Here is a 57,671-nt window from a genome sequence, read left to right on the forward strand (position 1 = left end):
GTGGAATCTTTGACTTTATTGAATGAACAAACTGCTCAATTAATGTCATTAAGTCCACATAAACGACCTTATTATCAGCGAGGTCGAAGAGCCGAGATGCTTATCCGGTCTACCTTTTAGCCATAGTTGTCACCCCGTCAGCAAATTTAATCTAACAATCTCAACAATTGATAGGCAATCGGGTTTTTGCTACCTTAGAGTAGGGATGACCGAACTATTCAAATACTGTATTACTTCTGGGTTTGGTCAATTAGAGCTATAAGACTGAATTGCTGATGCAGCATGGCTTCTGAAAAAATTTTCGGTCTACTGAAGTAAAGTACCAAAGGCGAGCAAAATACCGAGATTGGCGAGGGCGGTGTATAAGCCACCACCGAGTACGTCATCCCAAAGTCGATCGAGCGATTCGCTGATAAATTGAGAACCTTGTGCAGACTGATTGATAATTTGAGAAGCTTGATCTTGCACAGCCCCAAATAATAGCGACTTTTTCCATAAAAAACTTTGGGATAACATTTCCATCTTGAGTCCACCTAAAACAAGTTAGAACAATCTGGCTCGTGAAAAAATACGTAAGTTGCCAAAACCTGTGCTAACGCGATCGCTATCTGCGGCTTGATTTTGACCGTCGATAGCACGAGAAATATTTGTTAAGTTGACATTAGCTAGTTCTTGACGTTGGGCATCTTGTGCCATATCCTGCCGCATAGAACCAAGAACACCGCTGATTTCTGCATTTTGGGCAGCTATCCGTTTCATTACATTTTGGGTAACAACATCTGATTGAGCGATTTGTGCTTGCTGCTGCACCGTTTCTACTGCTTGTTTGGTAATTTGCAGTTGTTCTTGAGTTCGCTGCTGTCCTTCTTGGCTGAGTGTTGCAGATGCAGTTGCTCTGGTAATTTGGCGATCGATCTCGTTGGTTGCTCTTTCTTGAGAATTAATCGGTTCAGCAGAATTTGATAAAGTTTCTTCCACAGTTTTTCGAGTTGCTATAGGATCGGGTATTCCTAAAACGCCTTTAGCTTGCCCAAGTGCATTTTGCAAATCGGCATTAATAGAGTCTTCTAAGGGTTGAATTTTGTCATTTATGACTTGGCTAATATACCGTTGAGCTTCTTCAAAATACTGAAGAAACTGGTTTAACAAACCATTAAAAAAGTCTCCCCCACCCATCGGTGTAGTAACAGCACGACTAGGAGCAGCAGAAGTAATCAAAAGCATCACAGCTAAACCTGAAATGATAGCGGATTTTTTGGAGTGTTTGTTGAGTTTCATATTGACTCCTTCTTGATTTTCAATTTCAAGCACTCTTACTTAAAGTGATAAGTTGTTTGCTAAACTCTTTGATGGCGATAAATTTATCGCTATGTTTTTGGAAAGCGATCGCACGCGCCGCCTGTTCTTCAGGATTGTTAGCAACTGCTGCTAATAACTCAGCAGATGGATAATAGCGGCAGTATGTGTAAATGCCGTTATCATCTAACAACCATTGTGAATACATTCCGCTTCGGCGCGGGAAAAAGCTTTCAGTAGAATTTTTGTAAATAATTTCAGGTGGATATTTGAGAATATTTACAAAGCTATCTGCTGCTGTTGGTTGAATTCTTCCAATTAGTCGAGTGGACAAGTTTTGAAATATTTTTGCACCACTGGGAGAAGTAGCGATCGTATCAGGATCTTGTGCAGATAAAATAACACGAATACCCGATTTAGCTCCGTTGGCGCACAGCCTTCCAACTAAAGCGGCGATGCTATCATATTCAAACAAAATTGGCGATTCATCAATGAAGAAAATACTCGCTGTTGATGCTAAAGCACGTCGTAAAGCTGCCGAGTAAGCACTTAAAGAAAGGATGGCAGCATCTTCATCGTTGGAAAGGTTTCTCAGGGCGAAAACAAGCAACCTTGCATTACTTCTAAAAGTCGAAGGAAGCGCGATCGCTTTACCAACCCGCGAAGTCAGCCAAAACCGCAAGCGCAGTTTGATTAATTGCAGCGCCGCTGGAATATCGCCAGCCAGTGAATCCAAGCGCAGCCGTTCGGTAGAACAGTAGCTCAGAAAATCGTTTAAAGTCGGCATCTGTTGCCATTCTTCCGAGCCAAAACCGTGAGTGAATGCGGTGGCGTAGCGATCGCGAATTTGCCAGTCGCTAAAGAAAGCATCCAAAGCTAAAGTCAAAATCGATCGCACAGTGTCCAGAATGGCAGTATCTCTCATGCCACTAGTGCGTTTTCCACCTATTACCATTGCCATCAATGCGGAAGTTAAAAAGTCCTTATAATCTTCAAATCGCTCTTTCTGAAGTTGTGGCGATAGAGTGCTTAAATCCGGTAATTCAAATAAATTTGAAGACTCTTTTCCAATATCGAAATAAGATTCATACTTTGGGAGGTGTATAACCGCCCTTTTTTCTAAATTACAATAAATAAAAATATTCCTAATAAACGAATTATATGTTCAATTTTATTTCTGATTTCTTTGTCTAAATAAATTATTTTTAATTGAGGTAAATGAGGTTAAAACCCAGTTGCAGTCAGAATCAAAAATGAATAAATCTGAGATTCATTATGCAACTGAGTTTTAGCCTCTTTGAAAACTAAGAAAAACGCTGTAAGTTAACTCCAATCAAAACACAGGCGAGGAGGAATTCCATTAGGATCGGGTTGAATGATGGTTGCTGTAACAGTGCCATCACTGGCTTGTTCCTCAAGAAGTTTAGCAATCGCCCGATTAAACGGTTGATATTTCATTTTCAATGTCTTCCCAGATAAGCTAATGGTTTGTTTTTTATTAGAAGAAAGCCCTTTTATCTCTATCTCTTTTTGGGATTTGACATTTAAATTCCCACTCAGAAATATCGCTGAATTAGGAAATTGTGATGGCAAATCTGAGAGAGAGCCCTGTGCCTTTTGATTTGGAAACTCGATTTTTTTTTCAAAAGTTGTGTACGCAACCACATTACCACTATTTACTTTTGGATTTAGTCCAGAAGAGATTACATTGCCGCTATTAAATGTTGAAAGCAAGAACCAAAGAAGAATTAAGGCTACAGTTGTAAAAACTAGAATTTTTACTAAACTAATTCTCGGGGAATAACGAGGTCGTCCTATAATTTTAGAATTGACGTGAAATGGCGACAAGTCTTCGATTTTTAGAGAACGACTGGATGTATTTAATTCCAAAGAGAAAGCCTCAGAGGGAATGGCTGAATGAGGCTCTTTCCAACCCCAAAAATCTTTGAAAGATTTTGTTAGTAGCTTATGAGCTTTGTCAAGATCCACCTCTTTTACATCAATTTCGCCTACTTCTTTGAAAACTACACCTTCCAGTAGATCTATCTCTCTACCAAATGAGTCTTTAAGCACTTCATTTCCGCCATTTGGGTTAATGTCCTTTTCTCTGGCATAAATTACTCGAAACACAATAGTGAAATCTCCAGCATCAGACCCTTCAATTCTCCGGCGAATTGCATATCCTCGCTCAGTTAAATTGTCCTCTGCCACTCTAGCAAGTAACTTGGCAATACCAGCATTACAAATGAAATCAGGGGCTACCACAGTCCTGTAGTCAAGCATTCGGTTGCGGCTTACTAGAAAAGGCCAAACTTTAATACTCATACTCCTGCTCCTCTTAAATCAGATGCGGGAAAATCTTTAACCAGCTTTTGGTGAATATTTAGAAAACTATTAACTGCATGATTGAGCGCAGTTTCCTCATCATTCACTTTTTTCAAAGACTCAGCCTGTAAACGCCGTAATCTTTCAGTTTCTTGTGCTGCTAGTGCTTCTTTTCTAGCTATTTCATCTTGCGTCATCTGGGCTTTTTTCTCTATAACTCGCACACTTTGTTCTGCCAAATCAAGTAGTTTTTGTAAGGTTTCGTTGTTGATTTTGTACTTATCCGGCAGAAATGGGCGAATTCCTAGTTTAGAGAGGGCAATAACATTAACGATTTTTAACCATCCCCGATTTACTTGGTCTAAAAGGTCAAAATTAGCTTTAACATTGGTGGGTTGTTCAAGAATTACTTTTTGTTCTAATTTTAACTTCTCAATCTGCTTACTAATCTCCTTTTGTAACCCATCTATAAAAACACAGGCTAGAGGGACTTCCACCTGGAAAGGACGCGGAATTGCGCCCGGTTTCTTTTTCATTTGCCCGTCAGGTTGGAGGGTTGCAAAACCCATTCCTACAGAACTTACGGGAATCAGACGTATTGGACAACCTGCTTTATTTCTACTGTGAACTACATTCTTAAATTCCGGGACTTTTTCTAGCAGCCGATTCCGCACTTGTAAAAGCGAGTAACTACTTTCAAGCAAATCCCACTTACTAATAATGAAGTGAACTGGAGTATGCCTTTCACATTTATCTACCAGTTGCATTAGGTTGGTTAAATCTCTTTGTAACCAAACTAAGACATCAGAGTTTGCAAGAGCGCTATCCTGCATAAATGAAAAAGCTTTTAGACCGTCTATAATTGCCAAAACTGCATCAGCCTTTTTGATCTCTTGTCGAAAATCAAAACAGTTGTCATCCTCTTCTTCAGCTTCTGTATCTGTGAGTAGACCACCTGCATAATCAAAATAAGTAAACTGACAAGCTGGATGCTTAGAGAGGTCTGGAGTTTTTACACAGCAAGTGAAAGTCCACTTAGTTATTTCACCTCTTGTCCCTCTAGGCCATGTCTCCTTACTGATAACCTCCGAATATATCTTATTAAGAAGTTTCTGTTTTCTAGCATCTTCGACTTCTAAGAAAAATCCATGTTCTCCTTGGATTGAAAGCAGCTTGAATAAGCTTGCTAGAAATACAGTTTTACCTGCTCCTGATGGACCGAGAGTAATTATGGTGTAGTTGTTCATAATGAAGCTCTTGAAAAAGTGAATGCAGATGAAGCAACGAACGTAAAACAGCCACTAATCAATTCTTAAACTATTTACCTTTGTGGCTCACAAAATTATTTCTGATTGAGGATATGTTTGAGAAAGTGTATGTTGAATGTACAGGAAGTTTTCGATTGCATGAGTCAAAGCGGTCTCTTCATCTTTAACATTTTTAAGAGATTCGTTGATTTGTTCCCGAGTGAGCTTTGCCCTTTCGTCGGCTGCTTTTTTGATGTTTTGGAATGCAAATTTAATCAAATTACTGACTAATTTTTTAGCAATGGTTTCGTTAAGAGTGTCTGGATCTGATGACTCGCCTTCTAGGTTTAAATTTTTTGTGCCTATTTCGGTAGCAGTATTAATCACAGGTTCGGCCCAGTTCAACAACATGGTAATGATATTCGGTTGCTTTGGATCTTTATCTTTTGTTTCAAGTTGTTCTCGTTTCTGGGAAACTTGATTAAGCCAAGCTGTTAAGTGATCTGGCAAAACGCAGGCGAGGGGTACTTCGACTTGAAAAGGACGTGGGATTGCACCAGAGATTTTTTTCATACTTCCATCAGGTGCAGGAGTTACAAAACTCAATCCAACCGAACTAACTGGGATGAGTCGAACTGGAGAGCCAGCCTTATTTCGGTCTCTAACTAGCTGTTCAAATTTAGGAATTTCGCAAAGGCGATCGAGCACTTGGTTGAGTGAAAATTCATTTTCAAGTAAATCCCATTTGCTGAGGGCAAAATGAATTGGCACTTTACAACTAAGCATCAATTTAAGAATGCTTGGTAAATCCTTATTTAAAAAAGAATCTGCTGCTAATTCGTTGCTACCAGTCATCCAAGCATGAATCTTTTGACCGTCAAGAAGACCTAAAATTGCATCAGCCTGCTTAACTAAACCTTCAAACTCTTCATCTTCATCCACATCGGTAAGACGGCCTCCGGCATAGTCAAAGTAGGTAAACTGGCAAGCAGGGTAGTCATCAAGAGAAGGCGTTTTAACACGGCAGGTAAAAGTCCACTCAGAGACTTCACTGTATTTTGTTCCTTGAGGCCAGCTATCACCTTTGATGACCTGCGTGTATATGGAGTTCAATAGCTTTCGCTTATTGTGATCCTCAACTTCAAGGTAAAAACCATGAGTTCCTTGAATTGATAGAGCCTTAAACATACTTGCCATAAATACAGTTTTGCCTGCTCCCGATGCTCCCAATGTGATAATTTTGTAAGTCTTCATTTCTATCTCCAAAGTTGAAGTTAACGTTCATTAACTGGCTAATTTTTTTAAGGTGTATAGCGTTTCTCTTCCTAGTTAATTCCAAAGCAAACGCGGCTTTTCCGGAATTTATGGTGATAAGATAATTTTATTTAACTGGGCTCTTCCGTACTTGTGGTGATAACTTAAGCTTATTATCTAGCTGCATCAAGGTTTTCAGCCTTCATTGTCCAGCAAAAATGTATCAGGCTCTACTTTTCACAACTTTCTTTAAATCCATTTGTGACAAACCAATAGTTGATTTGAATTTCCACATCCTTTTCTTCTTCAGGTAGTTGTATGAGCGGTAAAACAGTACGATCGAGCCAAGCACGGATATTTGTATCTGCTTGAGCAGGCAGATTAACTAAAACTGGTAATTGTTTAGCAGCTGCCCAGTTCAAAATTTCATCTGCTGCATCTTCGCGATCGGTATTATCGCTTAATTCTAAGCGGTGCGCTGCTTCTACTTCATTTTTTTGGTACATATTCCATACATCGGGATTGGTGCGATCGCAATCCACCACAATCACTTGTTGTTCTTTCTTTTGATAGTAATAAACGATGGTTTTTCCTACCGTTGATTTTCCGATTCCACCAATCTCACCACCGCTGATATGTACGACAATTTTTTCTTTTCCTACTGCGGGTGCGACAACTTCCGGCTGATTAGTATGAGCTTCTAAACTTGCTTGGTTATTGATGCGATCGCCAAGTTGAATTTCCGACATTGTTTTGCTCTCCGCCTTATTTTTTGAGCTTGACCTGCGAGGCATAGTGTTTGTAACAGCATTGAATACAATTTCACTCTTTTATTTATGCCATGTTCACCAAAAAAAACCTTGTTCCTTTGGTAAGTAACTTAATTAAAGTATAAGTGTTAGCGTTTCTAACAAAAGATAGAGATGAACTCTACCTTGACTATTAAATCGGCACTTTTCCTACTAGCTAAAGTTACTTTCTTCAGTTAGATGCTCACCTGTAGGTATGGCGCGAATATTGGGATAAAGAAAGCAGTTTTTCCAGTAACTCGAATGCACTATTAGCTGATTAGGTAAAAACCTAACTGCTCGCATCTAAAGGAGTCACAATGATTAGTTCGTCCAAAAAGTCAATTAATTTGCAGCAAATTGCCGAACAATTTAAGCGAAATCAGCATGTAACAAGTAAGATAGATTTAACTGGTGAAGCGGTATATATTACCGTTGCTCAGTTGAAGGCGATCGAAACAAGCTTGTCAATTTTACCGGATGAATGTGCCTTAATTCGCATTAATGGAGCGACTACTGAAGAAGGGGAACAGAGATATTACAGCAATACTTTAACTGTCTACCTCGATGATGACAGTAAGGCTGGGATTTTTGATACTCAATTTCAAGCAATCGAAGGTTTTAAATTCATCAAATACGAAACTGGCTATGAAGGGTATCAGGATATTCTCATCGGAGATATTGAGTTGCGGATTGATTTATCTCGTTCATCTGCTTATAACGAAGATTTGCGTTTACCGGAAAAAGAACGGAAAATAGGGATTAAAAAAGGGGTAGGTGCGCCTATTCCTAAATTGTTAGCATCGGTGCCACATCCTACTGTTCCTTTGCGCGATTTAGAGGATAGTTTGATTTACAAAGTATTGAAGAAAACAGGGAAAAGTACTACTTTTGAGCGACTGCGGTGGCGTTACTTAATTCAAGATCCAAATGGAGAGGAATTTGAGGTTTATGGTAACAGCGATTTAGATACTTTAGTAGAACAAAGAGGTTGCCCTTGCGAGTTTCAAATAATTGATAGAGTTCCTTATAAAGAAGGACAGATCATCAAACTTGCTGCACCCGAGGTAGCTTCGTTTGCCGATCTCATTATTTGATGCTATTTTCCCATACAGATATGGCTTTGGTATTGATTCTGCAATGAGCGCATAGCGTTGTTGCTGATACTAATGATTTGCCAGAGCCATTTCTGTAGTAAAAGATTAAAAATAAAGCGACCTTTACAGGCCGCTTTCAAACTTAAAAATCATCTGGAGCATTGGGGTCGAGATAGACATATTCAACTAATTCTGGTTCCATTTCCTCATCATTTTCCAAGGAATCATAACCACCAGTGAGATAGTCGTAATAATCTTCAGCATCCATATCTAAAGGCAACTCATCCAAGGGAGTGCGATTACGGAGAGCTTCGGCTTGTCTAAGGATTTGGTCATAAGAATAACCCTGAATAACCAAACCCTCAACATAATCCTCATCGAGATTTGCATCCAAAGCAAACTCCCGCTCAAACGGGGACAAAAAATCAGAATTCATCATAATATTTACCGCCGTGACACTAGTATTTAAACACTTCGATACCAGATTAAACCAATGGATAGAAAATCCATCAGACCCCAGTGGGATTTTAACAGAAGAACTGGAAAATACCCTACTAGAAGCATTTTTTCCAGAAGCAACAAACGACTTCTCCTTCGGTCATATAGATGAAAACAGTGCGCCCGAAGACTTATATAATCATCCAGAAAACCACATTTTGCTACTATCTAGCGGTGGTCGATTAGTTTATGGACCTGCAAAATATTTAGAAAAAATAGAAGCCATTTGTCCAGACAGAAAAGACCGGGGTGCTTATGGTAGCATCTTTATCGGCGCTTGCCAAAATGCTGTAAACCAGCGGGTGAATATATTAATTGTAGACGATATAACAGGGGAAAACGGAGAGATACTTCCTAACGACTACGCATGGCGATTAGTAGGAGACTGTCATGGGAAAATCTCACCAGAACTAGCAACAGAACTGAGTGAAACAGTATCGAATGTAATTCAACATCGACTAGGATGTTTAGAAGGAGAATTATCTGGTCGGTTTGGCAAAGGAACAGTAGCACCATTAAACCTGAACTCATTACCAATTAAACCAGAAATCAACAGCAAAATAGATCTAATTATACCCACATCATCATTCAAAGGAGGAGACAAAAAAAATCACCCAATTAGACCTGGACTATACAGCAACCAAATGATATTCATAGGTGAAAAAGACCGTTCCCAGTCTTCCTTAGTAGCAATTTCCCAAACACTGGATTGTGCGCCATTTGGTATAAAAGACTTTCTGCGTCAAATCGAAACAGAAGCACTATTACTAGCGAACATACAAAAAGATCCCAGAAAAGTAGCACAACGCTACTGCGAAGCCTACGAAAAATTCCAAAAAACCAGACAACTGAAAATTGAAGAAAACGGAGAAGAAAACGACACTTCAGAATCAGAAACAGCCGAACAACAAGACCCAATGATGTATCGTCTAATTAAAGCCGACCTAGAAGGTCACTGTCAATTACTATCATCCCAAAAAGTAGTAGACGAACTAGAACGATTCATGCAAAATCAATGGCGAGATTTAGCTTTAGGAAAAAGCCTAAAATTCAATCGCGCCATGCTCATACCGAGTAAAGAATTAATCAGTGGCGAAATCTGCGATATGAGATTTCCCGAAGGTGAAGAAATCTTAAACTTTCGCTCACCCTATCTCAATTCCAACGGGATGTGCATTAACAAAAATAAATACGTCGCCGACGCACTAGACCCGAATGGAAAACCTCTTATAGGAGTGGTAGTAGTCAATGACGAAACCAGAGAACGGATTGCCCAAAGAATAGAAGCCTTACGTTCGCAAGGTATTGAAACTGATGAAATTTTGCCAGCAGAAACCGAATCAGAACGTCAAGGAAGAGACTTTGATGGTGACACAATTGGTACAGAAATAGCCAGTAAATATCCAAACTTCACACAAGAAGTGAGAAAACGAAATCTGCCAGAAAATGCCTACTCACCCATCAAAAAAGAAGAAAAAGCATCATTTCCTCCAGATAAACCATTTGAAGAAATAGCTATCTTCATGTCAGATGGAATATCCGTAGGCGTAATTAACAACCATGCCACAGCCATAGAAGCTTTAGAATCAGAAATAGACTTACTACAACAATACGGAAATATCTCCCAAAAAATAGATTATGTGAAAACAGTTGGTAGCCACTACAACCAACTGATTGCCCAAGAAAATAATCGGCGTAATTCTCTGCCAATAAAACCTCAATATCGAGACTATATTATTCAGTTTGCTCAGATAGCTAATCAAACAGAATTAACTCCCGAACTTCTTGAAAGAGCGCTGCTACTGAATCGACAAATGTATCACGAAATGGTAAGTGAAGCGGGATATCAAAACCAGATAGCAGTGGATATTTTCAAAAGTAACCGCGCTCCCGACTTGGATGTAGTTAAAGAAAATTCTCGATTGCTGCATCGAAATGTTGAATACATTAAAGACAAAAAACAACATGACGTTTTTTTAGAATCGGGAATCTCTACTAATGGTTTAAGTCCAAGAGAACTAATAATTCAACAAGTTAATGAAATCTATGAAGCCAATCCGTTAGAATCACGTCCGACAGTGCAGTTTCGCGACCTATTTCCCCCCAGTTATACAGAAGAACAACTCAAACAAGCTGAGGCTACTAAAGTCAAGTTCGATGAACTATTTAACGCTGCTTCAATTCAAAACCAACGTTTAAAAACTGAAAAAGGGCCAGTTTTAAAAGTACTTACTCAAAAAGGTATGGCAATAGAAGTTAGCAACTTAACTCAGTACAAGCACCCAGCCTTATTTGGAGAAAATGGAGATTTGAAAAAAATAGGAGAACGACGGGAGCATTTAAATATTAAGTTAGTTGAAAATCAAGCTAGAAATCGTCATAAACATCATCTTTGGAATGTTGTAGCAGAAGTAGTTGGTGAAAAAAATAAAGACGGCAGTCCAAAATTTGTATTATTAGGAAACTTATGCGAACATTCACGGCAAATGCTCAAAGAAACTTTGAACGAAGCGGCTCTTAAAAAAATTCAGTCAGGTGAAGGGTTACTGAGTCCCAATGTAAAAGTTGAAGTAGCATCACCTTTATCACAAAGACAGGTAAAGTTGATGTTTAAATTCGCTTATGATTTCCTGAGCGAATTTAACAGTAGTATTCCTGAAGAGCAAAAACTGGCAATGGCATCTGCCTGTTGGCATTTAGGGACAAGCAGAGGTTTTGAAGAAAAGTCAAAAGAGCAATCAGAAACCAACTCTAGTCAAGAATATAAAATATCCAACTTCTCCTTTGCTGCTTTTCCCGAACAAGTAATTGAACAATTAGAACAACTTCAATTTACAAAACTCACCGTCACTGGAATTAATGCTGCCGAGTCTAATCAACATTTTGGTAGAGAATGGAACCAGGATGATTCGTTACCAGTACAAATCCAAGTACGTCAGGATTTACCAGCAGAACATCCCCGTTACAATCGTCCCTTAGTGTTTATTGAAGAAAAAGAATTTGCTCCCATAGAGTCGAGAAGTGCCCATTTACCCATAGGAACAAAAGCACTAGCCACTGTTAATCCTGACCCAGGTCACACGATTCAAGTTCAATTAAATCATCCGAGAATTAACACAGCAATTCAAATTGGTAAAGTTCAACAGCATAGCTTTGCCCAAAGAGCTTTTCGGGGTGAACAAGCATCAGTGACAATTAGTTTTGTTAAACCCGAACCAATCCCAGTAATTAAAGTGGGTAATCAAGTGTTGGGTGAATTGGATAAAGCCAGCATCAATATCCTAGAAAAAGCGGGTCGTTTGGTAGATGGAAAAACTATTGATGTCACACTGAATAGTCGAGGAAAAGGCTTTGGTTCGCACGTTATTGCTACTACTGCTCTCGGTAATTCTTTTCGCATTAATAAACTAGGAAAGTCTTTCTGGTCAAATTCATTCCATAATCAAACAGCTACGGTGACTGTGGGGTTTAAAGAACGATCGCCTGAACCTGCTATTCTAATAGATGGGAAAGTTGTGGGCATACTGACCCAAAAGGAAAGCAAAGAAGCTCTCTCAAAAGCTGGTTTGTTAGTTGAGGGACAGACGTTTCAAGATGCTTTCTTAACAAGTAATTCCACCACTGCAACTATTACTGTTGCTCCAGAGAGTGTGGAATACCCAGAGACTTGGACAAAGCTAATTCAAACCGAACAGAAATCACAAATCTCTTCCGAACTTCTCGAAAATTCTCGTGGATTTCGCACAAAATTAACTCAATTACCAACGTTGTTGTTTACTAAAGAAGACCATGAGTGGTTTTCCACCAATGGAAGTTTGTTAGAACAACCTGTTTTAGGATTGTCAGTAGATAAACGATTGAGTGATAACACTTCAAATTGGCTTTCTGCACAGGGGGTAGAATGGCTTCATGCGCCTGACGAAGCTTTAGTTTGGTCAGAAACTCAACGGGGTTATGAAGTCTTTTTTATTAAACCCGAAACCGTGAAACCAGAAGTTTACCAACAGTTAATTGAACGGTGCGGTGAACTACTTCAAGCTTCAGGAAAACCGAATACTTATTTGGAACGCTTGGAATCAATGCCTAAGCTACACGAAACATTGTGGTCTATTCCTGCTACTAGTTCAACAGTAGAGTTGGAAGTACAAGATACACAAACAAACCAAGAGCAGTTAATGAAGTCTGCGCTTGCACAACAAGAAGAACAATACCCAGGAGCACAGAATAACCAGCAAGTAATAAAAGAAGCTCTGCAAAGCAATGTAGTTCCTGTACCGCCAACGGTAGCTCTACAACAGGAGTATAATCAAGCTCAGTTGTTACAAGCACAGCGTACAGAAGCGATCGCTCCTATTGTCCACAGTTTCCTTTATTTGGAAGGTAAACCCACTGCTACGGGGGCGATCGCTGTGGGTAAATCTAACACAGCTGTTTGGGATCGAGGCAAATCCGAACTGACACTGTATGACAATGGTTCCACTGAAGCAAAGATTCCCAAAATGAGGGTGAGATATGAGGGAGGTAGCTATACACCATTGCCTATAGCGTCGAGTCTGGAGGAGATACAGACTCATGGAATTAAATCAGTTGAAGTGGAACACTTTGTTTCTAAAGTTAAGCCAATGGTTGATGCCAGAATTAATCAATTGAACTTGGCTAAAATCTCTGCTAAAAATCAAGAAATTGACAGATAAAATCAAAAAAATAACCGTAAGCTTGTTGCTTAGGCTAATATTGTTTGGTGATGTTTTAAAGTTGAATCACTCTAACTTTTCCAGGCATTCTTTGGATATTTTTGAGAGTTCCAGGAGAGTTATCCTTGAGAATAGCCAAACCATAATCTGCAATAGAACACATCATCCGATCGCGCTCAGTATAAGAACCATTAACCCTCACATTAGCAAATCCAAAGTTGTTTCTAGGTGAAGTGCCTGTGTGGTAAACAGTAACTCGGCTATACCCAGATTGTTTGAGAAAACTTTGCACCAGATAATCTGCCCCAAAGCAATCGCCAATCAAAATTTTAGCGCCGAGTTCCATAATTTTTTCAATCCGGTTAATCGCTTCTGTGGGTAGTTGTGCCACAGTACGAGAACCACTAATAACTACTTTCAATCGTTGACTAGGTAGAGTAGCATTATCGATGACTTTTCCCTTCAAGTTAGACATATTAGGTACTGGAGGGAAATTAGGATGACTCAATAACCATTCTTGAGTTTCTCTCAAGTATTTTTGGTGATCTAATTGGGTTAAATTATGAGTGATAGTTTGCTAGAGTAATGATTCATCACGGATAAACATTAGTAATCTTCCTAACCAGTTTTTTCCATGTTCACCTGTGGGAATAGCCCTTCCTTGATTATCAGGAACAATGTTAGCAGGTACGCCCCAAACAGTATCGTGCCAGTTATTTAATTCGAGTAACTCTTCGCCTGTTGTCTCCATCAATTCTTTGTGCCAATTAGAGCCAGGGGAAAACTTTTGCATTAACCCAATAAGCATGATGGCAAACTTAACTTCTTCCCAATCAGAAGGTAATCCCAAAGTCCGAGCATATTTTTTAGCGACTGATGGTGTAAGTGTGGCAATTTTACGCTGTTGCTGAACGGACAAAGTTTTGTCAGCGGCATAGAAGTTTTCCACTGTTGGGTATTTAATACCATCAACAATGAGAGGATTTTCTAACCTTTCCATATTGCTAAACCAGTTTTTTATCCAGGCAGTCATAGCCATAGTTTTACTTAACCGAACTATTCTTCTTGAAGGGGCGACAGCCCAATAAAAAAATAATCCCGGCAGGCTCTTACGCCATGCCAGGATAGACTTGTGAAAACTAACAAACAATTAACACTTGATATCCACAATTTTCTAAACAGCTTTTCACACCTTGCCAAGTCAAGCCTTCTTCAGGTAACAATGGAATCGTTAAACTGCCCGTAAATCCATAATCGCCTTCTTGCTTGACTATACAAAATTCAGCTTGTCTGAGAGTTTTAATAGCACGTTGCGAAAGCATTCCAACAACGTTAGCAGCATGGTGAGAAACCGTGATAGTAAGCATGGGATTTTCCCCAATTCATCACGGTTAAAAGCTCGTCAGAGCCAAATGTGCGGATTCTACTCAGGAGTCGGTTACTTGATTAAAACTTGTTCTTAGATATTAAATGTAATAATTTTTTCCAACTAACAATTATTCTGTAAAAAAGTCGTGCATCATTAGCAAACAAGGACTTGTAGCGAGCATTGTCATACGCCCCACAAATCCTTGCTTGATGAGGAACAATCTTAACCTTTCATCAACCAGGTATTCAATTCATCTGGTGCTTTCACTCTTTCTAAAATCCCTTGCAATTCTTCACCCTCTAATACTTCTTTTTCTAACAAAAGTTGAGTAGTATACTCTAACAAAGCACGATTAAGTTGCAGAATTTCTAGCGCTAGATCGTGAGCTTTATCAATGCTTTGTTTCACCTGACGATCAATCTCCGTAGCCACTTCTACACTAATCGCCCGTCGAGAACTACCACCTTCCAAAAACTGCGCGGCATTCTTTTCAAAAGCAATCGGCCCTAGAACACTACTCATACCATACTGCGTCACCGCACGTTCGGCTAGATCCGTTGCCTTTTGGATATCATCACTAGCACCTGTAGAAACCTTACCAAAAATAATCTCCTCAGCCGATCGCCCACCCAACAAAGTCGCCAGTTTCCCACGCAACTCATCTTCGAGCATCAAAAAGCGATCGTCAGAGGGCATCTGCAAAGTATAGCCCAAAGCCCCCAAACCACGAGGCACGATCGAGATTTTCGTCACCTGATCACCACTAGGCATCAGTGCGCCCACCAAAGCATGACCGACTTCGTGATAAGCTACAGTTTGTCGCTCAGTTGGGGTAAGAATTCGAGAGCGTTTTTCCAATCCAGCAATCACTCGTTCGATCGCTTCAAAGAAATCTGCCATCAAAACCGCTTGGCGATTATTGCGTGCAGCCATCAAAGCCGCTTCATTAACCAAGTTAGCTAAATCTGCACCAACAAAACCAGCCGTTTGAGCAGCGATCGTCTCCAGATTAACATCTTCACCAAGAGCGATCGCACGAGCATGAACCTTTAAGATCTCCAATCTACCGCTTTTATCAGGGCGATCGACTAACACTTGACGATCGAAACGACCGGGACGACGTAAAGCTGGGTCAAGGATTTCGGGACGATTAGTGGCTGCAATCACGATAACGCCATCATTTCCGTTAAAACCGTCCATTTCCGTCAGTAATTGGTTCAAAGTCTGTTCTCGTTCATCATTACCACCATTGGGCATTCCGGCGCTGCGAGTTTTGCCGATCGCATCCAATTCATCAATAAAGATAATACAAGGAGCCTGTCTTTTAGCTTTATTGAACAAATCGCGCACCCGTGAAGCACCCACGCCGACGAAGACTTCCACAAACTCAGAACCGGACATATTTAAGAAAGGAACACCAGCTTCACCTGCAACAGCTTTCGCCAACAAAGTCTTCCCAGTTCCCGGAGGGCCAACTAAAAGGACTCCTTTAGGAATTTTAGCGCCAATTTTGCGGTATTTCTCCCCATTAGCCAGGAAATCAACTACTTCTTGCAGTTCTTGTTTCGCCTCATCTACGCCTGCAACATCAGCGAAAGTGGTTCCAGTTTTGCCCCGATTGTAGACTCGTGCGTTACTTTTACCCACACCCATACCCACACCGATGCTACCACCACCTGTGTTGGTGAATTTCAGTAACCATGCAAAAAGTCCCATAAGTACTCCAGTAGAAAGGAGTAAACCTAAGATACCTGCGGCAGATTCGGAGTTTTTAGGAATGTTGAAATTTACACCATGACTGTGCAATAAATTAGTCAGTTCTTCTATACTTCCAGTGAAATAAGTGTAGTAATGTTGAGTATCAAATCCAGATTTAACAGTGTATTCAATGCGATGCGAAGCAGTTCTTCCTTGAGGAAGTTCGGGTTTAATAATAATCCGTTGAACTTGGTTGGATTCTACCTGTTCGATAAATGTATTGTAAGTTGCTGCTGAACGATTTTCCGTCTTCATAGAACCAATTTCCAGAGAAAGGAACATCAGAAGCCGGAAATTGAAATATTCATCTCATCCAGACTTCTTACTAGTATTGATTTTGCTGTAATAGCTTTAAGAATGACAGATGAGAATACGCCAACCTTTTTAGTGTTTTCCGAAGAATAGGTTAATGAGTACGGTTATTACGTCTTTCTGATTCTGGTTTTCAATAATTTAATAAAGTAAATTTTATAACCAAGAGTTCAAGAGAGATTTATTAAAAAACCAGCTAGAATAATTAAATTAATAACTATCGACGTTTTGATGATGGTAAATAACCTTTAAAATCTCCACCTTCCCACCCAGAGTTACCAAGCCAACCATCATGTTCAGCATCCCATAGTAACTCGTAAGCAAATAATAAGGTATTTATAAATTGCTCCTCTGAAACATTCCAATGTTGAGCCATTAAGGTTATCTTGCTTGCTGTTGAGGAATTGAGTGAGGTAAATTTTTGCTCGAAATCATCATAACTACAAGAGGTATGATTAATGAACTTACCAAAATATGGCTCGTACTTCTTGATTGGATGAGGCTTCTTAAAATTTGTGAAGCGGACGTTATCAAAAAAGTCTAACTTTAATCCAGCATCGTAGCCCTGAGAGTCAAGACTATTTATGTAGTAGCGCAACGAAGTACCTGTACCATTAAAGCTATAACTGGTGTAAAAAGCTCTCGGTGGTATGAGATCTATGCCTTCAAACGCTAAAAATATATCCTTTATTGCCATGTAAATAAGGTAAATTTACTTCATTGAATTAACGGTTAGGATGAAATTGAGAATTGGTGTTAATAACTAATAACAATATTATATCATCAAAGAAGTATACATTTTTTTTTATGAGAATGGCTACTGACTGCGTAGTATTCAGCGTTACTACAATAATGCGGAATAAGGCGATCGCAAACTGAAGTACCTTAATGTAGCATCATTTGTTGCCATGCCAGCGAAAAAAGAAAACAATGGATGTGGATGTGCGAGTATTCCATTTTCATTAATCATAGTTTTATTCGGATTTGGTTATTGGGGCTTTACCAATCTAGATAAGGTAGATCTCGGCAAATTTCTACCTAATAATCAACAAGCAAGTAACTGTATTAAATAAAAAATGACTGAAGAGAACCGCATCATTATCCAAATGCTGGCTAACTGGGATCTACCCAACAGTGGTTGGCAATACTGGGAAATTTATGGACGTTGCCAAGAGGTGAGAAAATCGCTAGAACGGCTGACAAATTTCATGGTACAAATTGAAAAAGCTACACCAGAAGCCGATCGCGCCATCAAAGAAAACCTCGACCAAATTGTGCAGCAGTTAAACCAAACTCGAAGGTTAATAGATGACTAACATAGTTTTTTAGGTAAAAGCGGTAAAAGCATTACCATCCTCAACTTCTCACCGCCTCCAGAAGCTATGGAGATAGAACTTGCCAAATGCCATGCAGCGGAAATTTCGGCAGATAAAAAAGTGAAGACTTTTAGCTTGATGTGGATTGTTTTGTTGTTTGGCTTTGTTATAGATTCATGTAATTTCAAAGATTAACTACTTAAGCGAAACATCAAAAAAGTCTTTTTGCCAAAAACTTCCGTCAAAGCAGCAGACAATTCTGCTTCTTTAAGATGTATCCGTTGAGTTTTGAGTTCAGGAACATTGCGTAAAGCAATAGAAACATTACAATAATCAGCGCTATCCTGCACTGAAAATAACCCCGCATTCTGGTGTAAGAAATCTGCCGTAGAATGATGGCATCGTGACAAAAACAGTTTCCACGCACTAGCATATTTTCTGTGTAGATCAGGATTACCAACCGCAGGTAAAGTAGCCACATCCGCCTTAGTACCAACTACTTGTTCTGGTTTTTGTTTTCGATTTTTGAGTTTTTCAAGTTCTAATAACTGACGTTTCTCGACAGCAGCTAAAGCAGCTAATCGGTTTTGGTGTCTAACTTTTCCTTCCTGATACAATTCCCAAGCAATTTTAGTGGATATCGTATTAGTTGGCTCCACTAACTTTACTATCCTGCGCCAATCTCCCAACGTGAAATTATCAATGATTTCAATGAACTCCTTGAAAATAGCACTGTAAATCTTCTCTGGTGTCAAAATAGAAGGTTGAGTTTTAATGAACCGATAAACTTGGTTAATAATTGATGAAGTTGATTGCAGATTAATCTCCACTAACTCGGTTATCCTACCCACAGCAAAGCGTACTCTAACTCTGCCATGTGTAGCACCATCTCTTTCTTTAGTAGAAAAGGTGACAACACTACCACAAGACGGACAAATGGCGCGATGATGTCGAATAATGTAACCATTTTCGTCTATTTCGGCTTCTATAACTTTTAATTCATGTTCTAAAGGTCTAAAAATATGAGAACAAAACTCACATTTTCTTAAACCAATATGACGAGTAGCCGGAGGAATAGCTTCTAACGACCACTGATAATTATCATCAGGTAAGCCGTGCTTTTTCCAATTATCTGTGATATCAATAATTGTCGCTACGGATTTAGATTCACTAGTTCGCAATCCACGCCCAACCATTTGTAACCAAAGTGTTAAACTTTCAGTTGGTCGCAAACAATAGACACAATCAATATGTTCGCAATCATAACCCTCGGTAAGGATTTCATAATTAGTTAAAACTTGGGTTTTACCAGAAGCAAAGCGAGCGAGAATCTCAAATCTTTCATTGATAGGCGTATCTCCATCAAGATGTTCTGCCGGAATATTCTGCTCTCGAAAAGCTTGAGCAATATCTTTGCTATGTTGCACCGAAGCCGCATAAATTATGGTACGCTGTTTAGCAGCATATTGGAGATAATTTTGCACAACTTCGGAAATTCCTACTTGGGTAGTAACTGCTAAAGCTAAATCTCTGGAATTAAAATCTCTATCGTTTTTAGCTACTCCATAAGTAGAAATAGTTTTCTCGGTAGCAAACAAACGAAATTTGCTTAAATAGCCTTCGCGAATTAGTTTATCTGTAGAAACGCCAATGATTAGCTTGTGAAATAATTCAGCAAATCCTTGTCCATCAATGCGTCTAGGTGTAGCGGTAACTCCGAGAATTAAAGAGTCCCCGTAATGAGCAATTAGTTGACGGTATGAGGAAGCGGTGACGTGATGAGCTTCATCAAAGATGACTAATCCAATATTTTCTGGTAATTGTTTGCGTCTAATTAAGGTTTGGATCGATGCTACTTGAATGGGGCGATCGGGAAATGGTTTAATACCAGCTTTAATAATCCCAACAGGTACGCCAACAATCTTTTCTAATTTAGTGGCGGCTTGAGTAATCAGTTCCATCCGATGAGCGATGACTAAAACTTTTTGTGATTGGTGAAAGAATTTATTACATATATGGGCAAAACAAATAGTTTTACCAGCGCCACAGGGTAACTGTGCTAAAACACATCTGGTACCTTTTGCCCAAGAAGCAAAGATTTCTTCGATCCATTCGATTTGGTAGTCTCGCAGTGAGTATTTTGGTGTCGCACTGAGCATAGTTCTACAAATAAAGGAAAAAGCTCATCAGTTTGGCTTTTGACATCTGAATCAATCTATTATCCTTGGTCAGTTCAGATTTGGGTAGGGGCGATCGCTCACAATAACTCTACCCCAAAGTTAGTGGAGGTGATATAATAGAGTTAATCAAACAACCTCCACTAACTAACGAGATATGGACATCGCTGCCCGGATTGCCGCCCTCTATCAACAAATCGAACAAATCTTTTCCGAAGGGGAAGTAGCCGCACCTAACACTTGGATATCGAGTTTTGTGGTTCCCAAACCAGGTGGCAAGCATTACACTTACTACCGCCTAATGGAAGCTGCTCCCAAGTCGAGAAGTTCTGGTAAAAAGAAAGCCGCAAAGATGAAACGTTATCTCGGTGTCCGTAAAAGTCCGAAATACAAGCGTGCTCAAGCTGCAATTGCACGGCGCAATCAAATTCAAATTATAACCAGACGAATTAAACAATTGGAATTACTGGCGTTAAAGGAAGAAGAGCAGAAGGCTACCGCCACGTCAGCACACTCAGCAGTTAGTGGAGGTTATCCAACAGAGTTTATAACTCAACCTCCACTAACTAACCAGCCCACCGTTTGGCAGTGGCAGCAACTACAACAAGAATTAAGCCGCCTTAAGGAGTACACTCAGCAGTTAGTGGAGGCATTGAATCAAGAGAGAAGGTTCCGAGAAGCAATGATCCAAGAAATTATTCGGCTTAAAGCTGCTGTGGGTAGATGACTTGAAAGAGGCATCTGCTGCTAACAAGCCTAACTGGAAGACAATCATTTTTTATGGAAGCGGATTCTAAGGTTGAATTCCCGCATTTAATAGCTTTTTTTCAGCTACGACATATTCTTTATTGGTGAAATCTGTCAGTCAAATAAACGTTAGAAGGGAACACATGACTGTAAACGTTACATTAGTTTGTACCAAAATTTGCACTATTTGCATCAAGTAAAAACTGCGGTTTGCATGACATTTTGGTGGGATGCGCTGATCGCTACTAAACCCAGACAACAACTAGAATCAGCACTAATTGCTAAGTGGAGGTCGCCGTTTAATAAACAAAATTGGGACGTTTGGGGAACACCATTTGTTTGAATTTTGGCATTCTATTGATTCAGAAGATAATTGTTGGGATTGGTTATGTTTGAGCCAAGACATTTCCAGCACTTAAACCACAAGTCGCTGCTAATAGTAAAATCAACCATCGACATTTCATAACTTCACCTGTTGATAGTTAATACCATGAGGTAATCTTAATACTTTTAGTCTAGATATTTCCTCAGTCTAATTGTATAATAAAGTCAGCAATTATGTGGTTTCATAGTTTATTATTTACTGACAATCAAGCAAAGGAAAAATAACAAAAACTAGTGTCTAGTGCGAACATTCAAACACAATCCACAACTCAGAACCACACTGAACAAATCCAAGGTGTTGTGGAACGTCTTACCTTTGCCTCGCCGGAATCTGGTTATTCAGTAGCACGACTCAAAGTACCGGGGGAACGTGACCTCGTTACCATCGTAGCAATTGATTCTGAGGAGCAAGAAGCCACCATTCAATTTGACCAGCGCCTTGTTAGTTATGATTGGGCTGACCTTAACGAAATTGCGTTGGCATGGAGCATCAGTATCCACAAGAGCCAAGGGTCCGAATATCCGGTGGTCATCGTGCCTTTGTACATGACTCACTTCCTGATGCTTTCTCGTAATCTATTCTACACTGCGCTGACTCGTGCCAAACAATTAGCTGTGATTGTGGGAGTACCCAAAGCAATTGGATTAGCAGTGCGGCAGGTTAAAGATAAAGAACGCTACACTCTATTGGCAGGACGATTGGGTTGAAAGTACGCTGGCAAAGGCTACCAACTATCGCTAGAAAAGTAAATCACGATTTAAACTTTAAAGTGTTCATCCAACAACAATAAAATTATTTTTTATGCTGAAAATTACTCAACCTCCTCCTGACGTAGTGCAAGTAGAGAAAAGTTTTTTTGTCAGTGGTATCGCCCCTTCAGAGGATGTAGGTAAAAACTTAATTTTAACCATAGATAACCAGTTAACGATTACTGGGCCAACCGTCACTTCTTCAGGAACTTGGAGAATAGATTTAGCATTCAAGCAACCTGGCTATCATCGCTTGTCAATTGCTCTAGAACATTACCAAATAGGATTAACTGTGACTTTCCTTAATGAATTAATTAATCAACCGAGCGGAGATATTTTAGCCTTTTACTTGGGTCAGCAACCGGACTCCAGAGGGCGGATGATAGAAGAGATTTGGTTGTGGGACTATGGAAAACTTGAGTCTACTCATGATTACATTCAGTGGCTTTTCCCATTGACAGAAAGAAGTAACTTTAACCGTAATGCACCTGTTTTGACTGAAGAAGTAATAGCAGCGTTTAACAACGACAAAGGTTTAAGGTTACGGTTATTTAAATCTTTCAGTGTTATGTTAAAGTTTTATGGATTGCAATGCAGTAAATGGGATAGTCCGTCAATTGAGGTTAGCAAGTCAGAAGAGTATGACCAAAGAAAGGAAAAATGGATTAATCCCAGAAATCATAATTACCTTCGCATTACTAGAATCTTGACGAGTTTAAGGATTCTGGGTTTATCAAATTATGCAATTGCTTTCTTTAACTGTTTATCGCAAATCTATGCTCAATCAAGCCCAAAAATAGGAACTGAAACTTACAATTATTGGCAAAATGCTGTAGATTAGCCATAAAATTTGATTGATTTTGTCACAGGTTACGAGTATTCCATGCGGATGAGATAATAATAATGATTTTAATAGAGTTATAACTACAAATATTGAACCAAACAAACGCTAGAAACACTACACATATTGCAATAAGCAACAAAAATTCTATCTTTGTGCCTTATCCAAAAGATTATTAACCAGCAGTTCACTGGGACTATTTTTTTGTGATTGGAAAGACCATACTGTTTGAGCAATTTTGCTGCTCTGCCTCCCTAATCTCCAGTAATAAAAACAGTCATCTTCCATTGCCCTTTTTTATTTTCAAAACGGGCACGATAACCTGCTGCAAAGAAAGCATAACGGCTAGAAACATAACCACGCTCACCTGTAGGGATGATGACGGGCATCCAACCGTCCAACGTTTGCGCTAAATCGCGCTGCTGTTTGGTGAATCGCTCAAATCCGGCAGAGTCGAATTTGAGAATTTCATTATTTAAAACGCCGATCGCACGACTATTCGATTGCGGTTGACTCCTCACATTCACCGCTTCACCGATGATGTAAATGTCACTGAAGGGATCTCCCATTGCCGCTTGAGACACATGAGGACACTGGTAAGCATCGATCTCAACACCTGCTGGAGCTTCGTAAGGAGTGCAGCCAGTGCTAAGAATCCGCTCTAATCGCTTCCAAACCAGAGAATTTGGATTATCGAATCCCAAGGTACTAAACTTGATCGGTGGCCCAAAAGTAATTTTGATTTGGGGGTCTGCGATCGCTCGAATAAATTTGGCATCCCGCTGTTGAATAGCCTGCTTCAATCGTTGTCGAAACCGATCGAAGGAACTCCCTGGCGCAACCTGATCTCGCAATGTAAATGAACGACGCGGATAAGGGGAAGCCGCTATCATCAATGGTGATTTGGTGACTTTGGCAGACAGGGCGGATAATTGGGTTGAAATTGAACGGGGGGCGATTGCGATCGTACAAACCAATGTAAATAGTACAAATAGGAAAATATTTTGAGATTTCAGGTAATAAAACTTCATTATTCAATGTTTAATGGCTAGTAGAGCCTGGTTAATCTAGAGTTCAGTTATCTTGACATTTCACCATCACCATTTGTTTCCAGGCTCCATTGGTAGCACTTCAAACCGATGTCAGCCGATGGAATTTAACTCTACTTGATTTCGGCGCGTTGGTCTGTACCGCTCTCAAACCTCGCTGCACTGATTGTCCGCTACTCCGAACGCTGCAATTACAATTTTGGTCAAGTAAGTATGGGGGCGACCGGGTTAACTGTCAAAGTTGAGGATACAGAAACGGGTGAAAGAATTGATGCGACTGATTACGATGGTTGGTAAAAACGTCATGGATAACTATAGTCTAGGTAGGTAGATGGCGATTACTTATTTATGTCCGCTGACTGAAAAACTCTGGCAAAATTTTCAAAATATGGAATTATCAGCAAATATAAGTGTTGACTATACAAAATTGTGCGATTTATTGAGAAGCCAAAAGTGGCTTGATGCCGATCAAGAAACTAGAAGACTAATGTTATCTATTGCCGGGGCTAATCAACGGAAAGATTGTTTACTGACTCAAGATGATCTGCAAAAATTTCCTTGTAGTGAACTGGCATACTATCGATCGACTTTGGGTTCATTACAGTCAAGGACGTTTCGGCTTTAGTGTAATTAAGAAAATTTATGAAGAAGTTGACAAAGATTATACCAAATTAGCCCAAAGAGTCGGTTGGTATAATGGTGAAAAATGGATAAATTACAATCAAATTAATTTTACGACTTATGCCCCGGTTGGACATTTACCAATAACCTGGTTAGTTCCCAAAACTTTTTGGATGTATTGGTTAGCGCGTTTTGCTTGTGCAGGTTGGAGGATGCTATTAGAACGTGCTGCTGATTGTGACATTTGCTCCTCTTCAAGAGATGATAATTTTAGTTGACTTGTCCCAGCTTTGAAAAACAGTAATCAAAAATGATGGAAACTGACTTATTAGATAAAGCGATCGCTCTGTAAAGGCCAATAAAATGTAATGGGTGATACAAAATCCTCTTTTTGCCAAAACGCCGACGATAATTATCATCAACCGAAGCTGCAAGTAGTCTATGCCTAAAAATTCCTCACCTCCAATCACAACAGAGCCAGAAAATAATCTTCGAGAGAAACTGATCCGCTCAATCTGGCTGCACAAGGACAAATACTGTTATTTATTTGAATCAGATGGCTCTTATCGATTGTTAAGCACCGAGCGTCGAGGTCGGTACACTATCTTACCTGATGGTCGGTCAGTTTTGCTCGATTGGATAACCGATCCCTTCACGGAAACCCTGCTTGTACAAGAGGATGGCAGTTTATTCATGAGTGGGAGCGCAGTTGTTGAAATTGGGACACGCTCCCAAGCGTCCCTCTCTGCTAATCCTTCCACAGAGGCTAATACAGCTTACTTGGAACTTTCCGACGACCATTCCCACAAATTCTATGAAGTCACGGTTAACGCCTTTGATGTCATAATTCGCTATGGACGCATTGGTACGACAGGACAAACCAATCGCAGCACCTACAGCAATCTCCAAAAAGCCCAAGCAGAAGCTCACAAGAAAATCAATGAGAAGCTAAAAAAAGGTTATGTGAGAGTGCGTCCTTCTAGCTCATCTCTCCCGACCCAAATCACAGAAGAACGTTCCCGTGAAGAAATAGCTCACCAGACAACTCCAATCATACCAAGCACCCTTCAAGCTGACCAAGAGGTGTGGTGGCAGGCTATACAACTAGGTTTTGGTGTCACGGTGAAAATTGTTGCTATCTCCCAGAGTCCCTCCTTCTCCTTCAACCTGATGGCAGGACAAAACTTCGCCTATCACTTCAATCCTCGCTTATCTGAAGGGCAAATTGTACAAAACACCCATATTGGACATTGGGGTGTGGAGGAGAGACTTTCTTTACCACAGGAGATGAGGTTAGGTCATCAGTTTACATTAACAATCACGGTTCAAGAAACCGAATTTGTGGTTGATTTGAATGGCATCTTTCTGTGTAAATATCGGCATCGCATCCCGCTTAAGAAAATTGATGGTTTGCGATTAATCTGTGCTCAAGGAAGTCTGCAAATTTTATCCGTTCAAATATCTGAGTTAAAGGTCAAAAATACTCGTCCTCACTCGGAGCTTGACATAACCCAATTTCAGTAGATTGATTTAGGAGAGTGGGCGCTTTGTAAAGAGTTAAAATCAATGAAAAAAGTCTGGTTACTGTTTTGGATAATCGTAAGTTCGATTACTGTGGCAGTGGTGTTATTTTCTAATGTTCAGAATCGAGCGACAAAAGCTTCCTATCAGGCAGTTGAAGTACCACTTAAGCCAGAAATTGAGTATAAATCTTACACTTTGCCACAAAGCGTAGTGCATACACTACTGATTCCGAAAACCAGCCGTTTTTCTGTAAAACCTGTAGTTTCGCCAACACTTGAACCTGTAGAAAATATAGCAGCAAAACACCAAACATTTGCAGCTATCAACGGTGGCTTTTTCGACCCAATGAACCAAAAAACCACTTCTGTTGTGATTCGAGAAGGAGCGTTAAATTTTTTATCTGAAACCCTTGCAGCAAGAGGTCTAGGCTTCAAAACTCCCAATTTAAATGCGTATCAGCTTACCTCCCTTGCTGTTTGGTAATAGACAGGCTTTGTATTGCTTTTAACATAAAGTGGATAGCGGGGATAACCTCTTTGGGTAATTCCTAAACAGTAGAGTTGATCGACAGAATCTATAAAAAATCTGTTAAATTTTATCCCTGTCCAAAACAACCGTTACCACATCTAGGGCAATTTTTTACCGTCTCACCCCGTCCTGGGCAAGTTCCACAATGGGGACAAATCTCCCTAATGCGCCCCGATTCTGGCACTTCATTGGACTCGCATAAAGCCGAAAGCTGATCTCGTCCTAACAATTGTTCCCGTGCCATCGCATGAACAGCGTAGGGAAGCATTCCCTTTGTTGGGGTTAGCGGCTTCATTTTTAACGGTTCAAGCTTTGGAACTTTACCACCACAATTACTACAGATTCGCCAGCTCCACTTAGCTTCGCAGTTAGGGCATTTGCCTTCATTATGCTGAAATTGCCCTCGTACACTACTGAGGTCATAACCACATACTGGACATAAAGAAGGATGAATACCAGACAGCAAATCTATGCCCAATGTATGAAAACGGAAAAACCTTTGAAATCGCTCCAATGTACTTAAATCCAAAGGACTAGCAGGCATCATACCAACACGACCTGAAGTGAAAACAAAGGACTTATAATCCTCTGGACTCATAAAGTTTTCACCAATGTTCAACATTCGCTGAATTGACTCTGATGCTACATTCTCGCTCATTTCCCTATCTCGCGGATCGCTTGGGTGTACCAGCAACACGGAAATCTGCATCCGATCGTTATTGAAGTTTCGCTGCTTGGGAACTTGATTGGTTTTGCTTGCTTGATTAATCCCAGCCTGATAAAGAGTATCTAAAGTCTTTTTGACTTCATCTTGATTGCCAAAGAGCGATCGCGCCACTGGAACTACTATCAGTCGAGTCCGAGTTGGATGAGATGATGTCGAGCGTTTACTACTAACAGGCTTACTGTTAACAGACTGCCAACTGAACTCGATATTAATATTAAACGTTTTGCGATCGGGCGGCTGTACTACTACAGTCCACCCCTCCCACTGTAGCGCCCGAGCAAAATCTAATTCTTGTGGAAAGTTCTCAGATTCAGCTTTTGCACTATCAAAGCCAATCCAACGCAGAGCTAACAGTACACAGCCATAGATATAATTGGCATAATCTAACTGGATGTCGCGCTGATTCTTACTTTCCTCTGCTAAGTTAGGAGAGCGTTGAAAGTTGTCGAGTATTTCCCACAACTGGCTAATGCGTCGATAGTCAGCATCCATCCTCAAAATGTTGGTCGGCTTTAGTGGTGATACCACATCCGGCTTACCAGATAAGTTTTTATAAAGAACAGAGTCTAAACAACTACTGATCTCAGCGTATAAAAGGCTAATCTTGTCTTTTAGTTCTCTGGATTTCTCGTATTGTTGCAAATAGTCTTGTTCATGTACCGTATCCAAATTTTCCCAAAGCAATCTGAGTCTCTGTTCTCGGAACTGATTGTACTGATAATTAGCAAATAGATTTTCATGTAACGTCTCAGTTTGATAGTAAGCCCGATCTATTTCCCGAAGTCGCTGCTCTAACCACCGTAGTAACCGTCTGATTAGCGTGGAAACCACGCGGTTCTCATATAAGTCTAGGGTTTCTTCGGGTACTTCACTTCTGATTCGAGCAGGAGTAATCCGAGTCGCAGTGCGAGATTGCCATAATTCCGGTCGAGATGCTAGATGATCGATCGCGTCTGGTGGAATACGTCTAGCACGGTCTATCGGCATAATTCGACGCTCGACCATTAGGGTACGTTTAGGTTTATTACATATTCTGATTAAAGAGGGTAGAGTTTGTGCGATCGCCTCGTCAAGTTTCAACACTTCTTCATCCATTAGGGAACTGCGAATAGTACCGGGAGAAAAAAACGGCAGACGCTCTAATTCTTCTTTTGATAAGCTAGGTGAAAGTTCTCTAGCTCTATCTGCAAATAAATGCAAAGCAGTTACCATCGCCTCATCAAGCAACGTCCGTAATGGTACCTTGAACTTATACCGCCCAATAACCATTCCTCCGGTTTGGGAAATCCGCACAGAGCAGTATCCCTCGGCATCAACTAAAATAGGCAAGTCGAGAGGAATTTCTTGCTGTCGAGTCAGAGCCTTGTCGTTGAGTACAAATTCAATTTCGCCGTCTTCAGAAGTGAAGGCAATGCGTATCCGGTAGTCATCAATGCTATCTAAATGATAACATTCTCCAGATTGAACATCTTCTAACTTCCCAGTCCAACGATTAAGTAAGGAAACAGTCACCATAGTCTACCGTTTAAATTTATTAATCTCGCCGTCTAGCAACTTCAGAGATATCGAAGCATTTCCCAGACGGGTCTTAGCAAAACTCTGTTCAATTGTATCTTTTACTTCTTGCAACCCAGAACGCACATTTGGATCGGTTCTATTTTGAATTTGCCAAAGTAACTTTCTAGCTATAAAGTGGTCTAACCCTTTGCCTAACGAACCCCCTGTTGCTCGATATGTAGGAAGAAAGATAAACAGTTGATCGAGTAAACGCTGTCCGTAGCCTACTTGGAAATATTCATGCAGTGCTAAACCAATTTCCTCAATACAACCTTTAGCGGCTTCTCCATCTGTATTGGGAAAACTTTCGATCGCTTTCTGTTTAGCGTTGTAAAAGTCTAAAATACTCAGATTAGCTGCTTCTGTAGGGCGTAAGTTCTCTTGTTGAAATGGTTCATCTATTTGCAGAACTTGAGCGCGGTCATATACCTTGCGAGTAATTTCATAAGTTGATTCATCTGTATTCGCAGTACCAATGAACCAAACATTATCTGGAATTGGTAGTTTCACAGCCCCATTTTTCAATTTAAGTCCTTTAGGAAGCTGACCACTTGTAGGATCGTGATTCAACAGTTCAACTTCTCTATCTTCTAAGCGACCTTCCATAATCGAAAGAAAATCGGCAAAATAGTATTCCACCCGCGATAAATTCATTTCATCTAATACAATGAAATAGGGATAATTTCGGTAACGTTCTGTTCCAGCTTCATAGAGCGCTCTCGAAAAAGGAGACTCATTAAAAATGCGAAAGAAAGAGTTGTAAGACCCTACTAAATCAAGTTTATCTCGCCAACTAGACTGCACTTCAATTCTGGCAAATTTCCCGCCCACTGCATAAGAAAAATATTCTGGTAAGCTAGTTTTACCCGTACCGCTCACACCTTGAATAATAATTAATCGAGAAGATACCATTGAAGCAATAAAAGCTTGAATTGTATGCTGATCATAATAATGAGCAAATAGCGTACTTTCGGCTTTTCCCTTTTCTAGTTCTTCGCGAGTTGGTAAATTCGCCATCCAAGCACGAGTTTGACGAGCCAAATCATTAAACTTATTAACAGTGACCCTATTAATGTTGTCAGTAGCATTATCAGTCTTACTATCCATTTCAGCAAAGTTACCAAATGCTTGAATTTTCTTATCTTTAAGATTTCCCAGCATCCGCTCTAAGTCTTCTATTTGTTCTTTAAGATATTCATTGAGCAACTTGAGCGTATCTCTTTCTTTACGAAGGGATTCAGTTTCTACTCTTTCTATTTGTTGCAGGCGGCGGATGCGTTCTAAATCATCAACCCTAGCTTGTAAATCCCGATACATTGCCTCGAAATCAATTGCCGCTTCAGCACGACGGCGCAATTCAGCAAGTTCTGCTTCTGAAGGATATTGGTCAAGAATTTGTTCATATTCTTGAAGCTTAGTCTCTAGTCGGGCATTCTCTTGGGATAGCCTTTCTGGTGAACCGGGTGCAGCTTGAAGAATAGTTTTACTTTGGTCTAGTTCTTTTCTAAGCCGATAATTTTCTTCTTGGATAACATCAAGCTGTTGCTGAATTCCTGTCTTTTCTGCTATTAAATGATTGACTGCTTCTTCTGAGTAATTACTTTCACGTTCCGCTAGCGATCGCTCCTTTTGTTGCAGCTTTTTCTTTTGTTCGGTAAGCCAGTTATTTTCATCTTCAAGGTCTTCTTCTTTGCGTTCAAGGTCTCTTTTTAACTTGCGAATATTCTCTTCTTTTGCTTCAATTGATTGCTGTTTAGCATCAAATTCTTTACGACGTAATTCTAATTCAGATTCTCGGTTTTGGATTTCTTGAATGGTTTGTTCTCTGGCTCTTTGGCGATGTTCGTTTGCCAAATTTTGTGCTTCTTCAATAATCTTATCAGCTTTGTTCTGAGCATTAGCCTCAAACTTTTGAGCGTCCTTGACTATTCGTTCTGCTTGTGTATTTGCAGTATTGAGAATTTTTTCTGCTTCCTGTTCAGCAGTTTTAACAATCCGTTCTCGCTCTGCTTCTATTTCCCGTTCTTTTTGAATAGCCCATTCCTGGCGAGCAGATGCTTCTAAGTCTTTAAATCCATTAATAGCTTGAGCTTCCTTAACTGCTAATTCCTGTTCTCTTTTGATAATTTCAGCTTCTTTGGCTTTAGATTCTTCCTTTTGTACCTCTAATTGAAATCCCAGTTCGTTAATTTTCTCTTGAAGTTTTTGTATTTCTTGAGACTGAGGAATAATAGCCGATGAATTTTGAGTCGTCGAAACAGTACCATCAGTTTTTATAGGAGTTTCAGGAACCTTAGCAGATGGTTGCAAAGGTTGGTTAACGCGAGTTGAAAATTTATTTTTTCTAGCCATTTCTACCTCTTAGTATAATTAGCTGATTGTCAAGCGCCACGCTTGAAGAACTAAACGGACAATTTGATACATCTTTTCGACTAAATCCTCAACCAAAATGATTGGCTCGTTGTGGCTTCCGCCTGCATGAGCGCCGAACTGGTTGCGATTTTGAGCAATTCGATCTGCATCTAACAAAAAAGTAGGATTTTCTGCTAGTAGATATTCAAGAATTCGTCTATGTAAGCTAGATTTTCGGCTGGCTGACAACAAAAATGTAGCCACATAAGGACGTAAGGAATCTTTACCGCCATTAATAACATTACGAATCGCCCCTAGTTTGGTACACAAAATTCGCTCGGGAATCTCGTTTATTCCACAAGCTTGAACTGTATCTCTCAGACATTGTTTTAAAGTATCCCCCCGTTTATAGGCTTCCCAAATATTATTAGGAATTGAATCAACTTGTAGTAAAGATATCATCAACTGTTCTAAAACTCTTTGGATTCGCGTAATGGTGGTATCTACCTCATCAAATCCACGTTCCAAAAGCAATCGCGACTGTTCTACCCGTTCGATTTCTTCCCAAACTCGCTGCCATAAACGATTGGGAGGTTGTCCAATTTCCAAAGCTACTTTATTGTAAACTTGGCGTGCTACAGTAACAGGCTCAAGATGGGGAGGTTGCTTAAGCTTCCAGATTTCACGGCTATAAGATTGTAAATGTTCTACAAGTTTCTTACCCTCTTCACATTGAGATGCGGCGAAGTTTAGCAAACGCACCCAACGAAAACCATCGGGAAGTCCAAAGGGACAACGGAGAGAGAACAAACCATCATAAGAGCCTTCAATTGTACAGGAAACTAACAAGTAAAAACGTTGCGATCGCTGGCTCAGAATACGCACTCGAAATTTTTCTAATTGTTCCGCTTCTTTGTCCTTCTTATTAGGTACTAGATTATCTAGTTCACTAATATCAGTAAATTCGCAGATATCGGCTTGGGTATTATCCGGGTCGTTAGTTGATTGAGCAATCTGAATTCGTTTGAGCAAACGACGATAAGTTTCTATTGCCGATATAACCTTAGAAGCATTAGGAGAGGGTGACTTTTGTCGTATCCAAGGAAGTTGAAAAGCTTCAGTAATATCTGAGCGTTGGGGGTCAGCGAAACGGAGATTTTCTGTATAAAAATATGGAAGTAATTCTCCGGCTGTTGCTTCTTGAAAAATCCAACCGTAGTTTGTTCTTTCCTCTTCTGCTTCACCTTCCTGGCTGAGAATTTTCTTGCCTGTTTCTGTCAGACGACCGTTGCTATCAAGATAATTTTGCTCCTTTAACTGCATCATCACATTCCAGAGACAATCTTTGTGCTGTCCCATTAATTCAGCTTGGTCTTGATGGCGTATAACTCCAGCACGAGCTAAACGTAGGGAAGTCAGTTGTAGGAAATCTAGCTGCCTAGTTATTATTTGAGGAGCCGCGATTCTCCATCCATAAACAGGCCATAAAATAAAAATAGTCTTTCGATTCTGATTCTGAGCTTCTTCTTGCTGAGTGAACCTGAGAATTCCCGCACCTTGCTCTAGCCTAGCGTTAGATTCTCCACCGAATAGAGGGCTGCTAGGTAAAGGTATGAGATTATCGGGGATGAATTCATCCTCAAAAAGTAACTCATCGTCGCCAAATTCAAGGGACATATTGTTATCTTCGCGTTCAGATATCTGCATACCCTTCCTCACTCCTACAGAGATCGATAAAAGCTTTTAGTGGCTCAGACCAAGGTTTACCATCAGGACGCATCCCAGCAATACAAGTGGCATCTCCTACTCCAATCAAGACACATCGAGCGCGACTAAATGCAACACAAAGCCGATTGGGTAATGCGGTAAAGCCAAGGCGCTGTTCAACAGATTCGTTCTGATTACTACGAACTGTGGAGAGATATACGACATCATACTCGCGTCCTTGAAAAGCATCGACAGTTCCAACTCGCACTCGTTGTTTTAAATGGTCAGGTAAACCGTTACGCCGATCGTCGATCGCCTCTTTGAGTGCTTCTTCTTGAGCGGAGTAAAATGCAATTACTCCCACCATTCCAGCGGGTTGACTTGGATCGAAGTCAGGATATTTTTCTTCAATTCGAGGTAAAATAAGGCGAAGTTCAGCCATAATCCGGCTAACTTCAGCAGGTCTTTCCCAACTAGATTTTCCAGCCCGATTTTCACCTCCTTCATTAGCTGGAACATCTAACCAAACAACAGGTTTTTGATTGTAAGCACCTGTGTAATTCGGTCGTGCTTCTGGTTTGACGAAGGTTGAATTAAGGGGGCTTTCTGTATAAAAGCGATCGCTAACAAATTTCCCAATCGTGGGGTGCATCCGAAACTGATCTGTCAATTGAGCCGTCCTCTCAATTCCATCTATTGCTGTTTGTTGAGGAAGAGATGCCCAGAGTCTTTCAAACAAACTCTTTCCATAAACTTCCCGTAGCTTTTCATCGCCTTCTTTAGCTAAACTCTGTTCAATTTCTCGCTCCAGCACATGGGGAAGTTGTTTGTGATCGCCAACTAGGATAATTCGTCGTCCTTTGACCATTGGTATGAGTAAATCTAGGGGATTTGCTCTTGCTGCTTCATCTACTACAACCAAAGTGAAAGTTCGATTATCCATTCCTAACCACTTTGAGTCGGCTTGTCCGCAACTGGTTGCTTGGATGGGAGCATATTTCCGAATAACTTCCCTAACGTTATTTGGATCTTCCTCTAAATCTCGCACAAATAGTTCGAGTGCTTCTTGTATCCCTTCTTCGCTTTGGGCGCGAACTGCCTCAATTTCCTCAATAGCTGCTAGGAGGCATTGTTCTATTTCCACGTCAGAAATATCCTGTTCAGCAATGGCTTGGGTGACAGGAATTTCCAGCAATTGTTGGCGAATGCCGATGCAGGCACTCTGTAAAGATAACCAAGGTTCCGAATAAGTTGTATTTTTTGCGTTCCAAGATACTGCCACTTCTACCGCTTCAATAATATCCGGTGAAAGGTTATCCAAATAAGGCTCTAAGAAACGTCGCAGTCGTCGAGCTTGCCGATTTCCATCGTCTTTAAAACTTTCTTCTGTGGTACATTGCTGATTGAGTCGTTGCTCTAGTTCATCTCTATCATCAGGATCTTCAATTACTGGCTGACTTTGTTTTTGAATGACTGGGGCAGTACTCGCAAGGCGATCGAGTTCAGAAATTCGCTGAACTGATAAAAAGCGTTCTGCTGCATTGCGAAAAGCTAAAAGAATTTCACGGGTTCCTTCACGTCCTCCTGCTGAGGTGCGCCAATGGGAGAGGTAGCCTTTAAGTCGATCAATCAATACCCGGGTTGGAGATGGTTCGGTTGAAAGGTGAGAACGAACTTTTTGGATAACTTGATTTCTCCAAGCTTGAATCATTTCAGAGCCTCGGTCTTCCCCTTTTTTGCCCCCTAGTCTGTCTACTGGAAGTCCAGCAATACTCATGCTAGCGATCGCATTATCTACTGCTTCATGCTGGAGACTCGTCACTAAAACTGTTTCCAGCACATCACTGGGATCTCGTCCTTCATTGAGCATCGTCAGTAATGCCTGAATAACTCTTGTTTTTCCGGTTCCAGGTGGCCCTTGAATCAGTGCAATATCTGGTGTACTCAGTGCAATTCTTAATGCTTTTTCCTGAGCAGGTGTTGGCCCAGTTTCACCAAAAATTTTGCGTGCAGCTTTAGTTAGTTGCTTTTTCTGACGAGGAATTGCTCTATTAAATGATTTACCTTCCAGAATTAGACCTAAATAAGGAAGACCAGAGCGTGCTGTTTCTAAAGTAGTTAGTGCTTTTTCACGCTTCTGAATTCGAGATTGTTCAAGAGCCATCGAGGGAGACATTTCTCCAGTTTTGGGGGGTTCTTGTTCGCCTTCCCAAACCAAAGTAAGGCGATGAGTTTTATGGTCATACCCTATTAATAATGCTTCAGGCATACTTGCGTTATCTTGTATGGTTACAGGAAGCCCGTCGCCTGAAATATGTTTGAGCCAAGGCGTTATGTTCGTAGAGCGTTCTAAGTCAAAAGTTAGTAAATTTCTACTGCTATCGTCACCTATAAAAGTTGCTCTGCCTTGGTATGCTAAAGGAGACAACAGGCCAAAACGCTCTTCTAAAATGCGATTTTCTTCAGTATTATACCGCTTCCAACTGGCTATCCAACTATCATTCTCCTGAACAACTTTACTCAAAGCAGAGATAGCTGCCGAGAGCATTGTGCTAGCAACAGTTTTGTCACAAAATTCTAACGGTTGGCGCATTAAATAAATAGCGCGATCGCTCAAGTTACGCCCTTGACGTTTCATTGCTTTGGCTACAATCTGCCCATCTTCTTGAGGAGCTAAATTGAGCGACCAAGATTTCCCTAATACAGAAAAACCTTTTTGAAACTCTGGATCTTTGGCACCTGATGTTACAAACCAATAGCCTAATTTATCAAGAATGAATTCTTCTTCTAAGCGGCGCTTGCTATCGTGAAAATTCTTCACATTACGCCAATTACGCATTACAACTGTTTCAATAAATTCATCAGTGAGAGCAACTTCTAACTGAACTGGAATCTCAGAGTTAGGTACATTAAAGGAACGCCCTTCAATTTCAATGTGCTTGTCTGTTGCTTTCATAATGCAGCCGACAATCAGAGTATGTCCTGATTGGAGTTCTGAAAGCAGTATTTTAGCATCGGTCGAATTTGGTTCAAGTTCAACGATTGTTTCCGAGTCACTACCGTTAGCAATTTGAAAACATAGAGTATCTTCGTCTATTCGCTGTAATTCAACAATTTTATCTTCCCATCGTTTCTCCCAGTTTTTTTCATCCCCTAGCTTAAAACTACCAACAATTCGTCGTGCTAAAAAACGCCCACTTACCAGTTTGCCGAATTTCAGGTCGAATAATTTCATAGTTTACCTCTCCTAAACGGATTTCGCACTTTTGCTCTAACACCTGAAGAGAAGTAAATTACCATTTGATCGAATAGACACACAGTTTCACCTTTAGTGTAAGTTTCTGGGCGTTCTCTATCATTATTAGTCTTCCAAACATCTTTGCTCAGGTTCTTAAGCCCATAAATTTTATCGCCGCTACTATTGAGTTTGAATCCAAACTGTGCAACATAGCCCGTAGCTTCGATATCACCATTTACTAAGCGTTGAGGAAGCATTCTCTGCCCTTTATCTAATACAAAGCGATGCGGTTTTTTGACTCTTTTAAGTTCCCTTATTTCATCTTCATCCAAGTCATCAATAGACGGATCTGAATCAAAGAAGCCAAGTTCGATAGGGCGATCGCTTTTTTCACCACACCAATCACAAACAAGTGAAGCTCCCCGGATATCTGGTAAATAGGAAGTAGCATTACATTTTGGGCAAAGTGCTGTTCGATCGGCAGCTTCTTCTAATGCACTTAACCATTCTTCGGGAGAAGGTCGCGCCCAAGGGTCTAGAACACCTGGTTCAAACGCCTGGATGCAAAGTTTTTGCAGTCTCGGAGTTAACACCTTCCCCCTTAGTAAACCAGGACTAGAGGATTTAGAATAATTATCTTTAGAATAAATAAAGGGAAGCTCACCCCGCAGAGCAATTTCCTCAAGTTCTGGCTCACCGTTTATTACTTCATCGCTAAAAAATGGATGGTTTAGCACTAACAGGTAGAAAATTGCTACTGCCAAAGACCAGCGATCTGAGGCATGATTAGGAAAACGAGACTCTTTTAAAAGTTCTGGAGCAATAAACTGTTCTGTCCCTATAACTTCCGCCAAGGAGGTTCCCGGAATAATTAAGTTATCAGGGTCGATGAGTTTAATAGATGTCGTTGTTGGATCTGATGGAACAAGGACGTTTTGCCAGGATAAATCCACGTAACATAAACCATTACGGTGAATTTGCTCAAAGGCTCTGGCTAACTCGGCGCAAATTCTTAAACGGCGACGTAACCCACCTGTTAAGATGTGCCAGTTGGGGTTGCGATCGCGTGGATGTGGATAAACTAAGTTAGATAGGGGGATAGAATCTTGAACTCGATCCATTACGTAGCCTAAATGTGGCTCATTTAAAACAGCGCGAGGCAATACTAAGGAACCTATGTCTAACTTCCGTCGTGTTAGCAGGTGAAGTTGTTTGCGAGTTTCATCAATATGTCTAGATTGCGGTGGTCGGCAAACTTTTACTAGAATACTGGCATCCTCAGTAGTAAATACGGCTCCTTGTCTACCTTCATTTAACTGCTCAATTAGCCTGTAGCGTCGCCCTTCGAGATCTCGAACAATTTCACCCGGTTTTGGAAAAGAGAATTTGACCACTGTTACCCCTCCACTTAAAATTCTAAATCGTCATCATTAAGCAAGTGAAGCGGTAAATTGCCAGAAGAATTGGGATTTCTAGCTGTTGAACGTGCCATCACTGACATAGTGACGAAGCGAAAGAAGTCCATCAACTTAAGCACCTCTGTCGCACGCACAACTGGAATTTCTGGATGGTTAACGAAAGTTTTAAGTACATCAAAGTCGCAATCATCACCAATACCAACAGCTAGACGAACGGCACGTCCTCCGCGATCGGATTCTAATAGATTTTGGAGCGGTTCCTCCCATTCATCATTGGGCTGACCATCACTAACTAGGACTATACTGGGCAGATAAGAACGTTTCGGCATCTGCTGCTCATCTTCCAGTAGCTGAAGAGCAATTTTGAAGGCGGCTCCCATAGATGTTGTGCCGCTGGCAGTTAAAGTAGGTAGATGAACGTCTTCTACAGGAGTTAAAGGGAGAAGTAGCTGAGCGTTACTGGCGAATGTAATGATGCTAGCGTGCAGATGACTACGAGTATCGTGTAAATCTTTGAATTTCTGGTGCATTTCAGCCAGTGCTGTATTGAGGGTATCAATCTTCTCGCCCTCCATACTGGTACTGACATCTGCCAGTACAATAATTGGCAATGGTCGTCTTTGTGGTAGGAAATCGTTAGGGTTGACTTGCATAGATGTGTTAATAGAGCTTTTTGAGCAGCAATCATATCGCTGTTTTATTAGCTACAAGGATGGAGATTGCTCCTCTACTTCTATGATTCCCGTTAAATTCCACAAAATTACTAGTCCTAAACTAAAATCTGACTTGGTAATTTGAGTGAATTTAGATGTCTACTTGTACGATCGCCAAACGCAGAGTACCAGAACTCAGGCTATCGCCTTTTATCTTGAACACAACTCTCGCCACTTGTTCTGATGCGCTGATTATGTTGTCAGCAACGCCCCACGATGGTCGTCCTGAGAGCTTTGCTAGCTTGATAAATATGCTTGACACAATAGCGATCGCTAAACTTTTTGGTTATCCGAAGAAAATAACCTTTAGGTGAGTGCTTGTTATTTTCCATCTTTGATAAATGGAAAATTTTCCATTAGGCTAAAAGGTAACAGTGGAAAAAACTCGCTTCCTCAATAGATTACCGTAGCACATTGGAGATAGCTCCGATAAGTCAGCTATCTCCAATGTGCCATAGGAATGACTAAACTGAACAAATTTTACTGCAAATGTCGGCCAGGTCAATGTAGCGATCGCTCACCTGACGCAGAGCAAAACTGGTCATGGAACCCAAACCAATTACCTCCACCCGTTTCCCCTGATCTTGCACTTCCTCTACCACCCACTCTAAGTCACCGTCACCGCTAACCAAAATTGCGGTGTCGTAACTGTTTGCTAGTTTCGTCATGTCCAGAGCAATTTTGACATCGAGATTGGCTTTCACCGAACCGTCAGCCCGTTTCACCAATTCTTTGGCGATGACTTGATAGCCGATGTGACGCAGGCAGGACAAGAAACTCTGCTGTTGAAGGTTGGCGGAATCAACCCCAGTGTAAAAATAAGCATTCGTGAGGCAATGACGACCTGTAAGGTAACTTTTGAGTTTTCGGTAATCAATATGAATGCCCAAGTGTCCGGCAGCATAGAAGAGGTTGGCAGCATCGATAAAGATGGCTACGCGGTTGGGTTTGATTGAGGTGGGGCGTTGCAGGACGAGAGGGGAACTCATGGCGATTACCTATCACGAAATCAGCTACAGTGACAATCTTGCAGCCAAGGGATAGGCGTTTCCAGAGCAGATCGGGTCAGAAAAAGTGAACCAATCTGACCTTTCAGATTAAGTTCATTGGCGGTTACGCTAGTGATATCCGCCACGAATTCATCAGATATCCCATGATGCGATCCAGTCAATCTAGAAGCATTCAGGCTAACTCGTTAGGACTCCAAAAACTGAAACAGACAAGGGCTTCGCAACGCTGTGATGATGGTAAGCGTTTAACTTACGAACGTCTCGCTGAAAAAGCGGGTGTTTCGGACGCAACTGTTAAGCGGTTTTTCGGGGGGAAAGCTGTTGATATCCCTTTTGCAGAATGGATTACTCAAGCTTTGGGCTTGAAACTGGCAGATGTTGTGGATGCTGATGAATTGGAATTACAGGACACCTCTTCCGCATCCACGTCAAAAGTGGTTATCGAGCGAGAAATATGTCAAGCACTGATTGCCGAGAAACGCCGATTAACAACGAATCCGCTGACCACTGGGGATGGTACAAGATTTCAATACAAGGATGTTTATGTCCCACTGGGTTTAGTGGAACGTAAACGACAGCCGAAACGCGATCGCCAGGACTCTCCTAAAGATGGCTCAAAGTTATACCAGCCAACAGAATACGAAGAAACTCGCAAGTTTGAAAATAACGAGTTTTTTGAGAAAGTTTTAGCTAAAGGAGACAGTCCCAAAAGTCAGGGTAAGCGTCTCGCTATCATTGGGGAACCGGGTGCAGGAAAAACAACGCTGTTGCAGCAGATTGCAGATTGGGTGTTTGATTCCACTGAAGACGAGGTAGCGATTTTGGTGTCTTTAGCCGAATTGGACAAGCGATCGCTAGAAGACTATTTGTTGAATGATTGGCTTAAAAACGCTTTCCGTGAGGTGGAAGTCACTTTAGAAATGAAGAAGGCTTTAGCGGAACTGTTCAACAGTAGGAGGGTTTGGCTACTGTTGGATGGGATTGATGAGATGGGAGTGCTTAACCCGTTGGGAGCGATCGCTTCCCAATTACGGGGCTTTTTAGCATCGGCACGGGTGGTACTGACTTGTCGGCTAAATGTGTGGGATGCGGGTAAAAATGCGCTGGACAATTTTGATATATATCGTAATTTAGATTTTTCTGAAGTCCAGATGGGAGAGTTTATCAGTCGGTGGTTTGCTAGTTGCTCAGAGTTAGGCGAACAACTCCAAATGGAGTTGTCTAAACCCGGGAAAGAACGAATTCAGGATTTGGTGAAAAATCCCCTACGTTTGACATTGCTGTGTCATTTTTGGCAGAAGCGACAAGGAAAGTTACCATCAACTAAGGCTGGACTATATCAGCGATTTGTTGAGGTATTCTATGAATGGAAACAAGAATATTTTCCGACAACTTTCAAACAGCGACAGGAGTTGAACCAAGCGCTGGGTGAATTGGCAAAACAGGCAATTTCTCAACCTTCTTCTCGATTTCGGCTTACCCGTAGCTTGGTTTTCTCGGTACTTGGTGAATATGATGAATCACTATCGAATTTGGCAATTAATTTAGGGTGGTTGAATAGGGTTGGAGTGGCTAAAGAAAACCCAGATGAACCTGTTTATGCTTTCTATCATCCTACTTTTCAGGAATATTTTGCAGCGTTAGCTATTAATGATTGGCTCTATCTTTTTAATCACGTTCCCGAAAATCCTGAACGGGGTACTTACCGTATTTTTGAGCCGCAGTGGAAAGAGGTAATTTTACTATGGTTAGGGCGTGAGGATTTAGAAAAAGAACAAAAGGAAGCATTTATAAGAGCATTAGTTAGTTTTGAAGATGACTGTGAATCGTTTTATCAATATCAAGCTTATTTTCTGTCAGCCGCGGGAATTGCAGAGTTTAAGGGCTGTAGTATTGCCGATGAAATTGTATCCAATATTGTTAGGTGGTGCTTTGGGTATTTTGATGATGAGAAGCAAGAGTGGATAGAATATCTTTTTCCAATTGAAGAGGGGGCAAAGCTAGCACTGTTAGAAACAGATCGCAGTAGAGTAATCACAGCGTTACTGGAACTCCTCCAAACTGCTGAAGCTGTAGATATCTATTGGCAAGTATCTCAAACCTTGGTACAAATTGGCATGGGTAGTCAACAAGTAATTACGAACTTAAAAAAACTTATCGAGACAACTAAAAATGAAGAGTTCTGTTTGACATTGGCTGAAACCTTGGCACAAATTGACCCTGAAAATCATATATTGATCGACACACTAAGGAGACTGATCCAAAAAACTAGAAATCGAGAAATTATGATAGACGCTGCTAGAATTTTGGGAGAAATTGGCACAGGCATTGAAGAAGTAATCGAGTTGCTTGTGGAATTTATACACATTTATATTGATGATTATATTGATGATATCCCATTTAGTATCAGTAGTTTGCATCAGATGAGTAAGCAAAGTGACAAGGTAGTTATAGAACTGGAAAGACTTATCCAGTCTTCTAATGATGAATCTACTCGTATGCAAGCAATTGAAATCTTGGAAGAAATTGCTCCAGATAATAAAACCATGATTGCAGCATTAGTACAACTAACATATAGAGCTATTGATGAAAAAATGCGTGTACAAGCTGCAAAAAGCTTAGGAAAAATTAATCCATGCCATCCAAGGGCAATTGTAACATTGGTTCAACTAATGCAAATGGCTAAGGATGAACAAGTTCGTCTTGAAGCTGCGAAAAACTTAGGAAAAATTGGCAAGCATAATCAAACAATTATTTCTTTGCTTGCGTGGCTGATTCAGTCTTCTCAAAAGAAATTTATACGTAAGTTAGCAGTTATCGGCTTAGGGGAAATTGGCATAGGCAACGAAAAAGCGATCGCCGCTTTGATAAAGCTTATTCATACAGATGAAGATGAATATATCTGTATAGAAGCATCTAAGATTTTGGCAATAATAGAGCCTAACAATGAAACAGCTATTACAAGTTTTTTCTGTTTAATTCAGACTACTAAAGACAAGAAGCTTTTTGTTGAAGCAGCTAATAATATTGGAGAAGTTTATATAGGAAATGAAAAAGCGATTATAAATTTAATAAAAGCTATCCACGCTTCAGAAGACGCATTTAATCGTATGATATTAGCTCTTACATTGAATAATATTGATCGGGGTAATGAAGAAGCAATAACTGCGCTGGTAGATATCATCCATACGACTAATGATGTATTTATAAGGATCAAGGCAATTGAATATTTAGGAATTATTGCTGAAGGTAATGAAAAAGCAATATCGGCACTGGTAAATTTAATTCATACAACAGAGAATGAATCGCTACTGTACAGAGCTGCTTCTAGTTTAAGGTTAATTGATCCAAGCAATGAAATTGTAATTAATACTTTGATTAAACTTTTAAATACAAAAAAAAGAAGAACTTACCTATCTCCTCGTGAGTTTAGGTGGAAATATAGGCCAAAAAATATCCGAGGAGAAACTGTTTTTAAATTGATAGACAATCTAGATAATGAAATATATAAAAAGGATTTTGAACGTTTCAGTTTGAGCTATGAAGTTATGTGGCACTGCGCTCAAAATAGGCCCTATCTAGATTTCTACAAAGCTTGGCAGAATCAACTTACTACTCATCCAGAAATTTTAGAAACCTCTACCACGCATAACCTTTTCATCACCCAAAACCTTATAGTAAATCTACCTCAAATTCTCAGAGCAACTATTCAAACTGAACCCATATTGAACCAAAATACTCAACTAATTTGCATTGACACCAGTAAATTTATTGATCCAAATAATCCATCTGCAAAAATTTACACCGAAATGGTTAAACAAGACTGTCCTAAATGCTCAGATGGTACACCCAAAACTCTGCCCGAACTTCAAGCTTATTGGGATTTGTTGATGCTGGAAAGCGAAAAGTTCCTCATTTTAATCTTCTACGAAACCCTAACGGTTCAACCGGGGCAAGGAATGAGTGAAATATTTCTTAACGCTTTGAGCAAATTTGAAGGAGCGATCGCGCTCATATCTACGCAAACAAACCACTCGCTTCAAACTTTCTCACCTAACCAACCCAAATTAATTGAAAATATTTTGGGTTGGATGAGAGCAATTACCTTGGAAAATTAACTCCTTAATACTAAGGATAATCAAAGCAGCATCTAAGCGATCGCACTACCTCGCATTACTTCAATCATCCCATCGCCACTGCCAACAAATCCTCAAACAGCGGGTCGCCGAAACTCATCAATCGTACTGAAGACATCTCATCAAATACCTCTGGATAAAAGGTAACAGAGTAATTACGACCTTGATAAAAAAGTTGCCAAGTACGTTCCTCCGCCTGCTCAAATTTAACACCGCAAGCATTTAATAATGTAGAAGTGGTAAATAATTGCTCGATCGCTTCTGGCAGAATAGGAGACGCAGGAATTGAAGTGCAAATTTCTGCCAAGTCTGCGACAACATCCATCGCCACCATTTCATCTAAAGCAGGACGCAAAGGAGGAGTATCTAAAATATGTTCAAATTCAGCTAGCAATACCCCTTCTTCTTCTGGATCTGCACTCATTGCTGCTTGTTCAATAAAGGTTGGTACAGAAGCTAAAATCGGTTGTAAATTACCAACAACGGTTTGGAAAGCATTGATGCGATCGCGCAATTTCCGATACACTTTTGCTTCTACTGTACCATCATAATAAAAGTTGTGAATTCTGACAGTTGGATAAACTTGTCCGATGCGATCGATCCTACCAATCCGCTGTTCTACTCGCATCGGATTCCAAGGCATATCGTAATTAATAAGTACGCCACAAGTTTGCAAATTCAAACCTTCGGAAGCTGATTCTGTACACAGAAGAATTTTGATTTCACCTTCTCTAAATCGACGCTTAATCTCCTCTTTAGCAACTAAACACCAGTTACCATCTGCCAAAAGTTCGCCACCTCTGCCAGAATAGCAAGCAACTTGAGAACCATACAATTTAAGTAAAGCATCTCGCAAGTAATCCATCGTATCGGTGTATTGAGTAAAAACGATCGCACTTTCCCGTTGACTCAATTCTCGACGCGAAATAGTAATAAAATGAGAAAGTTTGGTATCTTCACCTGTTGTTTCAAATTGCCGTAGTAAGTCCTCTAAATATTGGATTTCTTGCGGGTCTACAGGTTCCATATAGGATTCTAAACCTTCAATTACAGCATCATCAGCATCATCAATATCGCTGAAATCATCTTGAGTTAGACTCGAACCCATACCAGTTATCAGAGAATCGAGTCGTCGTTGCAATGATTCTTTAATAGCGTAAAAAGAACTGGTCAAACGCTTGCGATATAAGGTCATTAAAAAGCCTAAAGCTTTGCGATTCTGTTTTTGAGCTAAACGATAGAAATGACGCACGTAATCGCTTACAGCCACGTATAAAGGGATTTCGCGATCGCATTCCAAGGTAATCGCATTGTCCTGCACTTCGCGCCGGGGGATGTCGCGGTCTAAAAGTCCTCGCTGGTAATATTGCCGTAGAGTGTCGCGGGTGTGGCGAAACATTATATCTTTGAGGGGAGTATTAACGGTGAGATATTGGCGAGAGGTAGTGATGAAGGAATCATCAGCTAAATATTGTTTGAGATTGACGAGTTTTTGACCTTTTTGCCAAATATCTCGGATGCGGTATGCTATGAGGCGATCGCTCTTTTCTAAATATCCTTGTAATCTAGAACAAGGTTGACCACCGCGTTGAAAGTAATCGGTAGACATTTGTTGCCAAAATTCCAAGCTGTAGTGGTCGGGAGATGCAGTTAAAGAGGCAAAATAATTGCAGAAATTATCGCCATAAGACCAATGTCCTTGCATTCCTAATAAGTTAAGTAAGTCAAAAACTTCAATAGGGTCAATTTGCATTGGGGTAGCTGAAAGAAGAATTAAACTGCGAGTTTTTTCTTTCAGTTGTTGCATTAATTCTAATAATCGATTCGGGGTTTCTTCGCGATTTTGCGGACTCTTGCGACGGGCGTGGTGGGCTTCATCTAAAATGATTAAGTCCCAAGGATTAGCATCCAGCAGTTGTTGCATTCGTTCAGTTCGCCGCACTAAATGACTGGAGGCGAGAATCAGGTTAGTTGTATTCCAGGGATTAGTTATTATTGATTGATTGTTATTTGTTAATGGTAAACCGTAGGGGTCTTTAAATATACCTTGGTTGTAACTCCAAAAGTGCAGGTTGAATTTCTCTCGCAGTTCTTCTTGCCATTGGGGTTGAACGCTAGCAGGCGCTAAAATTAGAACTCGCTTTACTTTTTGGGAAACGAGTAAGTAACGCAAAATTAAACCTGTTTCAATGGTTTTACCTAAACCAACTTCATCGGCAATTAGAAAACTGTGAGGGAATTTTTGAGCAACTCGTCGTAATATTTTAATTTGGTGAGGCCAAGGAGAAATAGGAATTGACTTGAGGCAGAAGTCTAAGCAGCCTGGATGTTGATATAAATTAATCAGTTGTTCAAATCCCGATTTTTCTTGCTGACATTGTTCATTTATAAGAGTTGTAACAACTGGTTTACTTATTTCTTCAATTACAATATTGTTTGGTTTATCTAATTTTCTAATACTTGGTTTTTGGGATAGAGGTCTGTTATCAAATTCGACTCGTTTATCCCAGGTTGGTTTAGTCGCTGGCGTATAACGTAATAACTTTTTCTGAACTGCTTCTGGAACTTCAAAAACTTGCACGTTGGGGGCTAAATTGTGCCAAAGTTGTTCAAAACGAAAAATTTCTTCCTGAACTCGTTCTAGTTCTCGTCCCTCTTCCCAAGCACAATAAACATGGAAAGATTCAACGTTTTTTTCCCAACCGCCGAGGGATTCATTATTGGAACCGCTAAAGGCTAATTGGTCGCCATTGACATCAGTAAAAATACCAACTTTTTCATGGAAAATGTGATTAGGGTCTAGTTGGGCGTGGCTATCTTCTGGAATTCCATTTAACTTAAGGGGAATGGCAATTTTAATATCCAGGTAGCCGTTTTGAATTAGCCAACTAAGGATTTCAAAATGTTTCAGTTGGGCGAAATTTTCGGGTGGTTTAAGGTCGGTGTCGAGGCGGGTAAGAAGGGCATCTCTTAACTCGTATCCTTGTTGGATAGCTTGCAAATCTTCTGGGCTAAATTGGCAACCCATGATTAGTCGCATTCGTCCTTCTTGATGCAGCATTGCACCTAAGCCACGCGCTACTTTACTGAGAATAGCACTGCTGAAAAAGCCGGATTTGCGGTCATATTGAATAGCACATTCCAAGGCGGGAATATAAAAGTCAGCAATGGGGTTATTTTCATTGCTAGAATAACTAATGCGCCAAGTTCGTTCCCGTAAATATAAAGACATATTTTATTTGATGAAAGTAGTTTTTGTTAGCGGTTAACAGTTAACCATTAACTAACCTCTTTTGTTGGAATTTTTTCTGCGGTAAGAGTGACAATTTTTCCATCTTGCCAAATAGTAATCGATTCGCCCAGCTTTCGGTGCTTTTCAATAGCTTGGGCAATTGCCTGTTTAATACCTGCGTCGATTTGTTCTGATAGTTTTTCGGTTTCTTTTTTCATGGTTTAATCCTCATTAATTTTATTCCAAATAGATGGGTAATAAATTATTGGATTTGAATTAAGCGGACATTCTGCTACTAATTCTGGAATAGAAGTAGAATTATCGTAAACAATCCATTTATCACATAAAGGCAGATATAGTTCAATCAGGTTAATACGTCCTCTTTCATAGCGACGGCGGATAGTTTCTTCGGGAATGTTATGACCTCCGCTTTCAACCCGTCTTCTTACCCGTTCTATAGCTAATTCTGGGCTTTGCAGCCAGAAATAAATTAAATTAATTACATAACCTTTATTTTTACAGGTTGTTAAAAATCGGGCATAATTCCGAGCCGATAAGGTGGATTCAAAGGCGAAGTCAGCACCCGCATTTGATAGTGTTTCTAAGCGTTGTAACATTAAACGTCCTGCTTGTATGGCAACTGATTCAGGGTGAAAGGGGGAAAGTCCTTTAGCAATTTCATCGGCGTTGACATATTCAAAAATGTCTAAGAAGTTGGGTAATAGTTGCATGGCTGCTGTTGTTTTACCCGCACCGTTTGCACCTCCGATAATAAAAAGGTTTGGCATATCTGTCTCTTTTTTCCTCAGCGAGCAAGATGCTCGCACTACTCAGCCAATATTTTCTCATAAAATAGCAACAAATTAGGGAATTTGTTAGACTTATGTAGAGAAGAAAAAGGAAGTTAAACAAAATGACAAATATTCAATCGATAACAACTGCAATAACATCCCTTTACGAACAGGATTTTTATCTGTGGTTACAGACAAATATCAATTTATTAAAAGAGGGAAAATTTGCCCAAATAGATTTAGAAAACTTACTAGAGGAACTGGAAAGTATGGGGAAAAGCGATAAAAATGCTTTAAAAAGTAATTTAAGGGTACTTTTAATGCACTTACTCAAGTATAAATATCAGCCGGAAAAGCGAACAAATAGTTGGGTCTACACTATTATAGAACATCGTATACGCCTGGGAGATGCTTTCAAAACCAGTCCGAGTTTATATCGTTTTTTTGAAGAGATTTTTAATGAATCTTATCAAAATGCTAGGAAACTAGCCGCAGCTGAAACAGGTTTATCTATTGAAATATTTCCCCCTGAGTCTCCCTTTACTGTGGAAGAAGTACTTAATGCTGATTTTTTACCTTCACAGAGCAATGATACCGAAAATATTGAATAGACCTCTCCAGAAATTAAAGTTGCGTTGTCTGAAACCTTTGTAGAGACGTTGCATTCAACGTCTCTACAATCTTTTTTGGAGAGGTCTAATAGTTAACTGTTAACCGTCACCCAAATCTAAATCCAAACTCAATTGTCCGTATTGCAACGGTAACTCTAATTGTTCCACCACAACTTTCGCCTTAATTTCATCCATTGCTAACCACAAATCTAACAAGGCTTTTTCTTCTGGGATGCGTTTCTTTTCATCTCCAATTCGGGGAATTACTTTCAGCGCGACTTCAATTGTTCGCATGAACATATCGTTGCTGACTAACCCGGTAGCTTTCATAAAACGGCGGACGGGTTGGATGCTTTCTTCTTCTAAATAAATGGCGATAATCGCATGGAGTCCATCGACTAAATAGCGGGCAGAAAATTCCTGTTCGTTGATGGAAAAGGCGCGTTTTTTGAAGCGTTGTTGGGGGGTGAGGAATTTGCAAGTACCGCTGGCGGAGTCGAGAAGTTTGTAGGTTTTGGCTAAGTCGGAAACGTTGAAACCGCCAATGGCTAAAGCGAGTTGTCTGGCTTCATCGAAGGGGAACTCTCTGGCGCGGAAGGCATCCCAGGCGAGGAGATACCATTGGGTTAAGGGGTCAAACCCGGCGGTGTCGGTTTGGGCGAGTTTGCGGAAGCGGTAGGAAGCTATGGCTTTTCGGGCTTCGGCGAAGGCGACTTCGGGGCGGACTTCTTCGCCGCTACTGTCGAGGATGGGGTAGGAACGGCTGAAAACGTTTAAGGCGGGGCCAAAGGCGCTGAGGTAAAGGTCTATTCCGGTGATGTCGTTGGCTTCAAATTCCGGGGCGCGTTGTTCGACGAGGTTGGCGACTTCGGGGCGCAAGTCATCCCACCAAGCTTGTTCGGCGTTGGGGTCGCGTTTGCGGCAAACTAAAAGGACGGTACTGGAGACGGAGTTTTTCTGGGCTTGGTGCAGGTTTTGCGGGTTTTCGGTGCTGACGGCCCATGATGCGGTAATCTCAAAGCCTGCATCGATGAGGGATTTGGCGAGGACATCCCACGCGCCGGACTCTTTGTGGTTGAATTGAACGGTCATTACGCCGTCGTCTCGCAAAACGCGATAATATTCGGCGAAAGCGAGTGCCATTTTTGCTTCGTAGTCTCGATTGGCGAGGATTTCTGGAGATTCGCCCATGTTGCGGAAGCGGGACGGGTTGGCTACGGCTTCTCGGTCTTTGTCGGTGAGTTCTAAATAGAATAGGTTGGGGAAAATGTCGCCTAATGTGCGTTTTAGCCAGACATAGAAGAAGTCTGAAAGTTCAGCATATTGAATGGTGGCATAGTAAGGTGGGTCTGTGATAACGGCATCGATTGAGTTATCAGGAATGTGATACAAGCTATCGGCTGATGCTGCTTCAATTTGTATGGTTTTGGGGTCGTATTGTTCAATTCCTGGTAAACCTGTTGAGTGAGGTTTTGTACCGAATAATCCACAAAGGCTTGGATAATCTGATACAACTTTTTCAGCACACCACTGCCATAAACGTAAACTACCATTAACTTCTGGATAATTCCAAATTAAGTTTAAAGTATGTTGTCCTGAAGCACCTTCTATTTTGGGACCCATTGTATTAACATGAGCTAGCCGACAATTTACATCAATACATCTATCGAGTACTAAAGCTAAATAAGTGCTTATCGCTTCTGCTTTTTCTGACTCATAATCAGCTTGCATTAACGCTTTAGCTTCATTAAGAATTTCAACATAAGTTATAAGGGTTAAAAGCTGACGCGGGTTAAAAAGTTGATTCCAACTTCTGATCCCTCGGTTATAGCATCTAGTATCTTGACCTTGCAAAAGTGGCTCATTTGGAAGCAAACCTGAATCCTCATAGGTTTCTATAAAGATTTTGACTTTTTCAATGCTTTCTATATCTAATTTATTGGGCAACCTAAATTCTAAGTTACTTGCTCCTTTTTTATAAGCAACCGCGTAAAGTAAATAATCAAAATTATTTGCCAATAGTTTTCCATCGATATAATTGCTTTCAACTAAATGTCCGCAACAGAAGCATTTACCATCACCTCTGTTGATTGTAATCATCATATCTGGATCATACTCACCCTCATCAGTTACAATTGTTGTTCCTTTCCCTTTTCTTCCCTTAACCAATTCAAAATCAACTCGCTTCTTCTCAAGGTTAGGAATTGGTTTCACTGCATACCAATTACTTGTGACTTTTCTCTCTTGTCTCTTCCCAGCATAATTGCTAGTTTTACTCAACCACCAATTCGGACTCAACGGAACAACTGACTCACAACTCGGACAAACAACCGTATGCGCCCATAAATAATTCTGCACCGTTTCCCCCGGTAAAGAAGGGAAAAACTGGGCTAATCTTTTCTCCGCTTCATCCCCTACCCACTTCACCCATTTATCAATATCCTCCTGCAAATCAGGCCCAAATTTCAGCGGATATTCCATCGCCGCTTTCATCGTCACCACCGCCACAGGATTCAAATCAGAAGCTAATACATTTAACCCATATCTCGCCGCCTCAAACGGAATACTTCCCCCACCCGCAAACGCATCTAAAATCGTCGGTGTGCGAGTTCCCCAAACTTTCTCGCAATAATCCTGCACCTTCTGAATTCGCACCGAAGACGGCGGCGTTTTGTAGAGTTTTACCTCTTTTCCCGGTTCCAAACCTAACAGATATTTAAACTCTTCCATCGTCACATCTGCTGGCAAAATCGAACCCAACACGGAAGCGCGAGAAAAAGATAAAGGTTTGCGCGAATACCAGCGATGCAGTCCCTTAAATGGGTTTCCACCATGTTCGTAATAAACTTGCTCGTTGAGCAGTTCTACTGGCATAATTTTTTCGATGAAAACTGGGGGGCGTTTGGATGGGTTCATGTTAATTGTTATTTGTTAACGGTTAACGGTTAGCTGTTAACCGCTAACTAATTGATTACGGGTCTGAAAAAACAGCATCAAAGATAGAACGAGAAATCCTAAAATTAATGCTGAGTAATTTTTGATAAAAATAATTTTTATCAACCATTTCAATTTTACCCTCTTGAGCCAACTTTTTGAGAATTGCTAAAGTTCCTTTAACATTTAGCCCTAAAGTGAGTGCTGCTTTCCGCGCAGCTAAGTCGTCCAAGATTACAAAATCTGCTTGCAGTTCCGTTGCTAGAGCGATTGTTTCTGATTCACCCAGTCCCAAGCTAGAATTAAGACGGTTAAACAAAGAAGCTAAATTAGTTGCTTTGACGATAAGCTTTTGATTGGCAATTAGAGGAACAAGTGCTTGGTTAATTTCATCGCTTTTTGCTTGAATCTCAGTGAGGACAGATTGTGGTAAATAAAACTCATCACTTGTTTCGATAAATAACTCTAAAAACTGCAAGCGTACTAGAAAAATTATTGGCGACGAGTTAATTACGATTTTCACAATATTTACCAAACCTTTTCTCGTTCAATATCTTCAGGAGAGAGATAGGAGAATTCAATTCCCAGTAAATCTAAAATTTGCAATAATGCTTCTGAGTCAAGATTCATTACTTCAGCAGCTTTCCTCAAACTAATTATTCGCGCTGTCAAAGCTCCCAGAACAAATAAAAACTGTTCTTTTTGTTCGCGGTTGGTAAATATTGGTAAATTTTCCGCTATTTCTTGTAAAGGTGTTGTTGTAGTCATTTTTCTTTTGGGCTTAATTCTAGAGGATAAACCTTTTTACGCCAGCGAGCAAGATGCTCGCACTCCCATGATTCGATATATTTGGAGTGCGAGCATCTTGCTCGTTATTTGATATATAATTTATCCATCAAAAGCATCTCCTCGCTCAATCACAAACCACTCGTGATATAAAATGGCGATAAAAAATTCCTCGTCTTTAAGTTTATCACAAACCGCCATAAATCCAGCTAAAAAATCATCATCACCAAAGGTCGTATCCTTCAAAAATAGCGTTAGCGAGTTACCATCTGCGCTCCAAATTGTCCGTAAAATCGTTATATTTGCGTGATTTTCTCGCTCTACAGGTAACAATACCCAACGCCCCTCAATTTCCATGAACTCCGGGTCATAATATTCAAGAACTGATGACCAGCGTTCTGGCCCTTCATGTTTCTCAATAATTCTATCCCACCGCAGAGATTTAATTTTATTCAAAGTTTCATCAGACAAATCAGAAAGTTTCATGCTCTTTTACTCCAAGGGTCAGTATTAACATCTGATAACTGATTTACTGTAATCTTATGAATCGCTAATTGAGCGGTTGAATCTCCATCAACGCTGGTCATTTTAATCAATTCTAGCAATCTTTCTGGTGTCATTTGAGGGTCTTGCACGCAGTCCCATAACGACCCAAAGGAAAAACTCCGATTTCGCCAATCTCTAGGATAAGACCTATCTAAAAACCATTGCCAAGGTGAAGGATGCGCGAGAATATGTTGGGCAATTTCTAACTCTGATTCTGCCTCGACTACGCGAAAGCTAGATTCATAAATTCCTTCATCAAACAGACTGGTAATTAAATATAGATTTGCCATATTAATCCCCTAGTAAAATTCGCAAAGCTTTTAATGCAGTAGACCGCTTTCCATTTGCTATTTTGGCGAACCAGTAATGGGCTTCTTCATTACTCATTGCCATGACTCCAGAAGTGATATTAGCAATTCTTTCTGGTTTGGAAAGTGGTTGTAATGCCTGAAATAAAATTGCTAAGTTTACGCCGGAATCTTCTGATAAAATATAAGGTGCTTGTCGTTGATGTGATAAGGTTTTTGGATCGTAATTGTTCGCTTTTAATAGGCTGTAAATTACTGTTCTTGCTTGTACTAAAGCATTACCTTTGAGTCGTCCAATTCTTTTGGCAGCAGGACGCTTTTTTTCTCCGGCTTTTTTATAAGCACATTGGTACAATTCTAAAGCAAAATTGTTGTTATCTAAGGGAACGATTCTTAACTGGAACTCTTGCATATTTCCGGGAATGGGAGCGTCTTGCTTGGGGTCAATAAAGGTTTAGGGTCAATAAATTTTAGCGAGCAAGATGCTCGCACTACGGAAAAACAATTTTATATCGGAAATTGAATGGCGAGCAAGATGCTCGCACTACGGAAGAACAATTTTATATCGGGAATTGAATGGCGAGCAAGATGCTCGCACTACAATAAAACCAACCTGTTCTTATCCATACGTCACCTTAACAACCAGATTCAAGCGGTCAACTGGATTGCGATTAAGCGTCTGTTTAATTGTATTAAGTTCTGTTCCTTGTGGTTGAATTGCTGGTTGAAATTCAAAGGAAATTTTCAGGCTGACGTTGGCTTGCACATCTGGGGTATTTAGTAAACTATTAATAGTAGTAAAAAAGGTTTGGAAACCCCGAATCGGCCCTTGATATTCTAATCTTACAAACTGGTCGCCTGTTTGAATCATAACTGTTTGGTCAATGTGCAATTTGAAGCGAGTTAATAAAGGAATTGCTGTCCCTAATTTACGATAATCTACAACTTGACTGACGGATAGTTCTAGGGATTCGATGCCTTGTACTTTATTATCGGTGCAGCGATCGATCAACGCATTAAAAGCAGTATTCACGCTACCATCTAATTCTATAATGTCGGGTTTGGCATCAAACAACGTCCCTAAACTACCGCCGCCTACGGTGTAAGTACCACCGCCATTGCTAACAGTGGGTGTTCTTCCGGGAACTGCAATAACTACTCGCGTTTCCTTTTCGGCGGTTTCCCCGTTACCATAGTCAGCAATTACCCGAAAAAGTGTTGTGTTGCTAATTTTCGCCTCATACTCATCAGAAGGACGAAACTCACCGGGTACTAGCGTCCCTTCTTGGTAAAGGCGAACAGTGAACGCCCCTTTCGCCTTCCAGCGCACTCTTACAGGTTTTGTGGGTTCTGTTGAGGGCATCAGTTGGGCACTAAGTTCGATTTCTTTGGGTTTGGGGGGTTCGAGAATGCCTCGACGGTAGAGGGTTGTGCGATCGCTAAAATCGATCGTTTCTGGTAAAGTTAGCTTACTGTCATCGGTTTTAATGAACAGGCGTTCTCCGACTTTCATATCCCATTGTCCCATCTCTAACCCTTGACGAAGGGTATCGCGCAGTTTAGAAACTTCCACATCCTGCAAAATATTCAAACTCAAATCTTTAGAAAAAGCTTCTTTTAAAGCTTTAGTTGTCCAATAATCTAAACCGGAAGGCCAAACTTTTTGGATAATATAAGCAGGCGCAAAAGGTTTAGCCTCTTCCGAGCGAATTTTCTGACAATCTTTGAGGGCTTTTAAAATCACATCTTGTTGATTATTCTTTCCTTTTACTTCGCTAGATTCTTGGGCAGCTAATACATAGTGCATCAACCCTTTGGGGGCTTTTACTGAATCGTTAGCAGGATAGAATAAATGACGATAAGCATTAGTTAAAGAGATGCGTACCGCTAAATCCATTTCGCCTTGTTTCTGCTTCAGTTGTTTTTGTTGATTTTCTGATAAATCATTTAACCGATTTTGACTTTTGAGGATATTTTGAATCGCTTTATATTCCCTAGCATTATCTATGGCGCGTTCTAATTCTTGCCGATTAGCTACTAAGAATAATAAGCGATTGCGGAAGGTACGAAATTTTCCAGATTCACCTGTATTACTGAAAATTTGCTCGACTAAATGAGGTGGAGGGTCTGTAGTAGCAGAAACAGTGGCTTCATCAAAATCAATCACGCATAATGCCACATAATCGGGGTCATCGTCTACATCAGACGCATTTTCTGGGGAAGAAACAAGGGTAAAGAATTTATTGGCGAAGATGCTATCTCGACGATTTCTTAAATCATCTTTGGCTTCACTTCTGCCAATTTGTTCTTTCTCTTCGGCAATGATTTTGTTAATCGAAGGTTCTTCTTTGAACCGAGAAATTGAGGTAATTGGGTCATCATCTAAATACCAAGCAACGGCGCTGAGTCGTTGTAGGGCACGGTCAACAAATCCAATTTCTAATCCGGGTGTAAGCAGGGATAAATTTAATTCAGCCCGTCGAATTCCAGATGAAGTTCCTTGGGTGAGAGAATGTAGGAAAATAGTGCTGGCTACCCAAGTAGAAAAGGGAGGTTTTCCAGCAGCTATCCATTCCCCGTCTTGTACTTGGGCGTAAGCTTCTCTACCATCTGGGTTATAAATATCTGCCCCAATGGGATTTCGCATTAAGGGACGCTGGAGACGAGAAGTTAAATCATTGGTAATTTCTGCATCTAATCCGACTGGAATATGATGAGTATGAATTAGCGGTATCCAATCGTTTGTATTCTGCCAAAGGTGACGGACTACTTGGGCAAATAATCTTAGCGCCCCTCTAGTGCGTTGGAATTCTGGAATAGAGGCAATCTTTTTAGTTAGCAGGTTGAAAAGTTCGGGATGGAAGGGGTAAGATGATGCGATCGCCTCAGCATATCTAGCATCTTTACATCCATCTGGCAAATTGATCCGACTGGCACGGTAGCTGTTTAAATATTCTCTCGCCGCATCTTCAGCAGCTTTAGCACTGACGCTATCAAATAAGCGTTGTTTGACAATATTGTAGATTTCAACATCGGTGGAGGGACTTAAAACTCTTTCTTGTCTGGCGGAAGCTTGGATTAATTCTTGTAGTTCAGTCGTTTCTCCCCCAAAGGTATCGGATGCGGAAGCGAGGGAATAGACAAATACTAAGTTATTGCAAGCAGCGGCTAAATCCATCAGGGAGAATAGGAAGGCGACTACTTGTTCGGATAGGTCGCTTTTACCGACTTGTTTCGCTTTAGCCGATCGCAAATGACGCGCAATTTCATCGAGAATAATTAAGGTAGGCTGTCCGTTTGTCAGTCGTTCCAGTACGGAAGTACCGGGACTAATACCTTTCTCGTCAGAACCTCGAAGTAATTTATAACCTTCAATTCCACCAATCTGATAAGCTATTTCACCCCATAAAGTATAAGTAGTGATGCCCGTTTCCGGGTGATAAACGCCATTTTCAGGGTCTAAGTCCCTACCATCCACTGCGGCAACTTGTATGGGACGGTCTGGAATTAAGTTTAAATCAGCAAAGCGTTCCAGTCCTTCAATGTATCGTCCTTGTTTGCCAATGTGCCAAAGGGCTATCTCGTCGTGAGTTTTGCCACCGCCGAAACTTGTTTCCAGCCGCAAAATAGGCGACCCCGCAGCTTGTCCAGTTAAGCGCCCGAATACTTCTTTAATCAGGGTTTTTATCCCATCTGTGGGGAAAGTGTTGGCGAAGAAGGTTTTGGGGTCTTGATAAACTGTGGGGGCTTTGCCATCCACTACTAATCGCAGTTTGGCGGCGAATAACTCTACAGAGAGTTCTCCTTGTTGGATTTCTTCTCTGGGAACGCAAGTCTGAAAAATGGATGGCAGCATGATTTTTAGTTCTTTTTCCCTCAAACGGTTTGGGGTCTTATTTTAAGTTTTCCCGTAGTAAGGGCTAAATTTACAATTTACACTTAGCTATTAACTCAAGTTGCAAGCGATCCATTGTGCGATCGCTCCCACCAGTTTCTTCAGTTTCAGGTTGCACTACAACCTTCTTTTTGAGCGCAGGCTTGGGCTTATCAGTGACCGTAGGCGGCGAACTTCTTGCTTCATCGACGTTACTCACTTCCTGGGCTTTAGCCTGCTTCTGCTGTTTCTTCAATTCCAGTACTTCTGCCTTCAAAGCCTTACCAGGTTTGAAGTGTGGCGGTATTTCCTCAGTAGGTATCCCATTCAAGGATTCAAATCCGAACATATCCCTACCTGGGATGAACCGTGCTTTGATCTCCACAAAATAACGCTTACCTTGCTCTTCCTTCTGAAGCTTTGGATTGAATCGGAATGGTGGTACAAGCGCATCTTTCCAAATTAAGGGAAGATGTTGCGCTTTCATGAATCGGACTTTCCGTGCAGAGTCTAGCGGTTTAATTCTGGTTTTAGTCTCCTCATTAAAGTTCCGAAAAACTGAAATGCACGGCGTTCTACACACTGGAATAAATTGCCACAATCCACAAAGTTTAAACTCAAAATCTTGTGCAGCAAACACATCCTTATCAGATGAATTATCCTCACCATTTATAGGTGCGAATCCTACAAGTGAGAATCCTAATATGTGTGTTTTATCTCGCCCCGGAAAATGCAACACTTGGGGATATACCGTTAGCCTTAATTCTTTGGTTCCGTTTTCTCCTAGTTCCAGTTTTAGTGCATCCCAAGCTCTCATCCCTTTGTTGTGAGGCGCGTATTTCAAGGGGTACTCCTTCCCTTGTATCTTGACAAATGCTCTATTGATTTCGGAGTCAAGCCTGACTTTCCCTGGTACAATTCCAATAGCTTGAAATAATTTCGCTTGGGGAGCGGTAGCCTGTGGTTCGCTGGTCATAAATAAAAAGTTAATCCCTAATATTTGGGCTTTTTCCAGCTATCATAGCTCAAAATTTAAACTTCCTTCCCACAACGCAAGTTGCATCTTTGGTAGGTATTGGATAAAAAGAGTAACTACGGAAGAACCATTTGATAATTGACGATCGCCTAAACTCCATCCAACAACAACAATTTGAGC

Annotated in this window: 48 protein-coding genes and 2 pseudogenes (1 of these 50 running past the window's edge); 15 read left to right on the forward strand and 35 right to left on the reverse strand. The window is 40.6% G+C overall.

Going from position 1 to position 57,671, the window contains the following annotated elements; all coding sequences use genetic code 11:
* Window positions 1-306 precede the first annotated feature (306 nt).
* The 7 genes and pseudogenes from ACE1CC_RS21500 to ACE1CC_RS21530 all read right to left on the reverse strand — a co-directional run bounded on the left by ACE1CC_RS21500 (window position 307) and on the right by ACE1CC_RS21530 (window position 6,871).
* Window positions 307-522: a hypothetical protein gene (locus tag ACE1CC_RS21500; protein ID WP_413272483.1), complete on the reverse strand. Its 216-nt coding sequence runs from the start codon at window positions 520-522 to the stop codon at window positions 307-309.
* Between the two features lie 21 nt (window positions 523-543).
* Window positions 544-1,278, reverse strand: coding sequence for a hypothetical protein (locus ACE1CC_RS21505; protein WP_413272484.1), 735 nt, complete (start codon window positions 1,276-1,278; stop codon window positions 544-546).
* Between the two features lie 25 nt (window positions 1,279-1,303).
* A pseudogene (locus tag ACE1CC_RS21510) lies at window positions 1,304-2,380 on the reverse strand (type IV secretory system conjugative DNA transfer family protein); the annotation flags it as partial.
* A 239-nt stretch (window positions 2,381-2,619) separates the two neighbouring features.
* The gene (locus ACE1CC_RS21515) at window positions 2,620-3,621 is read right to left on the reverse strand and encodes a hypothetical protein (RefSeq protein WP_413272485.1); all 1,002 of its coding nucleotides are present in this window, start codon (window positions 3,619-3,621) and stop codon (window positions 2,620-2,622) included.
* Window positions 3,618-4,868, reverse strand: a complete 1,251-nt coding sequence (locus ACE1CC_RS21520; RefSeq protein WP_413272486.1) for a hypothetical protein — start codon at window positions 4,866-4,868, stop codon at window positions 3,618-3,620. The genes ACE1CC_RS21515 and ACE1CC_RS21520 overlap by 4 nt, the downstream gene beginning before the upstream one ends.
* Before the next feature lie 87 nt (window positions 4,869-4,955).
* Complete coding sequence (locus ACE1CC_RS21525; protein WP_413272487.1) at window positions 4,956-6,122, reverse strand: hypothetical protein; 1,167 nt, start codon at window positions 6,120-6,122, stop codon at window positions 4,956-4,958.
* Between the two features lie 230 nt (window positions 6,123-6,352).
* A complete protein-coding gene (locus ACE1CC_RS21530) occupies window positions 6,353-6,871 on the reverse strand; it encodes a hypothetical protein (protein WP_413272488.1) in 519 nt (172 codons plus the stop codon).
* 359 nt (window positions 6,872-7,230) lie between these two features.
* Here ACE1CC_RS21530 and ACE1CC_RS21535 point away from each other — a divergent pair, with 359 nt between their 5' ends.
* A complete protein-coding gene (locus ACE1CC_RS21535; RefSeq protein WP_073595194.1) occupies window positions 7,231-8,007 on the forward strand; it encodes a hypothetical protein in 777 nt (258 codons plus the stop codon).
* 142 nt (window positions 8,008-8,149) lie between these two features.
* Here the strand turns inward: ACE1CC_RS21535 and ACE1CC_RS21540 are convergent, their stop codons facing one another.
* Complete coding sequence (locus ACE1CC_RS21540; RefSeq protein ID WP_413272489.1) at window positions 8,150-8,446, reverse strand: hypothetical protein; 297 nt, start codon at window positions 8,444-8,446, stop codon at window positions 8,150-8,152.
* Window positions 8,447-8,459: 13 nt separating this feature from the next.
* On the opposite strand from ACE1CC_RS21540, the gene ACE1CC_RS21545 reads away from it, so the two are divergent.
* Complete coding sequence (locus ACE1CC_RS21545; RefSeq protein WP_413272490.1) at window positions 8,460-13,199, forward strand: hypothetical protein; 4,740 nt, start codon at window positions 8,460-8,462, stop codon at window positions 13,197-13,199.
* Between the two features lie 55 nt (window positions 13,200-13,254).
* Here the strand turns inward: ACE1CC_RS21545 and ACE1CC_RS21550 are convergent, their stop codons facing one another.
* From ACE1CC_RS21550 to ACE1CC_RS21575, 6 genes are all read right to left on the reverse strand, one after another.
* Window positions 13,255-13,731 carry a Rossmann-fold NAD(P)-binding domain-containing protein gene (locus ACE1CC_RS21550; protein WP_413272491.1) on the reverse strand — a complete coding sequence of 159 codons (477 nt, stop codon included), beginning with the start codon at window positions 13,729-13,731 and terminating at the stop codon, window positions 13,255-13,257.
* Between the two features lie 45 nt (window positions 13,732-13,776).
* A complete protein-coding gene (locus ACE1CC_RS21555; protein ID WP_413272492.1) occupies window positions 13,777-14,232 on the reverse strand; it encodes an NADAR family protein in 456 nt (151 codons plus the stop codon).
* A gap of 106 nt (window positions 14,233-14,338) precedes the next feature.
* Complete coding sequence (locus ACE1CC_RS21560; RefSeq protein ID WP_413272493.1) at window positions 14,339-14,566, reverse strand: hypothetical protein; 228 nt, start codon at window positions 14,564-14,566, stop codon at window positions 14,339-14,341.
* 224 nt (window positions 14,567-14,790) lie between these two features.
* The gene (gene ftsH, locus ACE1CC_RS21565; RefSeq protein WP_413272494.1) at window positions 14,791-16,608 is read right to left on the reverse strand and encodes an ATP-dependent zinc metalloprotease FtsH; all 1,818 of its coding nucleotides are present in this window, start codon (window positions 16,606-16,608) and stop codon (window positions 14,791-14,793) included.
* Between the two features lie 247 nt (window positions 16,609-16,855).
* Complete coding sequence (locus ACE1CC_RS21570) at window positions 16,856-17,335, reverse strand: hypothetical protein (protein WP_413272495.1); 480 nt, start codon at window positions 17,333-17,335, stop codon at window positions 16,856-16,858.
* 147 nt (window positions 17,336-17,482) lie between these two features.
* A complete protein-coding gene (locus tag ACE1CC_RS21575) occupies window positions 17,483-17,608 on the reverse strand; it encodes a hypothetical protein (protein WP_413272496.1) in 126 nt (41 codons plus the stop codon).
* A gap of 106 nt (window positions 17,609-17,714) precedes the next feature.
* Between ACE1CC_RS21575 and ACE1CC_RS21580 the strand changes: the two genes are divergently transcribed.
* Window positions 17,715-17,954, forward strand: coding sequence for a hypothetical protein (locus ACE1CC_RS21580; RefSeq protein WP_413272497.1), 240 nt, complete (start codon window positions 17,715-17,717; stop codon window positions 17,952-17,954).
* Window positions 17,955-18,145: 191 nt separating this feature from the next.
* On the opposite strand, the gene ACE1CC_RS21585 is transcribed toward ACE1CC_RS21580, so the two are convergent.
* On the reverse strand, window positions 18,146-20,113 hold the full coding sequence (locus ACE1CC_RS21585) for a DEAD/DEAH box helicase (RefSeq protein ID WP_413272498.1): 1,968 nt from the start codon (window positions 20,111-20,113) through the stop codon (window positions 18,146-18,148).
* Window positions 20,114-20,288: 175 nt separating this feature from the next.
* Between ACE1CC_RS21585 and ACE1CC_RS21590 the strand changes: the two genes are divergently transcribed.
* From ACE1CC_RS21590 to ACE1CC_RS21605, 4 genes are all read left to right on the forward strand, one after another.
* Window positions 20,289-20,858: a hypothetical protein gene (locus ACE1CC_RS21590; protein WP_413272499.1), complete on the forward strand. Its 570-nt coding sequence runs from the start codon at window positions 20,289-20,291 to the stop codon at window positions 20,856-20,858.
* Window positions 20,859-21,092: 234 nt separating this feature from the next.
* Window positions 21,093-21,221: a hypothetical protein gene (locus tag ACE1CC_RS21595; protein WP_413272500.1), complete on the forward strand. Its 129-nt coding sequence runs from the start codon at window positions 21,093-21,095 to the stop codon at window positions 21,219-21,221.
* 275 nt (window positions 21,222-21,496) lie between these two features.
* Complete coding sequence (locus tag ACE1CC_RS21600; RefSeq protein ID WP_413272501.1) at window positions 21,497-21,970, forward strand: ATP-binding domain-containing protein; 474 nt, start codon at window positions 21,497-21,499, stop codon at window positions 21,968-21,970.
* 94 nt (window positions 21,971-22,064) lie between these two features.
* Window positions 22,065-22,853, forward strand: a complete 789-nt coding sequence (locus tag ACE1CC_RS21605) for an opioid growth factor receptor-related protein (protein ID WP_413272502.1) — start codon at window positions 22,065-22,067, stop codon at window positions 22,851-22,853.
* A 254-nt stretch (window positions 22,854-23,107) separates the two neighbouring features.
* Here ACE1CC_RS21605 and ACE1CC_RS21610 read toward each other — a convergent pair whose 3' ends face one another.
* Window positions 23,108-23,884 (reverse strand): SH3 domain-containing protein, encoded by a 777-nt coding sequence (locus ACE1CC_RS21610; RefSeq protein ID WP_413272503.1) that lies wholly within the window; start codon window positions 23,882-23,884, stop codon window positions 23,108-23,110.
* 135 nt (window positions 23,885-24,019) lie between these two features.
* Between ACE1CC_RS21610 and ACE1CC_RS21615 the strand changes: the two genes are divergently transcribed.
* The 5 genes from ACE1CC_RS21615 (at window position 24,020) to ACE1CC_RS21635 (ending at window position 26,530) form a co-directional block, all read left to right on the forward strand.
* Window positions 24,020-24,199: a hypothetical protein gene (locus ACE1CC_RS21615; protein ID WP_413272504.1), complete on the forward strand. Its 180-nt coding sequence runs from the start codon at window positions 24,020-24,022 to the stop codon at window positions 24,197-24,199.
* A gap of 34 nt (window positions 24,200-24,233) precedes the next feature.
* Window positions 24,234-24,527: a GUN4 domain-containing protein gene (locus ACE1CC_RS21620; protein ID WP_413272505.1), complete on the forward strand. Its 294-nt coding sequence runs from the start codon at window positions 24,234-24,236 to the stop codon at window positions 24,525-24,527.
* Window positions 24,466-24,801 carry a GUN4 domain-containing protein gene (locus ACE1CC_RS21625; RefSeq protein ID WP_413272506.1) on the forward strand — a complete coding sequence of 112 codons (336 nt, stop codon included), beginning with the start codon at window positions 24,466-24,468 and terminating at the stop codon, window positions 24,799-24,801. The genes ACE1CC_RS21620 and ACE1CC_RS21625 overlap by 62 nt, the downstream gene beginning before the upstream one ends.
* Before the next feature lie 163 nt (window positions 24,802-24,964).
* Window positions 24,965-26,047, forward strand: a complete 1,083-nt coding sequence (locus tag ACE1CC_RS21630; RefSeq protein WP_413272507.1) for a WGR domain-containing protein — start codon at window positions 24,965-24,967, stop codon at window positions 26,045-26,047.
* A gap of 42 nt (window positions 26,048-26,089) precedes the next feature.
* Window positions 26,090-26,530, forward strand: coding sequence for a hypothetical protein (locus ACE1CC_RS21635; protein WP_413272508.1), 441 nt, complete (start codon window positions 26,090-26,092; stop codon window positions 26,528-26,530).
* 112 nt (window positions 26,531-26,642) lie between these two features.
* On the opposite strand, the gene ACE1CC_RS21640 is transcribed toward ACE1CC_RS21635, so the two are convergent.
* From ACE1CC_RS21640 to ACE1CC_RS21665, 6 genes are read right to left on the reverse strand one after another with little or no spacing between them, the layout of a single operon-like run.
* Complete coding sequence (locus ACE1CC_RS21640) at window positions 26,643-28,817, reverse strand: DUF2357 domain-containing protein (RefSeq protein WP_413272509.1); 2,175 nt, start codon at window positions 28,815-28,817, stop codon at window positions 26,643-26,645.
* Window positions 28,818-28,820: 3 nt separating this feature from the next.
* Entirely contained in the window at window positions 28,821-31,211 is a 2,391-nt protein-coding gene (locus tag ACE1CC_RS21645) for a hypothetical protein (RefSeq protein ID WP_413272510.1), read from the reverse strand.
* Window positions 31,212-31,229: 18 nt separating this feature from the next.
* Window positions 31,230-32,918, reverse strand: a complete 1,689-nt coding sequence (locus tag ACE1CC_RS21650; RefSeq protein WP_413272511.1) for a hypothetical protein — start codon at window positions 32,916-32,918, stop codon at window positions 31,230-31,232.
* On the reverse strand, window positions 32,905-36,153 hold the full coding sequence (locus tag ACE1CC_RS21655) for a DEAD/DEAH box helicase (protein ID WP_413272512.1): 3,249 nt from the start codon (window positions 36,151-36,153) through the stop codon (window positions 32,905-32,907). The genes ACE1CC_RS21650 and ACE1CC_RS21655 overlap by 14 nt, the downstream gene beginning before the upstream one ends.
* On the reverse strand, window positions 36,150-37,550 hold the full coding sequence (locus ACE1CC_RS21660) for a protein kinase domain-containing protein (protein WP_413272513.1): 1,401 nt from the start codon (window positions 37,548-37,550) through the stop codon (window positions 36,150-36,152). The genes ACE1CC_RS21655 and ACE1CC_RS21660 overlap by 4 nt, the downstream gene beginning before the upstream one ends.
* Window positions 37,551-37,564: 14 nt before the next feature.
* A complete protein-coding gene (locus tag ACE1CC_RS21665; RefSeq protein WP_413272514.1) occupies window positions 37,565-38,227 on the reverse strand; it encodes a vWA domain-containing protein in 663 nt (220 codons plus the stop codon).
* Between the two features lie 227 nt (window positions 38,228-38,454).
* On the opposite strand from ACE1CC_RS21665, the pseudogene ACE1CC_RS36895 reads away from it, so the two are divergent.
* Window positions 38,455-38,583, forward strand: a pseudogene (locus ACE1CC_RS36895) (DEAD/DEAH box helicase); the annotation flags it as partial.
* Between the two features lie 168 nt (window positions 38,584-38,751).
* Here the strand turns inward: ACE1CC_RS36895 and ACE1CC_RS21675 are convergent.
* Window positions 38,752-39,276 carry a LabA-like NYN domain-containing protein gene (locus tag ACE1CC_RS21675; protein WP_413272516.1) on the reverse strand — a complete coding sequence of 175 codons (525 nt, stop codon included), beginning with the start codon at window positions 39,274-39,276 and terminating at the stop codon, window positions 38,752-38,754.
* 164 nt (window positions 39,277-39,440) lie between these two features.
* Here ACE1CC_RS21675 and ACE1CC_RS21680 point away from each other — a divergent pair, with 164 nt between their 5' ends.
* On the forward strand, window positions 39,441-43,415 hold the full coding sequence (locus ACE1CC_RS21680; RefSeq protein WP_413272517.1) for an NACHT C-terminal alpha/beta 1 domain-containing protein: 3,975 nt from the start codon (window positions 39,441-39,443) through the stop codon (window positions 43,413-43,415).
* A 64-nt stretch (window positions 43,416-43,479) separates the two neighbouring features.
* On the opposite strand, the gene ACE1CC_RS21685 is transcribed toward ACE1CC_RS21680, so the two are convergent.
* Genes ACE1CC_RS21685 through ACE1CC_RS21695 form a run of 3 tightly spaced genes read right to left on the reverse strand, consistent with a single transcriptional unit; the run spans window position 43,480 to window position 47,453 of the window.
* Entirely contained in the window at window positions 43,480-46,665 is a 3,186-nt protein-coding gene (locus ACE1CC_RS21685; RefSeq protein ID WP_413272518.1) for a helicase-related protein, read from the reverse strand.
* A gap of 47 nt (window positions 46,666-46,712) precedes the next feature.
* A complete protein-coding gene (locus ACE1CC_RS21690; protein WP_413261385.1) occupies window positions 46,713-46,883 on the reverse strand; it encodes a hypothetical protein in 171 nt (56 codons plus the stop codon).
* A 3-nt stretch (window positions 46,884-46,886) separates the two neighbouring features.
* Entirely contained in the window at window positions 46,887-47,453 is a 567-nt protein-coding gene (locus ACE1CC_RS21695; RefSeq protein WP_413261384.1) for a zeta toxin family protein, read from the reverse strand.
* A 125-nt stretch (window positions 47,454-47,578) separates the two neighbouring features.
* On the opposite strand from ACE1CC_RS21695, the gene ACE1CC_RS21700 reads away from it, so the two are divergent.
* A complete protein-coding gene (locus ACE1CC_RS21700) occupies window positions 47,579-48,067 on the forward strand; it encodes a DUF29 domain-containing protein (protein WP_413261383.1) in 489 nt (162 codons plus the stop codon).
* Between the two features lie 99 nt (window positions 48,068-48,166).
* Here ACE1CC_RS21700 and ACE1CC_RS21705 read toward each other — a convergent pair whose 3' ends face one another.
* From ACE1CC_RS21705 to ACE1CC_RS21745, 9 genes are all read right to left on the reverse strand, one after another.
* Entirely contained in the window at window positions 48,167-50,983 is a 2,817-nt protein-coding gene (locus tag ACE1CC_RS21705) for a DUF1156 domain-containing protein (protein ID WP_413272519.1), read from the reverse strand.
* Window positions 50,984-51,038: 55 nt separating this feature from the next.
* A complete protein-coding gene (locus tag ACE1CC_RS21710) occupies window positions 51,039-51,524 on the reverse strand; it encodes a DUF3368 domain-containing protein (RefSeq protein ID WP_413272520.1) in 486 nt (161 codons plus the stop codon).
* A 5-nt stretch (window positions 51,525-51,529) separates the two neighbouring features.
* The gene (locus ACE1CC_RS21715) at window positions 51,530-51,769 is read right to left on the reverse strand and encodes a hypothetical protein (protein ID WP_413272521.1); all 240 of its coding nucleotides are present in this window, start codon (window positions 51,767-51,769) and stop codon (window positions 51,530-51,532) included.
* A 120-nt stretch (window positions 51,770-51,889) separates the two neighbouring features.
* Complete coding sequence (locus tag ACE1CC_RS21720) at window positions 51,890-52,273, reverse strand: hypothetical protein (RefSeq protein ID WP_413272522.1); 384 nt, start codon at window positions 52,271-52,273, stop codon at window positions 51,890-51,892.
* Entirely contained in the window at window positions 52,270-52,623 is a 354-nt protein-coding gene (locus tag ACE1CC_RS21725) for a hypothetical protein (RefSeq protein ID WP_413272523.1), read from the reverse strand. Before ACE1CC_RS21725 ends, ACE1CC_RS21720 begins: the two co-directional genes overlap by 4 nt.
* A 1-nt stretch (window position 52,624) precedes the next feature.
* Window positions 52,625-53,053 (reverse strand): DUF7680 family protein, encoded by a 429-nt coding sequence (locus tag ACE1CC_RS21730; RefSeq protein WP_413261378.1) that lies wholly within the window; start codon window positions 53,051-53,053, stop codon window positions 52,625-52,627.
* A gap of 207 nt (window positions 53,054-53,260) precedes the next feature.
* Window positions 53,261-56,497, reverse strand: a complete 3,237-nt coding sequence (locus tag ACE1CC_RS21735) for an ATP-binding protein (RefSeq protein ID WP_413272524.1) — start codon at window positions 56,495-56,497, stop codon at window positions 53,261-53,263.
* Between the two features lie 70 nt (window positions 56,498-56,567).
* Entirely contained in the window at window positions 56,568-57,491 is a 924-nt protein-coding gene (locus ACE1CC_RS21740) for a hypothetical protein (protein ID WP_413272525.1), read from the reverse strand.
* 42 nt (window positions 57,492-57,533) lie between these two features.
* Window positions 57,534-57,671 carry the 3' portion of a hypothetical protein gene (locus ACE1CC_RS21745; protein ID WP_413272526.1) on the reverse strand. 33 nt of this gene lie beyond the right edge of the window, so the window shows 138 of its 171 coding nt (coding positions 34-171); the start codon falls outside the window, past its right edge; it ends in the stop codon at window positions 57,534-57,536.

It is taken from the genome of Floridaenema aerugineum BLCC-F46, from assembly GCF_041929345.1.
Taxonomy (GTDB): domain Bacteria; phylum Cyanobacteriota; class Cyanobacteriia; order Cyanobacteriales; family Aerosakkonemataceae; genus Floridanema; species Floridanema aerugineum.

What these genes read in the sequence shown, in the direction of transcription:
- ACE1CC_RS21500 (WP_413272483.1), bottom strand. Translation starts at nt 522, where the DNA reads ATGGAAATGTTATCCCAAAGTTTTTTATGGAAAAAGTCGCTATTATTT.
- ACE1CC_RS21505 (WP_413272484.1), bottom strand. Translation starts at nt 1,278, where the DNA reads ATGAAACTCAACAAACACTCCAAAAAATCCGCTATCATTTCAGGTTTA.
- ACE1CC_RS21515 (WP_413272485.1), bottom strand. Translation starts at nt 3,621, where the DNA reads ATGAGTATTAAAGTTTGGCCTTTTCTAGTAAGCCGCAACCGAATGCTT.
- ACE1CC_RS21520 (WP_413272486.1), bottom strand. Translation starts at nt 4,868, where the DNA reads ATGAACAACTACACCATAATTACTCTCGGTCCATCAGGAGCAGGTAAA.
- ACE1CC_RS21525 (WP_413272487.1), bottom strand. Translation starts at nt 6,122, where the DNA reads ATGAAGACTTACAAAATTATCACATTGGGAGCATCGGGAGCAGGCAAA.
- ACE1CC_RS21530 (WP_413272488.1), bottom strand. Translation starts at nt 6,871, where the DNA reads ATGTCGGAAATTCAACTTGGCGATCGCATCAATAACCAAGCAAGTTTA.
- ACE1CC_RS21535 (WP_073595194.1), top strand. Translation starts at nt 7,231, where the DNA reads ATGATTAGTTCGTCCAAAAAGTCAATTAATTTGCAGCAAATTGCCGAA.
- ACE1CC_RS21540 (WP_413272489.1), bottom strand. Translation starts at nt 8,446, where the DNA reads ATGATGAATTCTGATTTTTTGTCCCCGTTTGAGCGGGAGTTTGCTTTG.
- ACE1CC_RS21555 (WP_413272492.1), bottom strand. Translation starts at nt 14,232, where the DNA reads ATGACTGCCTGGATAAAAAACTGGTTTAGCAATATGGAAAGGTTAGAA.
- ACE1CC_RS21560 (WP_413272493.1), bottom strand. Translation starts at nt 14,566, where the DNA reads ATGCTTACTATCACGGTTTCTCACCATGCTGCTAACGTTGTTGGAATG.
- ftsH (WP_413272494.1), bottom strand. Translation starts at nt 16,608, where the DNA reads ATGTTCCTTTCTCTGGAAATTGGTTCTATGAAGACGGAAAATCGTTCA.
- ACE1CC_RS21570 (WP_413272495.1), bottom strand. Translation starts at nt 17,335, where the DNA reads ATGGCAATAAAGGATATATTTTTAGCGTTTGAAGGCATAGATCTCATA.
- ACE1CC_RS21575 (WP_413272496.1), bottom strand. Translation starts at nt 17,608, where the DNA reads ATGATTAATGAAAATGGAATACTCGCACATCCACATCCATTGTTTTCT.
- ACE1CC_RS21580 (WP_413272497.1), top strand. Translation starts at nt 17,715, where the DNA reads ATGACTGAAGAGAACCGCATCATTATCCAAATGCTGGCTAACTGGGAT.
- ACE1CC_RS21585 (WP_413272498.1), bottom strand. Translation starts at nt 20,113, where the DNA reads ATGCTCAGTGCGACACCAAAATACTCACTGCGAGACTACCAAATCGAA.
- ACE1CC_RS21590 (WP_413272499.1), top strand. Translation starts at nt 20,289, where the DNA reads ATGGACATCGCTGCCCGGATTGCCGCCCTCTATCAACAAATCGAACAA.
- ACE1CC_RS21595 (WP_413272500.1), top strand. Translation starts at nt 21,093, where the DNA reads ATGACATTTTGGTGGGATGCGCTGATCGCTACTAAACCCAGACAACAA.
- ACE1CC_RS21605 (WP_413272502.1), top strand. Translation starts at nt 22,065, where the DNA reads ATGCTGAAAATTACTCAACCTCCTCCTGACGTAGTGCAAGTAGAGAAA.
- ACE1CC_RS21610 (WP_413272503.1), bottom strand. Translation starts at nt 23,884, where the DNA reads ATGAAGTTTTATTACCTGAAATCTCAAAATATTTTCCTATTTGTACTA.
- ACE1CC_RS21620 (WP_413272505.1), top strand. Translation starts at nt 24,234, where the DNA reads ATGGCGATTACTTATTTATGTCCGCTGACTGAAAAACTCTGGCAAAAT.
- ACE1CC_RS21630 (WP_413272507.1), top strand. Translation starts at nt 24,965, where the DNA reads ATGCCTAAAAATTCCTCACCTCCAATCACAACAGAGCCAGAAAATAAT.
- ACE1CC_RS21635 (WP_413272508.1), top strand. Translation starts at nt 26,090, where the DNA reads ATGAAAAAAGTCTGGTTACTGTTTTGGATAATCGTAAGTTCGATTACT.
- ACE1CC_RS21640 (WP_413272509.1), bottom strand. Translation starts at nt 28,817, where the DNA reads ATGGTGACTGTTTCCTTACTTAATCGTTGGACTGGGAAGTTAGAAGAT.
- ACE1CC_RS21645 (WP_413272510.1), bottom strand. Translation starts at nt 31,211, where the DNA reads ATGGCTAGAAAAAATAAATTTTCAACTCGCGTTAACCAACCTTTGCAA.
- ACE1CC_RS21650 (WP_413272511.1), bottom strand. Translation starts at nt 32,918, where the DNA reads ATGCAGATATCTGAACGCGAAGATAACAATATGTCCCTTGAATTTGGC.
- ACE1CC_RS21655 (WP_413272512.1), bottom strand. Translation starts at nt 36,153, where the DNA reads ATGAAATTATTCGACCTGAAATTCGGCAAACTGGTAAGTGGGCGTTTT.
- ACE1CC_RS21665 (WP_413272514.1), bottom strand. Translation starts at nt 38,227, where the DNA reads ATGCAAGTCAACCCTAACGATTTCCTACCACAAAGACGACCATTGCCA.
- ACE1CC_RS21675 (WP_413272516.1), bottom strand. Translation starts at nt 39,276, where the DNA reads ATGAGTTCCCCTCTCGTCCTGCAACGCCCCACCTCAATCAAACCCAAC.
- ACE1CC_RS21680 (WP_413272517.1), top strand. Translation starts at nt 39,441, where the DNA reads ATGATGCGATCCAGTCAATCTAGAAGCATTCAGGCTAACTCGTTAGGA.
- ACE1CC_RS21685 (WP_413272518.1), bottom strand. Translation starts at nt 46,665, where the DNA reads ATGTCTTTATATTTACGGGAACGAACTTGGCGCATTAGTTATTCTAGC.
- ACE1CC_RS21690 (WP_413261385.1), bottom strand. Translation starts at nt 46,883, where the DNA reads ATGAAAAAAGAAACCGAAAAACTATCAGAACAAATCGACGCAGGTATT.
- ACE1CC_RS21695 (WP_413261384.1), bottom strand. Translation starts at nt 47,453, where the DNA reads ATGCCAAACCTTTTTATTATCGGAGGTGCAAACGGTGCGGGTAAAACA.
- ACE1CC_RS21700 (WP_413261383.1), top strand. Translation starts at nt 47,579, where the DNA reads ATGACAAATATTCAATCGATAACAACTGCAATAACATCCCTTTACGAA.
- ACE1CC_RS21705 (WP_413272519.1), bottom strand. Translation starts at nt 50,983, where the DNA reads ATGAACCCATCCAAACGCCCCCCAGTTTTCATCGAAAAAATTATGCCA.
- ACE1CC_RS21715 (WP_413272521.1), bottom strand. Translation starts at nt 51,769, where the DNA reads ATGACTACAACAACACCTTTACAAGAAATAGCGGAAAATTTACCAATA.
- ACE1CC_RS21720 (WP_413272522.1), bottom strand. Translation starts at nt 52,273, where the DNA reads ATGAAACTTTCTGATTTGTCTGATGAAACTTTGAATAAAATTAAATCT.
- ACE1CC_RS21725 (WP_413272523.1), bottom strand. Translation starts at nt 52,623, where the DNA reads ATGGCAAATCTATATTTAATTACCAGTCTGTTTGATGAAGGAATTTAT.
- ACE1CC_RS21730 (WP_413261378.1), bottom strand. Translation starts at nt 53,053, where the DNA reads ATGCAAGAGTTCCAGTTAAGAATCGTTCCCTTAGATAACAACAATTTT.
- ACE1CC_RS21735 (WP_413272524.1), bottom strand. Translation starts at nt 56,497, where the DNA reads ATGCTGCCATCCATTTTTCAGACTTGCGTTCCCAGAGAAGAAATCCAA.
- ACE1CC_RS21740 (WP_413272525.1), bottom strand. Translation starts at nt 57,491, where the DNA reads ATGACCAGCGAACCACAGGCTACCGCTCCCCAAGCGAAATTATTTCAA.